Below are 57671 nucleotides of genomic sequence, written 5' to 3'. Positions count from 1 at the left end.
TTGAGCGCAGCATTGAGATGGTGGTGGCGATGCTAGCTACGCTTCAAGCTGGCGCGGCTTACGTACCAATCGAGCCTCAACTGCCCGAGGCTCGCTTACACTATATTATTGAGCAAAGCGCCTGTGCATGTATCTTGAGTCATGCTCCAGTAAAAGCGCAGCTGGCAGAGAATATCTGCGCTCAAGTAACATGGCTTGAGCACTTAGAGTTAAGCGCTTATCCAACCACAGCACCCAATGTGACAATCCATTTAGATAACTTAGCCTATGTGATTTATACCTCAGGCTCGACGGGCAAGCCCAAAGGGGTTGCATGTGTACATCGCGGCGTCGCAAATCGTTTGGCTTGGGGGCAAGCTCGCTATCAGCTTCAAGGCAGTGATAGGGTGTTGCAAAAAACGCCATTTGGTTTTGATGTTTCTATTTGGGAGTTTTTCTGGCCATTAACGCAAGGTGCAAGCCTAGTATTAGCAGCGCCAGAACAACACAAAGAACCGACACAAATTCGGCAACTTATTGAAACAGAAGCGGTGACGGTTTGTCACTTTGTTCCCTCCATGTTGCAAGCATTTATGACGGGGATAAGCAGCTCACGCGAAGCGCTGGGCGGAAAAACCTTATGTCCAAGTTTACGCCAAGTATTTACGAGCGGTGAAATGCTTACCTTGCAAACCCAACAGCAATTTTTTAGCTACTTTGAACAAACGGCACTGCACAATCTTTATGGACCGACAGAAACGGCGATAGAGGTGACAAGCTGGCAGTGTCACCAGCAAGATGACGTTATTCCAATTGGTAAACCTATCTCTGGCGTACAAGCTTATGTATTGGATGGTGCGCTCAATCAAGTGCCGATAGGGGTGGCAGGAGAGTTATATCTCGCCGGTGAGTGCTTGGCGCGCGGTTACTTATCTAGACCGGATCTCAGTGCTGATCGTTTTGTCGCGAATCCATTTGCCGATAGTAACAGCCAAGGCGCTAGAATGTATCGCACTGGCGACAAGGTAGTTTGGAATGATGAAGGTCAACTTGAGTTTTTAGGCCGCTTAGATCAGCAAGTGAAGATCCGTGGTTTGCGGATTGAATTGGGCGAAATAGAGAGCCAACTAAGGCAATTAGCCAATGTAGTTGATGCTGCGGTGTTAGTGAAAAATAGCGTTGGTGGCGAGCAATTAGTGGCATACCTGGTGCTAGCAAATGGCGCTGAGCTTGAGCCTGATACGCTTAACTCGCAACTTACTACTCAGTTGCCGCAATATATGATCCCTAGTGTGTTTGTGCAGCTTGAAAAATTGCCGCTCACTGTGAATGGCAAGCTAGATCGTAAAGCTTTACCTGAGCCATCGTTACAGCAATTTTCAACGTTTGCGGCACCACAAGGTGAAATCGAAAGTGGACTGGCCAAGATATGGCAGCAGGTGCTGCAACTTGAAAAAGTCGGACGTGACGACAACTTTTTTGCACTTGGCGGACATTCTTTACTTGCGGTGGAAACCCTGAGCCAAATCCAAGCACAATTTGGTGTAGACATTGCGGTGCGGGATGCTTTTGCTAATCCAATACTAAAAGACTTAGCTGCAATTATTTCAGCACAAACAAATCCAGAGCAAGAAGATGCCTTGCTCGACTTAGAAGCATTTATGGAGAACCTATAATGAGCAGTGAGGTCATCCAACGCATTGCTGAGCGCTTTCATCAGTTACCTCAAGAAAAACGTCAGCTGGTCTATCAAAAGGTGCAAGCCGATGGGCTGAACATGCGTCAGTTTCCCGTTTTACCTTTTCATCACTCAGCTGAGGCTGCTGAGCTGTCTTATGCACAGCAACGTCAATGGTTTTTATGGCATTTAGACCCAGGCAGTGCAGCGTATCACATCACTGGGGGGTTACAGCTTGAAGGTGAGGTAAACCTGAGTGCGTTGACACGTGCTTTTCAGCTATTAATTGCTCGTCACAGTTCACTTCGCACGCAATTTGTACAAGTTGATGCTGAGGTAAAGCAGCAGGTGCTACCAATCGAGATTGCCAATGATTTTCAGGTAGAGGTAGGAGCGGGTGATAACATTGATGCGGTGCGTCAGCAATGGTTAAACACACCGTTTAACCTCACCCAAGGCAACTTAATCCGCGTGGGGTTACTCACGCTTGCGCCAAATCAATATCAACTGGTGGTGGTACTACATCATATTATTGCTGATGGTGGTTCATTACAGATTTTAGTGGGAGAATTTGCCGCGCTGTATAGCCAATTGCTTAGCGCTGAAATTGCACCGGGAGATTTATCGAGTCAGCTGGCTCAATCAGCGCTACCGGCACTGAATATTGCCTATGGTGATTATGCTAAATGGCAAAAAGACTGGATGACGGCCGGTGAGCTTGAGCGTCAGTTAGCGTATTGGCAGCAAAAGCTCGGTGACGAACAACCGGTGTTACAACTTAAGGTGGATAATGGTTTAGCTCAACACTCAGAGCACGGCAATGCTCGCGGTGCCTCACACGCTTGGCAATTACCACAGAGCTTAACGCAGCAGCTAGGTACTTTTGCCACCAGCCATCAGGTTTCTCAGTACATGGTATTGCTGACGGCATTTCAGGTATTGCTACAGCGCTATACCGGGATGGAGCAGATCCGTGTCGGTACGCCAATCGCGAATCGACAACGGGCTGAAGTCGCCAATTTGGTCGGCTTATTCGTCAACACCCAAGTGCAGGATAACCGCTTTGACAGCCGCACTTCATTGCAACAGGTTTTAGCACAGGTAAAGGCTTCCACACTTGGAGCACAAGAATATCAAGATTTACCTTTTGAGCAATTGGTTGAAGCTTTGCAACCTGAGCGAAGTAGCGAAGTGCATCCGTTATTTCAGATATTGTTTAACTATCAGTTTGGTGATTTAAGCCAGTTACAACAGTTGCCAGGGCTCAAAGTGGGTGAATTGCCTGCAACCACAGGAGAAGTTCAGTTTGAGTTGGTATTAGATGCTCATGAAAACCGAGCGGGCGCTTGCTTTTTAACTTTTACTTACGATCAAAAGGCCATCTCCACGCAACGCATTGTTCGCATGAGTCAGCACTTTGAGCGGGTGCTTGCTGCCTTGCTCACTGAGCCGACTATGGCCCTTGGTGACATTAACTTGCTAGACGATAGTGAAACGCAGCAATGGCAGCGTTGGGGGTTAAATCCACAACTAGAAGACACCACCCCAGTGCAACAAAAGTTTAGCCGTTTGGCTCACACCCAGCCAGATGCAGTGGCAGCGGTATTTGCAGATTTAACCTTGAGCTATAAACAACTGGATGAACGTTCAAATCAGCTTGCGCAGCACCTTCAAAGCCTAAATATTGGTCGCGAAGATAGAGTCGGTGTGGCGCTACAGCGCAGTATGGATACGGTAGTGACGTTGTTAAGCGTGTTAAAAACTGGCGCAGCCTTTGTGCCTATGGACCAAGATTATCCGCCAGAGCGACTGGCTTACATCGCAGAAAATAGTCAACTCACAGCCATTATCACTCACCCTGACGCACAGTCGAAATTAACCGAGGTGCTGAAAGATACGCAGATCACACACCATTTGGCTTCTTTGCCTGTCGTCAACTTAGCACAATTGCCTTGGCAAACGTTGTCAGCCCAGCCGCTTGACGTGGCTATTCATCCCGAGCAATTGGCTTATATGATTTATACTTCGGGCTCAACGGGTCGCCCGAAAGGGGCTGCGATCAGCCATCGTGCACTGAGTAACTGCATGGCATGGATGGCAAGACAATATTCTCCACAACCTGAGGAAGCGGTATTGCACAAAGCCGCTTTTGGGTTTGACGTGTCTTGCTGGGAGATTTTCTTCCCTCTGAGTGAAGGGATGTCGGTGGTGGTTGCAAAACCTGGTGACCAACGCGATCCGCTCGAACTGAAGCGACTTATCCAACAACAAAGCGTTGCAATAACCTCGTTTCCTCCTGCTTTATTACAGGCCTTTATCGAGCTACCTGATGTGGCCGAATGCACCTCGCTGCGGCATATCATGTGTGGTGGTGAAGCCGTACCTGCTGAGTTATTCCGTGACACATACAAGGCACTGCCTGATGTTGTGATGAACAACTTGTATGGGCCAACAGAAACCACAATTCATGTAACCCACTGGCCTTTTATTAACGACAATAGAAGCTTAGCGCCTATTGGCCGAGGTATTTCACAAACCCATACCTATATTTTAGATGCCAGTTTAAACCCAGTGCCTGAGGGCGTTACTGGTGAGTTATACATAGGAGGCATCCAGCTGGCCAGAGGGTATTTTGCCCGACCAGATTTAACTGCCGAACGTTTTGTTGCAGACAGCGTGTTAGGTAATGGCCAAAGGATGTACCGCACTGGTGATTTGGCGCGCTGGAATCAAAACGGTGAGATTGAATACCTAGGTCGTAGCGATGATCAAGTACAGATCAGAGGGTTTAGAATAGAGCTGGGTGAAATTGCTGAGCAGTTAAGACGCTTACCTCAAGTGCGCGAAGCCAAAGTATTAGTGAAACACTTGGCGACCGGCGATAAATTGGTCGCTTATGTTACCGGTAATATTCAAGATGAGCAGCAATTAGCTCAAGCACTTGGTGAAAATGTACCGGATTATATGGTGCCCAATGCGTTTGTGGTGTTAGATAAAATGCCACTGACAGCCAATGGTAAAGTTGATAGCAAAGCTTTGCCTGAGCCACAATGGGCCAAAGCGCAGGAATACAGCGCACCGATAGGTGAGGCTGAAACCATGACTGCACACCTATGGGCAGATTTACTCGGCCTTGAGCGAGTGGGCAGGGATGACAACTTCTTTTCGTTAGGTGGCCACTCACTGTTGGCGATTAAGCTGGTGGAGCGTGCACGCCAAGCTGGTTGGCAAGCACAAGTGAAAACCTTATTTAGTCAGCCAGTGCTCAAACACTTCGCGGCTGCCCTTACGCCATACCGCCAAGATGCAGCACCAGAAACCGCATGGTCAGGGATTGCGACGGATACCGCTGTTATCACCAGTGAAATGCTGCCATTGGTCAGGCTGGATAATGATCAGATAGCTAAAGTCGTCGAGCAAGTAGATGGGGGCGTACAAAATGTCCAAGATATTTATCCGCTGGCGCCGCTGCAGTCGGGAATTTTATTCCACCATACTTTGCAAGAAAAAGGCGACGCTTACATTACGCCTAACCTATTACGTTTTGAAAGCCGCGCGCAGCTAAGTGCATTTGTTGATGCGCTTAACCTTGTTATTGCCCGCCATGATATTCTGCGTACAGCCATTTTTTGGCAGGGTTTGCCAGAGCCTGTGCAAGTCGTGCAGCGTCAGGCCAAAGTAGAAATCAAGTGGTTAGATTGTGCCTGTGACGCGCCACTAGCTGTTGATGAGGCAGGCTTAACGGCAGCAGCAAGACGCTTAAATGAGGCCGTAGATCCAACTCACTTTAGGCTAAACACACAGTGTGCGCCTTTAATTGCCGCCATTGCTATTGCCGAAGTGCAAGACGAGACCTGCTGGTTGCAATTGCCGAGTCATCATTTAGTGATGGATCACACTAGCTTAGAAGTACTCGTTGAAGAAGTGCAGATGATTTTAGCGGGTAATGCAGCGCTACTGCCAGAGCCTGTACCATTTAGACGTTTTGTGGCGCTAGCGCAGCAAAATCCAGAGGCCGAAGCGGAGCAAAATACCTTCTTTAGTGAATTATTAGGGGACATAGAAACGCCAACTGCGCCATTTGGATTGTTAGATATTAAGGGGACAGGTGAGGACATTCTAACCCACGAAACTGCCGTACCTGAGACACTGGCCGCCCAAGTGCGCCACCTTGCCATAAAGCAAAACACCAGTGCTGCTGCGGTATTCCACCTAGCTTGGGCGATGGTGCTACAAAAGCTGACCGGACTAAATGATCCGGTATTTGGCACGGTGATGTTTGGCCGCTCACAAGGTGGAGAAGGCGCCGATAGGGCTGTTGGCATGTTTATCAATACATTGCCGATCCGTTTTCGATTGCGCCAAGCAGATCTTAAATCAGGATTGCAACAAGCGCAGCAACTGTTAACTGCGCTTATTAGCCATGAAAGTGCGAGCTTATCCAAAGCACAATCTTGCAGCAGCGTAGCGAAAGGAACGCCGTTGTTTTCGACGCTGTTGAATTATCGTTATAGCCCAAATGCGCACAAACATGGTGATTCGAAAAAGCTCTATGTTACCGATGATGGCTGGCAAGTGTTTGGCGGTGAGGAACGCACCAATTACCCTATTGGAGTTTCTATTGACGATGCTGGAGATGGCTTTAACATCGTAGCGCAAACACTACCGAGTGTTGAACCTGCGCAGTTGTGTGGCTATTTACTGAATGTTTTGACTCAGCTTGTCGCAGAGCCGGAACTAAAGCCGCTAGGTGATTGGCAAGCGTTGACTGACAATGCGTGGCAAACTCAGCGCTTGTGGAGTGAAAACCCCATCAAAGAGAACACCCAGCAAGCGGTCTACCGCTTATTTGAAGCACAGGTGAAAAAACAGCCTGACGCTATCGCCGTGACATTTAAAAACAATCATGTGAGTTACGCTGAGCTTAACCAACAAGCAAACCAGCTGGCGCATTATCTACAATCACAAGGTGTGGGTATAGAAAGCCGAGTCGCTGTGGGCATGTGGCGTAGTGTTGAAACCGTGATAAGTCTGTTGGCAATCATGAAAGTGGGGGCCTCGTACGTACCACTAGATTTAGATTATCCAGCAGAGCGTCTGCAATATATTGTGGCGTCAAGTGGCGTACAGTTGCTATTGACTCATGCTGAAGGGGTAGATGCACTGCCGCCATTCCCTGAGCAGATCATGCAGTGTGTATGGCAACAGATAGACTTAGCGCCATACAGCCAAGATAATCTCATTGTCGATGCTCACCCTGAGCAGCTAGCTTATGTGATTTATACCTCCGGCTCGACGGGACGACCGAAAGGCGTGGCTATTAGTCACCGCTCACTGGTTAGCTGTATGCAGTGGATGCAGCGCGAGTATCAACTTACACGGGAAGATGCGGTGTTACATAAGGCGCCGTTTGGCTTTGATGTCTCTTGTTGGGAGCTATTTTTCCCACTGAGTCAAGGCGGCCGCATTGTGGTATCTGAACCCGGAGATCATAAAGATCCAGACAAGCTAATTGCACTTATCAAGGCGCAACAAGTTACAACCGCAAGCTTTGTACCTACGATGCTACAAGCCTTTATTGAGCAAACAAACCCCAGTGAAGAGAACTATTTACGTAACATTATGGTAGGAGGAGAGGCTGCGCCACCGGAACTTCGTCAACGCATGTTCGCCGCGTTGCCAGATGCCAAGGTACATAATTTATATGGACCAACAGAAACCACAATTCATGTGACCAACTGGGAGTTTACGCAAGCGCCACGAACCACAATTCCAATCGGTCGTGCTATCTCAAACACCAGCTGTTATGTACTCGATGAATACTTGACGCCAGTTCCTCAAGGGGTAGTAGGTGAGCTCTATTTAGGCGGAGTAGGGTTGAGCCGAGGTTATCTTAACCGTCCTGACTTAACCGCAGAGCGATTTATTGCCGATCCGATATCTGCATCAGGTGGTCGCCTTTACCGTACCGGTGATTTGGTGCGTTGGAATAAAGAAGGGCTGATTGAATACATGGGTCGACTCGACCACCAAGTTAAGATCCGAGGCCTGCGTATTGAGCTTGAAGAAATTGAAGCTCAGCTTGCAAGTATTAGCGGTATTCAAAAAGCTGTTGTATTGGCAAAGCCTTCGCCGTCAGGCGACCGTTTAGTTGGCTATGTGCAGTCTCAACAAGTACAGTCAAGTGATGAGCTAAAAAGCATCTTAGCCAAAGTCTTACCCGACTATATGGTGCCAAACAGCATTATGAGTCTTGAACGCTTACCACTTAGCCCGAATGGTAAAATTGACCGCGACGCTTTACCGGAACCGGTTTGGCAAGATAGCGGAGAGTTTGTTGCGCCAATAAACGATATGGAGCAAAGTGTGGCGCAAGTCTGGTCTGAGGTTTTAGGTATCAATAATATCAGTCGTTTTGCTAATTTCTTTACGCTTGGCGGCGATTCTATCGCGTGTCTAAAAGTGGTGTCATTGATGCGCCAACGTGGTTTTGAAATGGCGGTAAAACACATGTTTGAAACTGCGGATCTGAGCCAGTTAGCCTTGCAGTTAACTGAGTTGCAAGGCACTACAGGCTCCGGAAATACACTTTGTAGCGAGCCTATTATCGCACTGAATCAAAAATCAGCCGCTGCAAGTGCGCTATTTTGCTTACATGATGGTTTTGGTAAAGTGTTGGACTACACCACTTTGGCAAGGCATCTCGATGGCAAGCGCACAGTGTACGGGCTGACCTATCAGCCTGATCCCTTAACTGGGCAAGCTGCTGATTTATCTGCGCTGGTGGCATCACATCTGAGCGAAATTCGCAAAGTGCAAGCTCATGGACCTTACCGTTTATGTGGTTGGTCTTTAGGTGGCGTATTGGCGCACGCTATTGCCGCTGAATTAGAACAACAAGGTGAGCAAGTAGAGCAGCTGCTTTTACTTGACCCTTACTCGCCACCTCATGCAAGTGCACAGCGCTCAACACTGGCAGAGCAAATAGGCCCACTGATGCAGCTACAAACCTTCTTTAGCTTATTACTGAGCGAAGAAAGTGGGTTTGCCTTGATGCAAGACGTTGAAATACAAAGTACGCTGGCTGAATGCTCTGCTCAACAGCTGATATCAAGTGATGACATTCAAAGGTTGATGAAACAAGTGTTTGAGCACCCAAGGACGGAGTTTATGACGGGTTACGGACAGTTAACGGCTCAAGACTTATACCATTTATATCTGGCCTTCCAGCCGTTATTCTTGGCTGCTGTCAATATTGAGACGCTACCTGTTTACACCGGTAAGGCCGAACTGTTTTGGATGAAAGGTCGAGAGCAAGCGCATAAAGCATGGTGGTACGAATGGTTGAATAGCCAAAGTGTTTCGTCTCACGACTTGGATGTTGGGCATTTCGCGGTGGTTAAAGAGCGCACCGTATTAGAACGTGTCTAGCGAAGTTTAAAGTTAAAGTATAAAGCGGCTATAAGTCGCTTTATTTTTATCTTTAGGTTTGTCTTTGGAAATAATACCAATTGAATTAATTCTTCAATCAATTTGAAGGGTGAAATATCATATTAGCTTCGTTAAAAATTTCTCATTTAGAACAACTAAATAGCAAAATTTTTGCCTTGCTACTAAAGCTATTTCCCCGCTTCAAAATAGCTCATTTACTTAATACAATTGGTATAAAAACGGCGCTGAGTAGCGCCGTTTTTGTGAGAGTTAACTCTAGTTGCTAGCACTTACCATTGGTAAGTTGCAGTTAATGCGATGTTTCGGCGACTGCCATAAGAGCATGAGGTCGCGCCACATGAAGCGATAACCTTTTTGTCAGTTAGGTTACGTACGTTCAGTGCAAAGCGCCATTGTGCCAGATCGTAACTTGCCATGGCATCAAACAGGGTGTAACCCTCAACGGTTTTAGGTGCTTTTTCACCAGTACCTTTGTTACTTCCTGTGTAACGTGCACCTAAACCTACAGTGAAGTTGTCGGTAAGTTGATAGTCACTCCAGATATTAAACTGATGCTTTGAAACGGCTTTATCCTGTTTGCCCACTTCGTCAGCAAGTCTTGGATCTAGACCACTTTCAGTGACATCCGCTTTTGGAATATAAGCGTAAGAAGCGGTTAAGTTCATTTTTTCAGTTGGTTGCACAAAGGCATCAAACTCTAAACCGCGCACAACGACGGCACCGGTTTGTTTGTAGCCAGCAGGTTCGGTTGTCCATACCCACTGAGTGAAGTCACTACGTTCAATCTCAAATACCGCTGCACTATAGCTTGAAGTTGAGTCCTTTGGTTGATAGCGCACACCGGTTTCGTATTGTTTACCTGTTTCAGGTGAGAAAGGGCGAGCGGTAGCAGGGTCAACATTGGTCGTCGGTGCAAAAGATTCAGAGTAGCTAAAATAAGGAGCTAAGCCGTTATCAGCTAAATAAACAACACCTGCGCGAGCACTAAATTCTCTGTCTGTACGCACTGATGTCGGGTCTACTTGGCCTTCTAGCGTCTCATTTTTTAGTTTTGCTTCATCCCAACGACCAGCCAAAGAAACGATGATCTTCTCATTAATTTTGATTTGGTCTTGGATATAAATACCAAACTGCTCTAGCTTGGAAATACCCTTGATGTTAGGTTCAGGCTGGATCACACTTGAGCCGTAAGTCGGGTTAAATATATCAAGATCAGCTAACACACCGCCGTAGCGCGCTCTCACTTCAATCTCAGTATCTTGATAATCGGCACCAATGAGTAAGGTATGCTCTACGTTACCGTGTGAAAATTGACCGATCAAATGCGTGTCGATAGTGGTGCCGCTGACTTCCTCTTTACTTGATAGTGGAGTACGGGCTAAGTAACGGAAGTTTTCAGGGTCATTTGGGTTATCAGCATTTTTTTGCGCCCATTTACCCCAAATGATGCCATAGTCAACGTCAAATTCCGCATAGCGTGCGTGTTGCTTGATTTGCCAGCTGTCATTGAAATGATACTCGCCTTTATAACCTACTACCCACTGTTCTTGGTTGTAGCGGTTGAAATCAGGCTCACCAATCAATGTTGAAAACGGGATTTGGCCGTTAGGGTTCGGTAAAATAGTACCTGTTGTTGGGTAGGCGTGCCAAGCAGCGCCAGACTCAATGTCGTAATACTGTGAGTAAAAGGTGATTTTCCCTTGGCTACTTGGTTGCCAAGTCATTGATAGGGCTAAGTAGTCGCGATCGTTTTCTAGTGGATCGGTACTCAAATCAGACTTTTTGGTTAAGCCTGTCACGCGATATAAATACTCGCTATCGTCGTCAATTGGACCTGACATATCAACGGCTAGTTGTTTGAGGCTGTTATTGCCAAGCTTGATCTGCAGCTCATTTTGCGAAAATGGCGTTGGCATTTTACTAACTAGGTTAACGACGCCACCTGGGCCATTTTGACCATATAATACTGAAGAGGGGCCTTTAAGAATTTCTATACGCTCCATACCGTAGCTTTCGGTCTGCCATAAACCCCAGTTACCACTGTTACGGATCTGTAGACCATCTTGGTAGAAACCAGGTGCATAAGCATCAAAGCCACGAATGTATAACCAATCGTATTGTGGTAAGTCACCCCAAGGTGCGGTATTTACACCTGCGGTATATGATAATGCTTCTGTCACACGCGTTGCGCCGATGGCTTCAATTTTGTCTGCGGTGACAACATTGATGGTTTGTGGCACCTCAATTATTGCAACATCGATTTTTGAGCCAGTTGCACTGCGGCGTGCATTGTAACCTTCAACCGGACCTGTTGCCGTTTCTTGGTCGGCATCAGCATTGACGGTAACCGCTTTTAGTTTGCTTGGCGAGTTACCTTCAGCATGTGCAGTTGATACCAGTGTTAAACCTAAAATGGCGGCAGCAATGGGTGATAGGGTTAACAATGGGGTTGAGCGTTGTTGTTTCACAAAGACTCCTTATTATTTTTGAGAAGCAGATTTATTTATGAGGTGATTGAGCAGAGCTTTTCTCAATCACCCGTTTTAGTTCGAGGCTAGTCCACTAGCGCCGTGTTATCAGTAACTTGAGGCGTTGATGTTTGTTTTAGTTGTTTAAGTACCTCACCAATTTCTTGGCTACGGACTGCCAAAATTGATAACAAGGTATCGCTCAGTCCATGGGAACTTTCGCATGCGCCTTGCAAGAAAATATTCGGTTTAAAGTCTTCCGTGCTTTGAATGCGGTAGTCGCGTCCTACGGTAAAGTCACCTAAGTATTTCGATAAAGGCGCCAATAGCGTTTTGTGCTGATCACGTACATAGCCTGTTGCTAGCACTACCGCATCGTAGGTACATACTTTAGTGTCGCCAGTTTTGCGGTTTGTGAGAGTTAAATGAATACCGTTTTCGTCCGCATCAACCGCCGCGACCTCTGTGCTTGAAAGGAAGCGATGACGATAGTGACTGCGTACTTTTTGTTCGTAAAATACACCATAAATTTGTTCGATAAGTGGTAAGTCAGGACAGGCGTAGTTGGTCTGGCGGTATTCTTTTAAGAAGGCTTCGCGCTCGATATCGGATTTAGAGAAAACCTTATCAGTATATTCTGCGTTGAAAATTTCATTTACAAATGGACTGTCGTCCGATGGCTTAATAGAGTTTGCACGAATAACAAAGTCGACTTGGTTATCATCTGCGCGGCCGTGTAAATCCATAAATATTTCGGCGGCACTTTGACCTGCGCCAATTACGGCAATTTTCTTAGCTGTGTTATTTGCTTCAATAGCGACTTTGTAATCATTACTGTGGAATACGCGAGTGTCGCCTGCCAGCTTTCTAAATTGTTTTGGTATATATCCACCGCCACCAATGCTTACGACTAGGTTATCTGTTTCGACGACTTTTTCACTGCCATCAACACCTCTAGAGTGCACTTGTAGTGCAACAACTTGCTCGTTTTCTATAATCGGTTGGACATCAAATACGGTTTCGCCATAGCTGGTTTGATCTTTAAAATGTGAAGCCGCCCAGGCTAAGTAGTCGTTAAATTCATGCCGGCTTGGGAAAAATGTCTGCAGGTTGATAAAGTCTGCTAAGCGGTTTTTTTGGTGCAAATAGTTAATAAACGTAAATTCACTTTTAGGATTACGAATAGTGACCAGATCTTTCAAAAAGGAAATTTGCATGTGGGTGTTTTCGAGCATCATATTTTTATGCCATGAAAACTCTGGCTGACGTTCCATAAACAAGGCATGGTTAGCCCAATCCGTTAGACCTTGCTCGCGAAGTGCGATTGCTAGTGCAATATTAGAAGGTCCGAAGCCAATACCTACTAATGAAAAGCGAGATGTGTTGTTCATACTTAATCCTCACAGTTACGGTCAGCTACTGCTATTGTCCTAGGGCCTGCTGAGCGTCAAGACCGACAGGGCGCTATTAATACCAATTAGTCTTAATACTTGCTCAATTTGAAGGAGCAAACCTGACGCTAACTGCGTTAAGAATTTCTCATTTAGAACAACTAAATAGAAAAACCTTCGCCTTGTTATCGACAAAATTTTCTCGCCTCAAAATAGTTCACTTAATTAAGCAAATTGGTATGACTATCAGAAGCTCAACTAAAATTATGTTTTGGATTAGACGAGTGAGAATTTAATTTATTTAAATATTTATGAAATTAATTCGTATTTAAACTGTCTAACGAGATCCTTCGTCGTTTAGTGCTTAATCTCTGCCCGTTGCACTGTGTTAAAAAAGCTAAGTTCTGTCTATTTATCTATCTTCATAGCGCTATAACAAGGCGACACCCCGCTTAGCGCTATCTTGGTTTTTATTACTTGGTTTGCGTCACAAAGTTCAGTGAGTTAACGCCCGATTGTTGCGCCAGTGCCATAACCTCGACTATTTTTTCATAGGGAACTTTGGCAGCTCCTTGTAATTGGATCGGAGGCTGCGGTGATTGTGCGGCAACTTCCACTAAACGTTGTTGAAGTTGCGCGAGCGTAATGGCTTGCTGTTGCCATTGAATATCACCATTTGCTTGTACTATCAAAGAGACGCTGTCTGGCAATATCTCTGCGCTGGTTTCTTGCAAGGCTGCTTTGGGCAGCTCCACTTCAATAGACTGAGTGATCACAGGCATGGTGATAATAAAAATGATCAGCAATACCAACATCACATCCACAAGTGGTGTCATGTTTATTTCAGCCATGACCTCTTCGTCATCTTCAAACCCCTGACCAAACGCCATTATTTGCCTCCTACGGTCTTAAATACTGGGCGCTTTGCGTTTGCACTTGGTGCAGAGCCCATCAGTAAGAATGCATGTAATTCGTGAGCAAAGTGATTCAGGCGGTTCACGACGCGTTTGTTGCCCCGGGTGAGTGCGTTGTAACCCAATACCGCAGGGATAGCGACGGCAAGGCCAAAAGCGGTCATAATTAATGCTTCACCTACAGGACCTGCCACTTTGTCGATACTTGCTTGGCCACTAACGCCAATGCTGATCAGGGCATGGTAAATACCCCATACCGTGCCAAACAAGCCGATAAAGGGCGCGGTGGCACCAATGGAAGCAAGTATCGCTAAGTTACTCTGTAGTTCCGATTTACTTTCGTCAATAGAAGTCCGTAAGCTGGCTGTTAACCATTCAGCGATAGGTAAATTACCATGCAAATCTTCTTTGTGTTGTTCATGATGTGCCTTGGCATGCATGCCTTCGTTGACCAGTGAACTAAAGGGCGTTGCTTGGCCCGTTGGAGTTTCGAGTAATAAAATACCTGACTGCACATCTTGTGCGTGCCAAAACTGCTTGGAGCCAACAAGTGGCTGTTTTAATTTATAAAGCTTAATGCCTTTGATTAATATGACGCACCAAGTTGCGATTGACATAAACAGCAAACTAAACGCTACTGCTTTAATGACGATATCGCTTTGTGCCCACATGGCGGCGATTCCGTATGGGTTCTCCATGACTGTTCCTTATTTAATTTAATGCAAAATTGACAGGCTGTAGGTACCAATAACCGATCGCTTGTCCGTCTTGAGTTGCCGGTTGGTATTGCCAGTGTTTTACAGTTGCTTTTGCAGACTGATCTAGGCGACCGTGGCCACTCGACTCATGTATTTCTATCTCAGAGACGCTGCCGTCCGCTTCAATATAAATTTTTAATAATACTGTCCCTTGTTCTTTAAATTTACGGGATAATCTTGGGTAAATAGGTGCCGGATTGTTTAATGCATTAGCGTCACTCATGTGCGGCAATACAAGTCCTGGCGGTAAACTCGGATCCTGAGAAGTGGTGGCCGCCTCAGCTGTGTTACTAACATTTTTTTGTTCTGGTTGGACTGGGGAGCTGACTGGAGCATGTTCTAGAACAGGCTCAGGCTCTACAACAGGCTCAGGCTCTACAACAGGCTCAGGCTCTACAACAGGCTCAGGCTCTACTACAGGCTCAGGCTCTACTACAGGCTCAGGCTCTACTACAGGCTCAGGCTCTACTACAGGTTCAGGCTCTACAGCAGGTTCAGGCTCTACAGCAGGCTCAGGCTCTACAGCAGGCTCAGGCTCTACAGCAGGCTCAGGCTCTACAACAGGTTCAGGCTCTACAACAGGTTCAGATTGCTGAACTGTGCTTTCCTTTGTTTGCGCTGGTAAGTTGATAAACTTGCCCTTAATACTTGAGTGCTGAGAAGATATTTCTATTGGCTCAGGTGTTGAGGTAGTTGTCCACGCAAAAGCAATGCCTCCGATATGAATAGCAATAACAAGGAAACATGAACTTAAGGACGCGACGTCAGGGGATTGCAGTCGCAAAGCTTTTGTGTGTGAGGTAGGCACAACTACGTACATCCGTTACTAATTTAAATGCAAATCGTTATTACTTTATTTTGTTTGTTACAAAAATACAAGAACCACATACTCAATTGTATGGGTATTTTGCGCATGAGTTAGGCAAGTTCAGTCATATCGTTTGCGATAAAACAGAATAAATATCGTAGAAAAATCGCTCTGCGATTGAGTATCTTGGCAAGATAAGCGAAAATAGACGATTAACTGATATTCATAGCCTGAGTAGGGCAGAAAACAGTCCTCTGTACTGTACTCAAAATAAGAGAAGATTTTAACCGATGTCAAACGCTTCAATTCCTCAGGAAGTCTCAAAAAGACGGACTTTCGCGATTATTTCGCACCCGGATGCGGGTAAAACCACCATCACCGAAAAAGTACTTTTATTCGGAAAGGCGTTACAAAAAGCCGGTACGGTTAAAGGCCGTGGCTCAAACCAACACGCCAAATCTGACTGGATGGAAATGGAAAAAGAGCGTGGTATCTCGGTAACAACTTCTGTGATGCAGTTTCCATACAATGATGCCTTAGTAAACTTACTAGATACTCCGGGACACGAAGACTTCTCTGAAGATACTTATCGTACGCTCACCGCTGTTGACTCGTGCTTGATGGTAATCGATGCAGCAAAAGGTGTAGAAGACCGTACTCGTAAATTAATGGAAGTAACGCGCTTACGTGACACGCCAATTGTTACCTTTATGAACAAATTGGACCGTGATATTCGTGACCCAATGGAGCTACTTGATGAAGTAGAAACCGAGCTGAACATCATGTGTGCGCCGGTGACTTGGCCAATTGGCTGTGGTAAAGAATTTAAAGGTGTTTATCACATTCACCGTGATGAAACGATTTTGTACCAAACTGGTCAAGGTCATACGATCCAAGACAAACGCGTGATCAAAGGGCTAGATAACAGCGAGCTTGACGCCGCCGTGGGTGAAAGCCTTGCGGAACAACTTCGAGAAGAGCTTGAGTTAGTTATGGGTGCCTCGCACGAGTTTGACCGTGAATTGTTTTTAACTGGCGAATTAACTCCTGTATTCTTTGGTACGGCACTTGGTAACTTCGGTGTTGACCACATGCTTGACGGATTAACCGAGTGGGCGCCAACGCCACTGCCGCGTCAAACTGATGAGCGTGAAGTAAAAGCCGATGAAGAAAAGTTCTCTGGTTTCGTGTTTAAAATCCAAGCAAACATGGATCCAAAACACCGCGACCGTATCGCCTTTATGCGTATTGTATCTGGTAAATATAGCCAGGGCATGAAGATGAACCACGTGCGCCTTGGTAAACAAGTCAGTATCGCAGATGCAGTAACCTTTATGGCGGGTGACCGTGAGCGTGCTCAAGAAGCGTTCGCGGGTGATATTATCGGTCTACATAACCACGGTACTATTCAAATTGGTGATACCTTCACACAAGGTGAAACGCTTAAATTTAGTGGTATTCCAAACTTTGCGCCTGAGCTATTCCGTCGCATTCGCCTAAGAGATCCACTGAAGCAAAAACAGCTCCTTAAAGGGTTGGTACAGCTTTCTGAAGAAGGTGCAGTACAGGTATTTAGACCACTTATCAATAACGACCTGATTGTAGGTGCGGTTGGGGTGCTACAGTTTGATGTGGTTGTGGCACGTTTAAAGTCTGAATACAACGTTGATGCAATTTACGAGAGCGTAACGGTTCAAACCGCGCGTTGGGTAAGCTGTGATGACGAGAAGAAAATGGCAGAGTTCCGCCGCAAGTGCGAGCAAAACTTGGCACTAGATGGTGGTGATAACCTAACTTATATCGCACCAAGCCGCGTAAACCTGAACCTATCGATGGAACGTTACCCTGACGTGAAGTTCCATGAAACTCGTGAACACTAATCGCTGCGCATTAAAGGAAAACAGATGAACATCAAAAGTATTTTAATTGAAAAAGCCAATGCTGCGATGCAAGCGGCTGGTATCCCTGAAGGTACAAACCCTGCGGTAACACAAAGCACGCGTCCACAGTTTGGTGACTATCAAATTAACGGTGCGATGGGGGCTGCTAAAGCACTAAAAACTAACCCAAGAGAGCTTGCGCAGAAGATCATCGATAATCTAGACGTTGCCGAACTTGCTGAAAAAACAGAAATCGCAGGCCCTGGTTTTATTAATATTCACCTCAAGCCTGAGTTTTTAGCCACAAGCCTAGAAGCGGCAAATAATGATGCCAAACTAGGTGTTGCTGAACATGCTACACCTGACAAAGTTGTGGTCGACTTTTCTTCGCCAAACCTTGCTAAAGAGATGCACGTAGGTCACCTGCGCTCAACTATTATTGGTGATGCCGTAGTGCGTGCCCTTGAGTTCCGTGGTGACACTGTTATTCGCCAAAACCATATGGGTGACTGGGGTACCCAGTTTGGTATGTTGATAGCACACCTTGAAGATTTGCTGAATCAAGGTGTTGACCTTGAAAACGTCGCCCTTGCGGATCTTGAAAGCTTTTATCGTGATGCCAAAAAGCGCTTTGACGACGAAGCTGGTTTTGCCGATAAAGCCCGTGATTACGTAGTAAAACTACAAGGCGGTGATGCGCATTGTAAGAAGCTATGGGAAATGTTTATCGACACCTCAGTTAAACATTCTGAAGAAGTATACGGTAAACTAAACGTGACGCTTACGCGTGATGATATCATGGCAGAAAGTGCTTACAACGACCGTCTTACTGGCGTGATTGAGCTGCTAAAAGAGAAAGGCATTGCGGTTGAAGATCAGGGCGCTCAAGTTGTATTTCTTGACGAATTGGCAAATAAAGACGGTGAACCTTCCGTATTTATCGTGCAAAAATCAGGTGGTGGTTTCTTATATTCGACGACTGATTTAGCAGCCTGTGATTACCGCTCAAATGAGCTAGATGTTGATCGTATCCTAATTTTTGTTGATGCGCGTCAGGGCTTACATTTCAACCAAGTTGAGATCACAGCACGTAAAGCGGGTCTTTTAAAAGACAAAACTAGCTACGAGCCAAGCCTGTTCGGTACAATGATGGGTAACGACGGCAAACCGTTTAAAACTCGTACTGGCGGTACGGTGAAGTTATCAGACTTACTTGATGAAGCGGTGAGTCGTGCGACAGAAAAGCTTGCTGATAGAGCCTCTGACCTATCTGATGAAGCACGCCAAGAAATAGCACGTAAAGTGGGTATTGGTGCGGTGAAGTACGCCGATCTGTCAAAACACAGAACCAGTGATTATATCTTTAACTGGGATACGATGCTGAGTTTTGAAGGAGCCACAGCGCCATATTTGCAGTACGCCTATACTCGTGTTCGTAGTATTTTCCGTAAGGCAAACATGGATAGCGCCAGCCTAACTGGTTGCATTCAAATTCAAGCACCGCAGGAAAAGGCACTTGCACTTAAACTGCTGCAACTTGAAGAAGTACTTGATCTGATGATCAGCGAAGCAACGCCACACGTATTATGTAGTTATTTATATGAGCTCGCGAGCTTGTATATGACATTCTATGAAGCGTGCCCAATTTTGAAAGATGATGTAGCAGCAGACGTCCGTGAAAGTCGTCTAGTGTTATGTAATCTGGTTGCTAACTCACTGAAAACCGGCCTAGATTTGCTTGGTATTGAAGTGATGGAGCAAATGTAAGTTCGTTTTAACTTGCATTAAGGTATACTAAAAGCCGCTTTATAGCGGCTTTTTTTGTTAAGGAAATTGTGATGAAACTTGAAGACATTCGCAGAGAATATACCAAAGACGGTTTACGTCGTGAGATGCTAAAAGACACACCCGTTGCGCAGTTTGAAACCTGGTTGCAGCAGGCGATTGATGCCAAGTTTACTGACCCAACTGCGATGGTTGTTGCTACGGTTGACGAGCATGGTCAGCCGTCTCAACGCATTGTTTTACTCAAGCATGTAGACGAGGACGGTTTTGTCTTCTTTACCAATACCGGTTCACGCAAAGCGCAAGAATTAAAGCAAAACAACAAGATATGCTTACACTTTCCATGGCATGAAATTGAGCGTCAGGTTATCGTGTACGGTGAAGCTATTCCGTTACCAACCAGTCGTGTTGCCAAGTATTTCTTATCACGACCAAAAGAAAGTCAGCTTGCAGCGTGGGCGTCTCAGCAATCGCGCCCTGTGTCATCTCGCCAAGCCTTGATGCAAACCTTTAGTAGCATGAAAGACAAGTTCGCTAAAGGCGAAATCCCACTACCTGATTTTTGGGGCGGTTATTGCGTGGAACCGACTAAAGTTGAGTTTTGGCAAGGTGGAGAACACCGTCTTCACGATCGCTTTATGTATGTCAAGCAAGCCGACGGCAGTTGGGAAATTGAGCGGCTCAATCCATAAATTCGCCTTTATAGATAGTCACTGTCACCTCGACTTTAACGAGTTGGCAGATGACTTAGCTACGCATATTAAAGCTGCCCACAGCAATGGTGTTGAACGCTTCGTGGTGCCCGGCGTTACCCTTAAGCAGTCTCTTGAGCTTATTGAGTTTCAAGCACATCATCCTCAATGTGAAATCGCCGCGGGGTTACATCCTTATTTTATTGGCGAACATCGGGACGACGATATGACTGCGTTGGTCGAGCATGTCATACACAATCGTACCCAACTGTGTGCGATAGGAGAGTGCGGCATTGATACAACCTGTGATGCGCTTGAACGGCAAATTGCACTGTTTGAAGCGCATATTGCACTGAGTAATCAAGTAAAGCTTCCGCTAATCGTCCATCACCGTAAAAGTCATCATTTAATTGCCGCTGCGTTTAAACGTGTTAAACCACGGTATGGTGGGGTGATCCACGCCTTTTCAGGTTCAAAACAGCAGGCTGAATATTATATCGGTCAGGGTTTTAAGCTCGGAGTAGGTGGCACAATCACCTACCCAAGAGGCGAGAAAACAGCGCAGGTAATATCACAGTTGCCGCTTGAAAGTCTTGTATTGGAAACCGATGCGCCGTCGATGCCGTTACATGGTTATCAAGGGAAGCCGAACTCTCCCAAGCGAGTCGTCCAAGTATTTGACAGGCTTTGTGAATATCGAAGCGAAACACCAAGCGAGCTTGTCTCAGCGCTCTATCGAAATACCACACAGTTGTTTGGCTTGAGCTAAATTGATGATGTCGAGATAAATCTCGACCTACGAGTCAATATCATAAATGGGATATAAACTCATACCTACCAGCAATAGATAACCCATGTAGGAGCCGGTTCACCCGGCGATCTTTTGGTATTTATTAAAGCTTCTATACATCTCATAGCTTGGAAGAATGATTTATACGTTAGTTGGTTATTCACCTTTTATTAATGTTTAAGAGCTTAATTTAAAACCTTCAATATTTCTCAAGGAATAGAAAAATGAATGATGAAACGAAAGTAAAAAATGCCATTAATGCATTTTATAAAGGTGCAGGTTTAAATTTATCTTTCAAAGGCAGCGTAAACGAAAATGTGGCACAGGTTTTTGGAGAGATGATCCAAGCAACTAAAAGTTGTACGACGGCTCTAAATTGGGTTCCTGAGCCGACAGGAGGCAAGGCAACTATCAAATGGATAGTAAAGAACTTTGCACAAAGCATTGTAAAGCAACTTAGCTCAGAACAATCTCTTACCTGTGCAAAAGAAGTTGTCAGAAATTACAGAACGAAAATGGAATTAGCTGCATTAGGGATTTAGTTATGTTTAAAATAATTTTACTTGCCGCGTTAATGTTCACCTCGAACTTGGTAATTGCGTCACAAAAAGTGAACCCTTTTCCAAGTTTATCTTGTAGTAATAAAGTCCATATCAGAGTTGTCGATATTGTTTATTGTGTAGATAGCACGACACTATCAAAAATTAACTTTTTAGGGCTAAGTAACCAAACTGCGGTTGTAACTAGCCAAGATCAAAATGAGTTGGCAATTGCGTTAAACCCACCGGAAATCTCACTTGGTGATATGCATAAAAAGTTGAATATGAGCGTAAACGAATTTTTTCATGTCCTGTATCATTCAGATCCTAAAGTAAAAAATATTAAAAAGCTTCGCTCGGCTTTTGACATAGACGAAAAAAATCCGATGAGTGTGTACCAAAACGGCGATATTTTTGCTTTTGTCGTTATGGGAGAAAATCAAGACTACGATAGGGTTTACATTAATAAAAAGGGAAGCGATGTTATCTATCAGATAAGTGGCGAGTTTAACCAACCTCAGTTAAACCGTATTCTCTCCTCGCTTATTTTGGATTTGTAGCATAGCTGTTCACCTTATAAAGTGGAAGCCGGTTCACCCGGCGGTTTTTACGCAGTTACCGCGATATAAAACCATACTTACCAGCAATAGAAAAGAAGGTGTAGGAGCCGGTTCACCCGGCGATCTTTACGCAGTTACCCCGATATAAAACCATACCTACCAGCAATAGAAAAACAGGTGTAGGAGCCGGTTCACCCGGCGATCTTTACGCAGTTACCCCGATATAAAACCATACTTACCAGCAATAGAAAAATAGGTGTAGGAGCCGATTCACCCGGCGATCTTTACGCAGTTACCGCGATATAAAACCATACTTACCAGCAATAGAAAAATAGGTGTAGGAGCCGGTTCACCCGGCGATCTTTACGCAGTTACCGCGATATAAAACCATACTTACCAGCAATAGAAAAGCAGGTGTAGGAGCCGGTTTACCCGGCGATCTTTATGCTTTTCTGGCATAGCATTAAAGCTACTTAAGCCAATTGCTGATTAATAATTGAGATCATCTCATCAGCGTATTGGTGAATAAAAAAGTGCCCACCGGCAAATTCGGTAAGCTGATATGGCTGTGTCGTTAGCTCCTGCCAAGCTGCAATATGCTCATCTACTATCTCGTCATCGCTGCCATGAAATACATGAATGGGAAGCGGTAAGGCACGTTGCTCTGCGACATAGGTATCTGCGATTTTAAAATCCGCGCGTAGCAAAGGGATAAGTAGCTCCATCAATTCTTTGCTTTCGAGCACTTCTTTTGGCGTGCCATTTAAGTCACGAAGCTCAGCGATAAATTCATCGTGTGGCAAAGCATGCAAGATACGTTTACCGGACTTGCAATGTGGCGCGCGGCTTGCGGATGCGAATATTTTTTGAGGCGTTGGCAAGTTTTCTAGGAGTAATTGAGAAGCCAAAGCGTAAGAAATACGACTGCCCAAGCTGTGACCAAAAAATGCAAATGGCTTGCTGGTAAGATAGTCACGGTAAAACATCAGCTCTTCAATTACATCGGACATGTTATCTATGGCTGGCTCTACGAGACGGGCGCCACGCCCAGGAAGCTGAACAAAAACGAGTTCAATATTGTCATTTGCTTTTTCGATCCAAGATGAAAATATAGTGGGAGAGCCACCAGCATATGGGAAGCAAAATAACCTAAGTTCGGCATTTGGATTTGGTTTTGGGGTAACAAAAAGCTTGCTGTTCATATCCTTTGTCATTAATTCTTATTTTATGTTGGTTGTTATATTATCAATTTATTTACACAGCTAACAGCGTTAGCCTTGTTCTAATTTATTACTACTTTTGTCTGGCGCTGGTAGCATTTTTACTTTCTTGCGAATTTTACGTTTTACTTCCCAGCGTTTTAATGCCCGTCCTATTTGCCACGTGAACACCATTGTGATCACTAGCATCAGCAAAACGACTCGTCCAAGTTCGTGGAAATGCGAGTGGCTTTGTGACATGGCAGCTTCTGTTAAATAGACCATATTGACGAACCCAAGAGGCTGTCCGGTGGGCGTATAAACGGGTTCAGAAATAATACTCTTGGTTTTACTGAGTCCCGGTAAGGTTTGAGGTAGCTGCTGATAATCCGTGGGTGAGGAATTTCCGTCGCTCCCCACAACAAAGCGCCCTTGATAATCATAAATCGCAACTTGAAGTACAAAGTCATCGCCAGCGAGGTGATTTGCCAGAGCGCTCAGCCTTGGCGTATCACTACGAGAAAGAGGCAATGCCACATTTTTTGCGAGCTGCTTGGTGAGGCTTCTTGCAGTAAGATCTGCACCGTTATGGAGCAAGCGATGAGATTCAAAACTGGTATTAAACGCAAGCCATGTCACCATGATCAGGCAAGCCGCAGCAATACATAAACGAAATAATCTGCGTCCTCTGGTCGAGTTTAACACTTCTAATACATGTAAATTTTTCATATTTATCGCATATTGCCCGTTTTTGCTAAGGTCCAGTGCTGACAGCTTAGCGCAATCATGTTAAAAATCGGCTTAACGCTATCAAGGAGCAACTTATGTCGTCAATCATTCAATTCGCTAATAGTGAACTAAACACACCAATTCAGGAATACATGGCGCTAGCGCGCTGGTATAGCTACCAAGGTAACACAAGCCTCACTCAAGTAAATCAACTACCTGAGACGACGACTCAATCAATATGCTTTTTTGGCCCAAATATAGAATTACAACACCTTGTAGAAGTTGCTAAATTTCTTCGAACATTTGCTATCGAGCAGGCTTATTTTACGGCATATCAACCTCATGAACAGCTCCCCGTTGCTTTAGGTATTCGCTTTAATGCATCGCAATTGCCGAGTAAGGCTGAGGTAAGAAATTTTGCCAAAAGCATTAATGCGCAAGGTGCGGTGATAACACAAGCACCTACTCTAGAAGAGCCGGGGCTACTTGTGATGGACATGGACTCCACCGCAATTCAAATTGAATGTATTGACGAAATTGCTCGATTGGCCGACCGATATGACGAAGTGGCTTCTGTCACCGCACAGGCGATGGCGGGTGCACTCTCTTTTTCTGAAAGCCTACATCGCCGCGTTGCGTCACTCTCTGGCGTACCGTTATCACAAATTCAATCATTAAAAGAAAACTTACCGCTAATGCCCGGCATAGAACTGTTGTGTCAGGCGCTCAAGCAGCATCACTGGCACCTTGCCATCGCTTCGGGTGGCTTTACATGGTTTGCAGAATCATTGATTGAGCCACTCCAACTAGACGCTGTATTTGCTAATACTCTAGAGGTGGAAAATGAGCAGCTTACCGGCAAAGTGCTAGGTGATATCGTAGATGCCGATAAAAAGGCGGCAGTGCTAGGTCAACTTGCAACCCAGTATGCGATCCCAATAACTCAAACCGTTGCCATTGGTGATGGCGCAAATGACTTAGTGATGATGGCAAAAGCCCAACTAGGTGTGGCGATCCATGGCAAGCCAAAAGTGGTAGAAAATGCCGACGCGGCGGTTTGTGAAGGGTCTTTGCTACAACTGTTATATTTGCTAAGTGTGCCGAAATAATATGCGCGATGAGACGTACCATGGCAGGTGATTTCTTCAGTTACTCGAGACTATGAGTTAAGTCCGCCCGCGTTTCTGGCAGGCTTCGAGGCCCATCCATGGGTCACGAACTACTTTTCTTTGATGCCCAAAGAATCGTTGCGTAAAAGAAAGGGCTGTTCCTCTTTACCCGAAAATCATACTTCTCGGCAGGTGAACTGCCTCCCACAAAACTATTTGCACCGTGAGTTAGGAGGCTATGCTGATAGTTTATTTTAGCTGTTACAAACAACTTACTTGCTGAAATCGTAGAAGATCTTACAAGCAACTTTATTCCCCCTCCATCACACCCGAAAAGCATAAGCCGATATGCAATGTGCCGACAGGATGTCGGCCAAGTCTTGTCAGGTATCATGGACGTGCCTTACAAGACGGTTGCGATACCAATTGTATTAGGTAAATGAGCCATTTGAAGCGGAGAAATAGCTTTAGTAGCTAGGCAAAAATTTTGCTATTTAGTTGCTCTAAATGAGAAATTTTTAACGACGCTAATATGGTATTTCACCCTTCAAATTGATTGGAGACTTAGTGCAATTGGTATTATATATCGGCTTAAGGTTTGAGGACTAAGTGTGATGATGGGGGCGACGTTTTCTTGGTTCGTTCTTTTTCGTCGTTTAAAAAGAATGAACGAGGAGCGCATGGATGCGTTTTGATACGAACCATGGAGGGTAAGGCTAATATGTCCTCCCGACAGGTTTCGACGCCCATCCATGGGCTACGACTTACTTTTCTTTGATGCCCAAAGAACAAGTAAGCAAAAGAAAGGGCACTCCCAACATCACACTGACTCCTCAAGTAAATTGCCAATATGGACGTCACCGCGGTGCAAGGCTATCCCTAGCCTTGTTGCAGCTTTCCATACATCCATGCGTTGAAATGACGCATTGGCAATTTACTTTCGGGTATGGTGAGGGAGAACAACTGGGCTGACGTGCTTAAAGGAGCACCACCAACAGAACTAAATGTGAATATCAATGCCATATATGAAGAAAATAGTAAAAGACTGGTTGTATTATACTGTTGATTGAAAAGGAAGTTTCAAATACAGCAGGAGGGTAATGATATTATGAATGACATTTGTGAGGCCATAGCAAGTTACTTAGTTCAACAGACGCGAACTGGTTGGGTAAAGATTATTGCTGAAGTAGAGTTTTTCGAGGATGCTGCAGAATTCGACATTACCTGCCAATATTCAGATAACACCATAGAAGATCTTGATAGTGGATTTCAGTTATTTATGAAGTTTAAAGCACTTTACAGAATAACAACTGAAAATTCAGAAAATAAGTGGAATAAAGCAAAGTGTACAATAAATCAAAGCGGTGAATTCAATATTGATTTTGAATGGGATCAAGCGCAAGCAGATGAAATAGAACGTTTATCATAGACTCAGGGCGGGAGCCGAAGTGAAAGCATACTTTGCTAACTACCGTTAAGCAAAGATAAGCTCCGCACTGAGCCTAAATAGGGTAGTTTACTGCGCGAGTATGGCGCTGGAGAGCTTTCAAGGACATGGTATAGTAAGAGTACTGGCAGAGATGAAAGCGCATTTTGCAAAGGACATGATACATAATTTTTTAGGGAATTTTAATGAATTTAACTGACTTAGAAGCAATAACAGAGCAGGCGATAAGAGGGTGCTTTGCCCAATTGAAATCAAGACAACCAGAGAGCAAACTGATAGCGTTTGGATTGTACTGCGATTCAAACTGTTCAAGTTTGGCTCCATCTGCTAACTCTAATGAACACTTAAATTCGTTAATTGAAGAAGATCCCCAAGACTCTACTTATTATAAATGGTCTCCAAGAGAGTGGGCTTTTGAAGGAGAAGGCTCCGAATACTTTCAAGAAATTTCCGAACAGATGACGGAAAACCTGAATAAAGCAGTATCCGCTACATTGCTCAATCAACATAAACTTGATGTTGCACGAATGGCCGTAAATGCTTTAAAAAGGGTTAAAGATTCCGGGTTTTTCAACGAGCTAGGTATAAGACCTATTATTGCTTTTAGCATTATTGATTTCGAAGACTCGGCTACAGAAAAAAGCTGGATAAAGAATCTCAATACAGAGATTGAATTTTTGGAATTTGAAAGATGGATAAATCAGTTGTAGAGCCAAGCTCCGAACTCAGTTCATAACTGCACATGCTTAAACATAAAGAGGTAGGGGGATTATTGCGTTATCTAACCAATTACCCCATAAGCAATAGCACCTGTTTAAGTCTTTTAGAAGCGTTAGGTTCTGATGCAAAACTAAATATGAGCTTACTATAGGCATAAGTAGATGAGCGAATACTTTGAAGAATTTTATAACTTTGGTGGTTTTGGGCCTGCGATTAAAGAGAGCAAGCCGATAGATGAAGATATAGAAGCATATAGAGGCTTATTGCCTGATAACTTGCTAGAGTATTGGCAGAAGTACGGCTTTTGCGGATGGGGAGAGGGGCGGCTATGGATAGTAAACCCTGCTGATTATCAAGGTGTTTTAGGCTCATGGCTGAAAGGGACTAGATTTGAACAAATGCAAAGAAATGGCTTGGATGACTTCTCCGTTATAGCCATTGACGCTTTTGGAGAGATGTATATTTGGGGAAAGAACTCGGGTAATAGCCTATCGATAACAAGCTGTTATGGTATGATTTTTCCAACCTTTAACGAGCATGAGTTTATTGAAGATGGAGATGAACTAACTTTAGATTTATTTTTTGCAAACAAAGTTAGCTCCGAAATTGATCTAAAAGATCACCATGAACAACCTCTTTTTGAATGTGCTTTAGAGAAGTTAGGTCCTCTTGAAAATGGAGAAATCTATGGCTTTGTTCCGGCTCTTAACCTTGGTGGTGAGCCAAAGCTTGAGAATCTCCAAAAAGTAAAAGCCACGGAGCACTTGGCTTTCTTAGCCGATCTTGGAGAGAAGCGTGTTATGGCTGATATCTTTGCGCTATCTAACGGGTTGTTCCACAATCAGTAACGTCCTTTTAGGTGCTGTAATAAGCTTGAACCCATCAGAAGGCAGAAAATTTAAAGCACCCACCCTTGTATTTGCGCTGTCACTAATGCGATATAAAGCAAAACATAGCAAAATAAACCCTTAAGCTTAAACCTGAATGGCGGCAGATATCGTTGAGAGTAAGTGCAATTAATGAATTAGGTAAGCTGTTCAAGAGCAGCAAGTAGAAGGAAATATCAGTGTTTGATGAATTGGTTATAGTAGTTATACGCTATCAGAGCAAAATTCGCTGGTTTAAGGGAGAGCGAGAGCTATGGATATTGGATTTGGTAAAACTAAGAGACACTTTTATAGAAAATGGATATCAAGTTCCAGAGCTCGACGAGTCGGATAGATTTGGCCTCCATATTTTAGATGAAAGTAATGTTGAGACTTTTCTGGATAAAATTCAGGATAATGAACTAAGTTGTAGCGAACTAAGTACAAGGTTTGCATCTAGGTTTCCATCAGCTAGCTCTTGGTGGGATGTGGCTGATTTATTTCCTATGATGTTTATCAACTTTGATGCTAAAAGTGTAGCTGCATTTTATTATGAGGGCGTGCAAATGGAAAAGTACATACCACAACATTGGAACGGTGAATTTATAGATTTTGCAAATGAGTATCCGGAAAATACTTTTCCTGATGATGACAAGTTCTGGGTCATACGCGATTCTGACTTACTTAAAGTTCTAAATGAGCGAGCTAGTAAGCAGTGATATCATTCGAAGGCTGTACCGGCTGATTTTGCGCAGAATAGTCGTGTAATACATCTAGGGTGAAGTCTTTTATCAAATAGTTAGGATCACCAGCTCAACTCATAACTGCTTAGCGCTTTGGGTGCCCGAGTTAAGTGAAAATGCAAACATCGTTTCACTACCTTCAAATCATATGCTAAAGAAAACATTGAAGTGAGTGACGTGTTGAGGCAGGTAAATCGTGGTTTGGTTTCTGTGCTACCAAGACCAAGCTCTGCGGAAAACATCACATACTTTAAGCGTTAAATTATAATTTAAGAAGGTAACCCCAAAATGAGCGAGATCGCTGAGCCCTTAAGGTCAATATTAAGAGACTATTGCCATGTTGAGGCTTACGATCCTGATATATTAAGAGTGGATATAGGTCGCGGGGAATCTTACCCTTATGACGGTGACTTGGTAAAATCCCAACTTCGAGAGGCGATAGACTTAAATCTGATTTCACTAACAGAGTATGAAGAACTAACTGACGAAGACTTTGACTCGGTTGAAGACCTCCATAAATGGCTAGAAGAGATATATTTAGAGTTGTTGTAAGTGCTTTTAATGTCCCTATTTTGAGAAAATAGATGTGTATGTCTGTGTAATTTCACATGGATAGAGCAAGCCCACTGAAACATAGATTGTGGGTCTGATAAAAGCAGCACATGGATGCACTTTGATATTAAATAGGGAGAGTTATTGCCATGCGCCGTTTTGAATTTGGCGAGGCGTGCTACGCCATCCCTCAAATTGTGACTCGACGTTTTCATTAAAGTTACGAAAGAGCTGTTCGATGTTTTGTGCAGGTACAATATTGCACGGATTGCTGCTTTCTTGTCGTAAATACTCGAAAAAAGCGTTGCTGTTGTGCTCGACCATAAATCCCGTAAATAGGTAACTATTGGCATATAAGGTGGTACTTTGCATGGTTTGCCACTGATTTTCGCTATTGAATAGGGTGTTAATATCAAGCTTGGCAAAGCGGGATTTCAAAATCCCTTCTTTTGTCAACCAGTCTTCATCAGAGAGGTAAATCGAAAATTGACCCGTATCGGTAATTCTTAGGTGCTCAAAATACTCGGCTAAGCCTTCTGTTACCCAGCGAGGGGTTACGCCGAAATAGTAAAAAACTAGGGCATGCACGGACTCATGGATAAGTGTTCTTAGCGTTTCTTCCTCAGTGCGACTGCCATTAATAAAGCCCTGATTTTGAAACAAGAAGTACATGCCTAAAGTACCGGCTGGCTCTGCATCGCGAGAGAGAATTAACTCATTGTAGTCAGTATCATTGGCGGTAATATGCATGTTCAATTGTATGGGAGATAAGGCTTTTTTATGCGCTAATTGGTTAAAAAAGTGCTTAAACATCATATACACCACGTTGAGAGCTTGCTGCGCCTGATACTCAACATAAGGGCTCACGGGTTCACCCGTTAGATTAAGTTTAAAATTCTCAATGTCGTTGAATTGTGTTTGCAAGGAAAATACCTCGCGCTTTAGTGCTCCGCAGGTAGGTGTTGAGATACCACTGAACATATTAACAATATCACTGTGTCCGTTTAGGCTATAAAAGGTTTTGTCTGGTACTTCAGATAGGTGTTGTCTTGTTATTTTTGGCGGTGCAACCGTTGGGGGCTGAGCGATATCAGGATGACTTAAGTGTGTTTCTGTATGGGTTTCAAGCTGTATGCCGAATTCAGTCAATAAAGGTTTGATAGACCTCATCGAGTTTGCTGCGGCACTTGGATAGATAAAATAAAGTGCAAACAATATCAGTGTGATGATAAATAGTAGGACAAAGATCCGCCAAACCAAAGTGATATCCTTGTGTAATACCTGTCCGGAGACTTTGGTTATACTCGATTATCGGTAAGTTTGGCAATGGGTAATTTGATTATCTACTTATTCCCAAACCGTTAAATAACAGTCAGTTTAGTGTGTCATAAAGTGTATTGCTTGCTTTATGTATCATTCTTTTTTCTACAACAATGTACCCATAACTTAATTCGTTGCCTATACTTTTTGAAAAAATAACAGAGTATGCAGATGAAAGTGGTTTGGCCGTTAGTTTTGCTGTGTTGTGCGAGTACGAGCGCACTCGAGGCTCAGGTGAATATTACGACGGGGCAATGGCCGCCGTACTTAGATCAAACAAAACAAGATCAAGGTTGTGTGGCTGTGGTGATCAGAGATGTCTTTGCGCTCTCTGATATTAAAGTTCGGTTTTTATTTATGCCTTGGGAGCGTGCTTATCAAGAAGGTATGAAGGCGGCTTACATTGGTAGCGCCTATTGGTATTATAGTGAGCAAAGGAGTAAAGACTATATTTATACACAATATCCACTTACCGAAGAAACAGCACGTTTTTATCATCATCGAGATCTAGCATTTACCTATACGAGTTACGCAGATCTTAAGCCATTTAGGTTGTTGCTCAATCAAGGATTAACTTATCCGCCCTCTATGCTAGAGGCGATAGAGACGCTTGAAATCAAAACCTCATACGCCACGTATACCAGTAAAAATGTGGCACTGATCCTACGAAACCGTGCAGATATAATGGTTATGGATGAAAAGTCGGCGAAATCCTATCAGCAGGAGCTGCCAGCTCAAGAAGCCCAGTTATTAGTGGCGCAAGCGGTCCCGGCTTTTATTCAAAAAGGCTATTTGCTTATTAATAAGCATCACAGTGAATATGTCGAACTGTATAATGAAGGGCTTAAAAAGCTGTGGGGGGATGAAGACTATGTTGCTCAATATCGTGCTCGCTGCTCTCGTGTGTTTACCGATTGATTGCTTTTTGGCTTTGCTAAAACCAAATAATGTCCTGATTCGTTGCAAAATCATTCATAAGTGAGAACCCAAATTCGGTTTTAATATTTTTCATAGCCTGTTGCCTATTTTAACGATATATCAAGCATAAAGAATGTTATTACACGTAAAGCCTAATGGTGTATTCAGTGGTTTTTAAAGCATGCTTTGCAGCCAACAACCGTAAAGGCTATCTTGAATCTCATTGGCTGCTTTAGATTAAGACTTGCCTATCCAAAGCGCCTTTCTGATAGTTTTATTTAGAGTTAAATAGAATATTACCATCTGGTCTGACCATTTAAATCACCTTTTAAATTTTGCTAATTCTTGGTTAAAGTTTATGCACTTCAACTGTTGTTTTTACACTCAGCTATTTATTGAATTGGGCTGAATTTTGACAGTTGTCATGGATTTTGATAACGTATTGTGCAAATTTGGTATGACCAATTTACCTATGAAGTTAATTCTTACCAAATTGATTAAAATAAGTCAGCAGTCTGGCTAGGTCACATCATAAAAAATTGGCGTTATTTCAATGTCTTTAAAGATTAAAGCAGCAAAACTATCGGACGTAATACTAGAACAGCTTGAGAATATGATCCTCGAGGGCTCGTTATTACCGGGTGAAAAGTTGCCGCCTGAGCGTGAGCTAGCTAAGCAATTTGAAGTGTCGCGTCCATCACTACGTGAGGCTATCCAGAAATTGGAAGCAAAGGGGCTTGTAACCCGTCGTCAAGGTGGTGGTACGTATGTTAAGAATCAGCTCGAAGAGGGGCTAACTGATCCATTATTCGACTTGATCAGTAAACACCCTGAATCTCAGTTCGATTTACTTGAGTTCCGTCATGCACTAGAGGGCATTGCAGCCTACTATGCGGCGCTCAGGGGCACAGAGAATGACTTTGCAAAGGTACAACAAAGCTTTGACAACATAGCACAGATAGGTGATGACCTGATGCAAAAGGCAAGGGCAATTAATGCTTTTCACTTTGCCGTTGCAGAAGCGTCGCACAACGTCGTCCTGCTTCATCTTGTAAAAGGGATGCAGTCATTGCTTGAGCAAAACGTGCTGCAAAACTTAACCGTCTTGGTGCAAAAATCAGACGTCAGTGAGCAGCTCGGTGAGCACAGAAAGTTGTTATTAGATGCGGTGATCAATGGTAATCCTGAACAAGCAAGACTTGCTAGTAACGCCCACTTAGCCTTTATCGAAGAAGCGTTATTAGAAGCCGGTAAAGAGCGTTCGCGAATAGAGCGCTCACTGCGTAGAACAAAACAGCAGTAATCGGGCTTGATTCAGTAAGAATTGGCACAAATAGAATAAATTCGTATTTTAAACATAAGGAACACTCCATATGTCTGAAGTCAATAAAATTGACGTAGACGCGCTAGAAACCCAAGAATGGTTACAGGCGCTTGAGTCGGTCGTAAAAGAAGAAGGCGTAGAGCGCGCTCAGTTCTTGTTAGAGCAAGTATTAGAGCAAGCGCGTCTTGATGGCGTAGATATGCCAACAGGCACTACGACTAACTATGTCAACACTATCCCAGCAGATCAAGAACCTGCGTATCCAGGGGATGTGAACCTTGAGCGTCGTATTCGCTCTATCATCCGTTGGAATGCGATCATGATCGTACTTCGTGCGTCGAAGAAAGATCTTGAGCTGGGCGGGCATATGGCCTCTTACCAGTCGTCAGCTGCATTCTATGAAATGTGTTTCAACCACTTCTTCCGTGCACCAAACGAGAAGGACGGTGGTGACTTAGTATATTACCAAGGCCACATTTCTCCGGGTATTTATGCTCGTGCGTTTGTCGAAGGCCGCCTAAGCGCTGAACAGCTAGACAACTTCCGTCAGGAAGTAGACGGTAACGGTATTTCTTCATACCCACACCCTAAATTAATGCCTGAATTCTGGCAGTTCCCAACGGTTTCTATGGGTCTAGGTCCAATCGCGTCTATCTATCAAGCGCGCTTCCTTAAATACCTAGATGGCCGTGGACTAAAAGACACCTCTGAGCAACGCGTTTATGCCTTCCTTGGTGATGGTGAAATGGACGAGCCAGAATCACGTGGTGCAATTTCATTCGCTGCCCGTGAAAAGCTAGACAATCTATGCTATCTAATCAACTGTAACCTACAGCGTCTTGACGGCCCAGTAATGGGTAACGGTAAGATCATTCAGGAGCTAGAAGGCCTATTTAAAGGTGCTGGTTGGAACGTGATCAAAGTGGTTTGGGGTTCTGGTTGGGACAAACTACTGGCTAAAGACACCACAGGTAAATTACTACAACTGATGAACGAAACAGTTGATGGCGATTACCAAACTTACAAATCAAAAGATGGTGCGTTCGTACGCGAGCACTTCTTTGGTCGTTACCCAGAAACTGCAGCATTGGTTGCTGATATGACTGACGAAGAAATCTTTGCGTTGAAGCGCGGTGGTCACGAGCCGTCTAAACTATTCGCGGCGTTTAAAGCGGCGCAAGACACCAAAGGTCGTCCAACAGTTATCTTAGCTAAAACGGTAAAAGGTTACGGCATGGGTGCTGCGGCTGAAGGTAAGAACATTGCTCACCAAGTTAAGAAAATGGACATGACGCACGTAGCGCATCTACGTTCACGTCTAGGTCTAGATGACTTAGTGTCTGACGAGCAATTACAAGACCTACCATACTTAACGCTAGAAGAGGGCTCAAAAGAGCACGAGTATTTACATGCTCGCCGTAACGCCCTTCATGGTTACACGCCTAAGCGTTTGCCTAATTTCACAGAAACGTTAACGCTACCAGAGTTAGATGCATTCAAACCGCTTCTAGAAGAGCAAAAGCGTGATATTTCTACAACGATGGCATATGTTCGTGCATTAAACATCTTACTAAAAGATAAGAGCATCGGTAAAAATATCGTACCTATTATTGCTGACGAAGCACGTACTTTTGGTATGGAAGGTTTATTCCGTCAAATCGGTATTTATAACCCACATGGCCAAAACTACAAGCCTGAAGACCGCGATATTGTTTCTTACTACAAAGAAGCAACCTCTGGTCAGGTACTACAAGAAGGTATCAATGAGCTAGGTGCAATGTCTTCATGGGTGGCTGCGGCAACCTCATACAGCACCAACGATTTGCCAATGATCCCGTTCTATATCTACTACTCAATGTTTGGTTTCCAACGTGTAGGTGATATGGCGTGGATGGCGGGCGATCAACAAGCGCGCGGCTTCTTACTTGGTGCAACCGCTGGTCGTACAACGCTAAATGGTGAAGGTCTACAGCACGAAGACGGTCACTCGCACATTCAAGCAGGTACGGTGCCTAACTGTATTTCTTACGACCCAACGTTTGCATTTGAAGTAGCGGTTATTTTGCAAGATGGTATCCGTCGTATGTACGGTCCAGAGCAAGAGAACGTTTTCTACTACCTAACGCTCATGAACGAAAACTACCATCAACCTGCAATGCCAGAAGGCGCTGAAGAAGGTATTCGTAAGGGTATTTACAAGCTTGAAAGCTACACTGGCGACAAAGCACAGGTTCAGTTAATGGGCTCTGGTACTATCTTGAACGAAGTACGTAAAGCGGCGCAAATTCTAAGCGACGACTACGGTATCGGTTCTGATGTATTCTCTGTAACGTCATTCAACGAGCTTGCTCGTGACGGTCAAGATGCTGAGCGCTTTAACATGCTAAATCCAGAAGCAGAGCAAAAAGTACCTTATATCACGAGTGTGCTTGGTGATGCGCCAGCAATTGCAGCTACCGATTACATGAAAAACTATGCTGATCAAGTACGTGCATTTATGCCGAGCGCATCTTACAAAGTACTTGGCACAGACGGCTACGGTCGTTCAGACAGCCGTGAAAACCTACGTCGTCACTTTGAAGTGAACGCAGGTTACGTAGTAGTTGCTGCACTTGGTGAGCTAGTTAAGCAAGGCAAGATTGAAAAATCAGCTGTGACTGACGCTATCAAAAAATTTGATATCGACACCACCAAAACTAACCCACTTTACGCATAAGAGGACGAGTAATGGCAATCGAAATTCATGTTCCAGATATTGGTGCCGATGAGGTTGAAGTAACCGAGATCCTAGTAAGCGTAGGTGACACGGTTGCAGAAGAGCAATCGCTTATCACGGTTGAAGGCGACAAAGCATCAATGGAAGTACCTGCCTCTGTGGCAGGTACGGTGAAAGAAATCAAAATAGCCGAAGGCGATAAAGTCTCGACTGGCTCTTTGATTATGGTTTTTGAAGCCGCAGGTGAAGAAGCACCGGCAGAGCAACCAGCAGAAGAAGCTAAGCCAGAAGCAAACGCTTCAGGTCAGACAGAAGTGAAAGAAGTTCACGTACCAGATATTGGTGGCGATGAAGTTGAAGTCACAGAAATCTTAGTGGCAGCTGGTGATGTTGTTGAAGAAGAGCAATCGCTTATCACGGTTGAAGGCGACAAGGCTTCAATGGAAGTACCTGCGCCATTTGCTGGTACTATCAAAGAGGTGAAAATCAACGCGGGTGACAAAGTGTCAACGGGTTCATTGATCTTCACTTTTGAAGTTGCAGGTAGCGGTGATGCGCCAGCAGCTTCTGAAGCGCAAGCACCAGCACAGGAACAAGCGCCAGCAGCATCAGCTGAAAAAGAAGTACACGTACCAGATATCGGTGGTGACGAAGTTGAAGTCACTGAAATCATGGTTGCTGTAGGCGATAGCGTTGAAGAAGAGCAATCGCTTATCACGGTTGAAGGCGACAAAGCCTCAATGGAAGTGCCAGCACCGTTCGCAGGTACGATTAAAGCCATCAAAGTCAATGCTGGCGATAAAGTATCAACGGGTTCTTTAATCTTCGTATTCGAAGTGAAAGGCGCGGCACCTGCACCTCAGGCAGCAGCTAAAGCTGAAGAAAAGCCAGCGCAATCAGCGGCTCCAGCGGCGAAATCTGAAGCACCAAAAGCTTCTGCACAAAAAGATGATTTTGTGGCCAATGATCAATATGCCCACGCATCACCTGTGGTACGTCGTCTAGCGCGTGAGTTTGGGGTTAACCTAGCTCGCGTTAAAGGTACAGGTCGTAAGAACCGTGTACTAAAAGAAGACGTACAAAACTACGTGAAAGAGCTGGTTAAGCAAGTTGAGTCTGGTCAAGTCGCAAAAGGCGGCAACACCGGTGGCGGTGAACTTGGTCTTATTCCTTGGCCAAAAGTAGACTTCAGCAAGTTTGGTGAAGTTGAAGAGAAGAAGCTTTCTCGCATCAATAAGCTATCAGGTGCAAACCTTCACCGTAACTGGGTACAAATCCCACATGTTACGCAGTTTGACGAAGCCGATATCACTGAGCTTGAAGCGTTCCGTAAAGAACAGAATGTGCTTGCTGAGAAGAAGAAAATGGGTGTGAAGATCACGCCATTAGTATTCGTGATGAAAGCCGCTGCAAAAGCACTTGAAGACTTCCCAACGTTTAACTCTTCACTATCTGAAGATGGTGAGAGCTTAATTCTGAAGAAGTATGTTCATATCGGTATCGCAGTTGATACACCAAATGGTCTTGTAGTTCCTGTTGTTCGCGACGTGAATAAAAAAGGCATCATTGAGTTATCACGCGAATTGATGGAAATCTCTAAGAAAGCACGTGATGGTAAGCTGACATCTTCTGACATGCAGGGTGGCTGCTTCACTATTTCAAGCCTTGGCGGGATCGGCGGTACGGCGTTTACGCCAATCGTTAACGCCCCTGAAGTGGCGATTCTTGGTGTGTCTAAGTCAGACTTCAAACCGAAATGGAATGGTAAAGAGTTTGAGCCGCGCCTAATGGTGCCGCTAAGCTGTTCATACGACCATCGTGTCATTGACGGCGCACTAGCAGCTCGCTTTACTGTGACACTTGCAAACTACCTAAGCGATATTCGCCAGTTAGTAATGTAAGAATAGAAACCGCATCACTTAGGTGATGCGGTTTTCTTGTATTTTGTTGTTCCGCTTGATATTTAGGCGGGACAATAGAGAGTGTGAATGATACACTTTCGAGCAATAATAACTCTCTCTGCCCTGTGCCCCGAATCGGGTGTTTGGCAGGCACTTTGGGTCGGCTACTCTCGACGAGTAAACCCGTTCAAATAACAGTTAAGGTAATAACATGAGCAACGAAATCAAAACTCAAGTTGTTGTACTAGGCGGTGGTCCTGGTGGTTACTCTGCGGCATTCCGTGCAGCAGACTTAGGTTTAGACGTTACACTAATCGAATCTCGCGACACGCTAGGTGGTGTGTGCTTGAACGTTGGTTGTATCCCTTCAAAAGCCCTTCTTCACGTTGCAAAAGTAATCGACGATGCAGCTGAAATGGCTTCTCACGGTGTTTCTTTCGGTGCTCCACAAATCGACCTAGACAAAATCCGTTCATGGAAAGAGTCTGTAATTGGTCAGCTAACTGGCGGCCTTAGCGGTATGGCTAAGATGCGTAAAGTTACTGTAGTTAACGGCTACGGTAAGTTCACAGGTTCTAACACCATTGCGGTTGAAGGTGCTGATGGCGCGAAGACGGTAACTTTCGATAATGCAATCATTGCAGCAGGTTCTCAGCCTGTAAGCTTACCTTTCATTCCTGAAGATGATCGTATCATTGATTCGACTGGTGCACTTGAGCTTAAAGACGTACCTGAAAAGCTACTTGTACTAGGTGGTGGTATCATTGGTCTTGAAATGGGTACTGTTTACCGTTCACTAGGTTCAGCAATTGACGTAGTTGAGTTTGCTGATCAACTAGTACCTGCGGCTGACAAAGACGTTATCAAGATTTACCAAAAGTACGTTAAGGACAAGTTTAACGTGATGCTTTCTACTAAAGTGGTTGCTGTTGAAGCGAAAGAAGACGGTATCTACGTATCTTTCGAAGGCAAGCAAGCACCAGAAGGCCAAGTTCGTTATGACAAAGTACTAGTTGCTGTTGGTCGTACACCAAATGGTAAGCTAATCGACGCTGACAAAGCGGGCGTAAATGTTGATGAGCGTGGCTTTATCAGCACTGACAAGCAAATGAAAACCAACGTTGATCACATCTTCGCTATCGGTGACATCGTAGGTCAACCTATGCTTGCACACAAAGCGGTTCACGAAGGTCACGTTGCTGCTGAAGTTATCTCTGGTAAGAAGCACTACTTCGATCCTAAGTGTATTCCATCAATTGCATACACAGATCCAGAAATCGCTTGGGTTGGTGTGACTGAGAAAGAAGCAAAAGAGCAAGGTCTAAGCATTGAAACTGCGGTATTCCCGTGGGCGGCTTCTGGTCGTGCGATTGCTTCTGCACGTACTGAAGGTTCAACTAAGCTTATCTTTGATAAAGAGTCAGGCCGTGTGATCGGTGGTGCTATGGTTGGTATCAACGCTGGTGAAATGCTTGGTGAAATCGGCCTAGCAGTAGAGATGGGTGCTGATGGTGAAGACCTAGCGCTTACTATCCACGCTCACCCAACGCTGAACGAGTCAATTGGTCTAGCTGCTGAAATCTTCGAAGGTTCAATTACTGACCTTCCAAACAAAAAAGCCGTGAAGAAAAAGTAAGTTTTTCTAAGCTTTTCAAAAACCCAGCCTCGCGCTGGGTTTTTTGTTTTTGGGGCCCAAGGTTGTAACTCGCTCCTTATAACCTTGGCAGACTAGTTTCTAACCAGTATGCTTAGACAAGGGGCAAAGGTGTTGAGTATACATGGAACAAATTGAGATATTTGAGATCCCAAGTCCGTGTAAGGGGATCTGTCAGGTAAATAATCGCGGCTATTGTAAAGGTTGTTATCGTAGTCGAGAGGAGCGTTTTGAGTGGAATAATCTTAGTAACGAGCAAAAACGTAGAGTTATTGCGTTGTGTCAACAGCGTTACAAACGGTACTTGCAACGTAAATCAAAAGCGGATCAAGCTGATGATCAAACAGCAGAGAACTTTAAATTTGATATTTAGCTCTAAGCATTTCTATTATTCCTTCATGCTCAAACTCTTCTAGTTTTGCTTTGATAAGTGGGATTAAATGCTCATAGCGTTTATGCACAAAATGAAAACTTTCAACAACAGCTAAGTTTTTTATTTGCAATGTTTCTTCGTTGATATTTTTTAAATGCGGCTTCAAATGAAAGTCAAGAATAAGCGCGCCTTCAACCTGCCGTTGCACAACTAGGTTGAGTTGTGTCACCGCACTTTTAACATCAATAATATAAGCTTGTATATGGTGTTCAGCCAAATAGGCCGTGGCTACGGGGTAGCCGCTTCGGATGGTCAAAGAGCTAACCGCTTTTAGATCACAGTGGCTGCAAAGGCTTAAAAATTGTAAGTTAAACTGAAACAAAGCGTAGTCAACCCGTCGTAGGTTCGGATACTCTGTTTCAACACTGGCAACGCGAGCCAGTTGCCCATCTAAATTACCTGCATTAGCTGCAATTAAAGAGCCCTTATGGTTAAATTCTTCAAGGCGTAGCTCTACGCCCAGTTCATGATAAACCATTCCCATGAGTTCTATTACATAGCGTGCTTGAGGGGTTTGTGGTGGCTTATTGAAGCGCATCACATTTGGTATGTCATTGGCTGCATGAACCACAGTCGAAACTATCAATAATAAACACAGTAATACCGCTTTCAATCCAACTCCTTTGATGCGCTACCCTAAAGTTGTAATGTCGTTAAGTATACATAATTTTTACAATAAAAGGCACAGTATCACGCTTTACTCAAAACCAGATAAAACTCGATTTTGCTGCAATAGCGGTAGTGGCTTGTGATACACTTGGTCTATCCTTTGCTGAAAATTGAATGATGTGTAATGAGCTATAATCTGTGTTTGCTGCCCAGACAAGAAAAGTACCAAATTCAACTTGAATATGAAGCGTCGTTTTGGGCTTATCAAATTAAACGAGGCAAAAAAAGCAGGGAGGCTATTTATGACACGATTAATCAAAGGCCGCTATCGGAGCAGGACACGCTAAAGCAAAAATTTGAATATTACCTGAGCCTAATGCTTGCTTAATGTATAAAGTTGAATTGCTTCCGGCTATTATGACGCCGCTTGTAAATAAATTTTATGATGCACACCGAGTTCGTGGGCGTGCTGCAAAACACGACAAAGTGTCAGTGGTAAAAGATGGCAGTGAAATTATCGCAGCTTGCCGTTTGCAACCTGTAGACGGCAACTGGTTGCTTGTTGGCGTTTATGTTGCGCCACAGCGCAGAAACCAAGGTATCGCGAAAACACTCATTGAATCCGCAATTAAGCAGTTTCGCAGTGAGCAGTCACGACAGATAATTTATACTTTTGCGTATTGCCATTTAAGTGACTTTTATCTCTCCCTTGGGTTTCAACGCAATTCACGAGAATTACCTCCTGAACTTGCTTCTCGCTTATCTAGTTATCTTGGACAAAATCGTAAACTCATGGCAATGTATTACGTCTAGTTAACAACTTCGGCTTTTTATGTTTCGCCTGTGCATTATAATCTGCATTTACCTATTTTCTACATTGGCAAGTGCAGCCCAAATTTCCCGACTTTCACCTGCGGAAGGCTTATCACAAAGTTACGTCAATACTCTGCTTATTGATAAGCAAGGTTACTTATGGCTGTCCACAGAGGGAGGCCTCAATCGTTATGATGGTTATCAGGTCTTAGATGTGAATGGACCCGACGGGGTTCTGGACAAAGTACAAGTGAACTACATCTATCAGGATAATTTGGGCGGGATTTGGATCACCACGGGGATTGCTGGCCTTTTGCGATATGATCCCGCAAAAGATGAGTACAGAAAATACATTGAGCCACCCTCTACCGAAGATGAATTCTATTCCAATTTGGTCAATATTATTCTAACTAAAGACGATGACCACATGTGGGTTGTGCGCACTAATGATGTCGCTATTCTCAATATTCACAGTGGCAAGCTCAAGAGTGAGGTGACGCTTCCTTTGGATGAAGAAAGCGGCTTTATTCGGGCAGTTTACCACCATCAAGATATCTTGTTTATCGCGACCTCCGAACGTCTATTCGCTTATCACTTACCAACGAAAACATTAAGAGCGATCGAGCACCTCTCCCCAGTAACGCACCCTTATCAAATGAATACCAAGTCTCTATTTACTTTGAATAAAGACACTTTGCTTGTTGGCGCAGTTCAAGGAATGTATGAACTAGACATCTCCATGTTAAATAAAGACTTTGATGCCGAAGTACCGTTTAAAACGCTACTGCCAGAACTTAATATTTGGAAAATGCTTAGACATGATAAGCATACTTTGCTGCTCGGTACTGATAAAGGGTTGGTGCATTATCACATTGAGGATGGTAATGCTGTGCGAGACAAACGGTTATCTTCAAGTATATTTTTGCCATCCAACACCAGCATTATCGATATCGTAAAAGATAACTATGGTGGGCTTTGGGTTGCTACCAAAGAAGATGGCGCATTTTACTTACCAGATAGCACGCTGGCGTTTGATAATGTCAGCGATCTCACTGTCAAAGGGGAAGGTTTCTCACATAGTAATGTGTGGGCGATGCATGAATCCAATCAATTTTTATGGTTAGCAACCAATGATGGCTTAACACGATACAACCCAAAAACAAGAGAAACCAAGCAGTTTTTAAAAGGATACTTGGGAGACGAAATTCTCTCGGAGTTTATTATATGGAAGATTGCTGAATATCAAAATAAGTTATGGTTAACCACGGGTAAGGGTTTGTTTGTGTTTGACCCAATCACACATGAGCTTGAAAGGCCAAAAGCGAATAATGCTAAAGATAAGGAAATATTAACGTCTTTTGCAAAGGGCGGTGAGCTATTAGCAGACGGTAAGTTTTATTTCGTCAATAGCGACATTGGCATGTTTGTTTATGATATTAATACAGCAGAGTTAAAGCATTTAACTCAATCATTTGAAAAAGTAGATCCGTTTCTGACCTATGGCTTTTACCCTCCTTTACCTAATGATCCTACTAAGCCGCTTTATTATAACGCTGGGGTGCTTTATCAATATGATCCACAACTTGAAACCTTAACGGAGATTTACAAGGCTCCTAGGGCAAATAAACATTTAGCGGTTGATATCACCACTTACACCATAGATAAAAATAATATTTTGTGGCTGTCATTGTCGTCGTTTGGCTTAATAGGCATGACTTTAGATGGTTATGAGCCTATCTACAATATTGATCTAAAAGCCCATAAAATCGACACCTTAATGTATGAAATGCGCCAAGACAAAGAGGGAATGATTTGGATGTCGTCTCACAAAGGCATTTGGCGTCTAGACCCAGATAATTTGCACTTACAACAGTTCACAACCGAAGATGGCATTCTTTCCAACGAGTTTAATGGCGGCGCGTCTGTGATGCTAAAAGATGGTCGCATAGCATATGGTATGTTGAAAGGGTTTGTGGTGTTTTCTCCCGATGACAACCGCCCTAAAAAACCACTGCTTGACCATGTAAATATCACCAGTGTGGATCTTATTTCTCGTCCAAACCAAAAGGCGGGATTAAAGCAGTTTGAACATATTGAACTTGAACATGATGATATTGGGCTTGAAGTGTCTTTCTCAGCAATGGCGTTTAGCTATCAAGATAGGATCATTTATGAATACCAAATATCCGGTGGGCAGAAGATCCTAAGTCGCAACCAAAATCGCGTGGTATTTCCTAAGCTTAATCCAGGCGAATATGCATTAAAAGTTTGGGCCAAAGATCCGTTAACTGGAGATTACACGCCGCCTGCAAAATTAACAATTAATGTGAACTACCCAGCATGGCGCTCACCCGTTGCGCTCACGGGGTATGTGTTTCTTACGCTCCTACTATTGTCTCTTTGGAGTTATCGGAAGTACCGTGTTGAGCAACTTATTCTTGCCGCTCATAAGGAAACACAAGACCGAGAAGCTAGGTTGAAGATGGCACTTGAAGGCAGTAACTCAGGTGTATGGGAGTGGCATGCTGGAAGTACCTTAATCTATCAACCTCGATTGGTTAATGAGCTCGATTATGAGCTTGAGAGTGTTGGTTTAGATGACTATTTGCAAAAGATTCACCCCTCGGATAGAGCCATGTTCCGCTTACAGTGGCTGGAATTTGTTACGACTGATAAAGGGTTTATTGATTGTACCTATCGGTTAAAAGACAGCAAAGGTCAGTGGCGCTGGTATAAGGACTTTGGCAAGGTGCTTGAGTGGGATGAGGGAAATCCAACACAAGTTGCGGGCACCTATACTAACTTAACCCGTGAACGCTTATTCGAAGAGCGCGCAGCACTATTTGGTGCGGCATTTGAGCAGACCCGTGATTGGGTCATGATTTTAGATAAAAGACTTCATATTCAAGCATGTAACAGGGCGATGCAAAATGCCTTTAATCTCGACTCCATCCCGCCTTCAAGCACCGCCGTCAAGCTTGGTATGTCGAGACAAAAACGGATGATGTATCTACGCCAAACGTTGGCGTTGGAGGTACACCAGCACTTAAGTTCTGAGGAAGTTGTTAGCCTGCCGAATGGTGACGAAAGAGATGTGCTCATTAAGATAAGTGCTGTGGCGAATGGTGATGGTGAACTCCACAGCTATGTTGTAGTGCTAACCGATATTAGCCAACAGAAGCGCACTGAAAAAGAATTATATCAGCTCGCTAACTACGACTTACAAACTAAGTTGCCGAATAAAGCATTACTGATGGATAGAGTGCAGCATGCAATCAAACAGTCGCAGGCTCAAGAGACACATTTTGCGCTGCTGGTGATTAAATTCAATCGCTTACAGAATCTATACGATATTTATGGTGCAGACTTTGTGGCCGAGCTGCTTCCGCTGCTGGCAAAAAAGCTACGCTGTTGCTTCCGTGAACTCGACAGTTTAGCAACGGGGCACGATAAGTCATTTTATGTGCTGATGGAGCATCTCGACAACCCTGAAAAGGTGCATCAATATGTAGAGTGTTTAGTTCACTCGTTTAGTACACCTTTGGAGGTCGCTGGACATACTGTACTGATGCAACCTGCGATAGGAATTGCTATGTACCCCGATGATGCGTCTGATGCGTTTGAGCTCAATCAAGCCGCAAAGGCGGCACTTGAGCATGTCAATGTACAACAAGTCTCTAGTTATCAGTTTTTCCGTGAAGAGATGAATGGTAAGGTCAGACGTTCTCGGGAAGTCGAACAAGCGCTTATGAGGGCGCTAAAAAATGGTGAGTTTAGTAACTACTATCAACCTATTGTTGATGTGCAGAGCGATACCCTGCTTGGGTTTGAAGCCTTATTACGCTGGCCGGAAAATAGTGAGTTTTGTGCTCAGGAATATGCGCTTGCAGCTGAGCATGCTGGCGTCGTGACTGAACTTACCCTGCAAACCCTCTCTCGGGCATTGGTTGAATTGAGACATTGGCAAACTATTGAGCGCGATTTATATATATCTATTAATCTATCAGCCATTGATTTTGAATCCTCAAGCTTAGTCGATAATATTCAACAAGCACTGAGTCGCAGCAAAGTGTCGGGTCGCTCTGTGGCTTTTGAGATAACGGAAAGTGCCTTACTGTCTAACATTGACAGCGCGGCAAAGGTGATGAGAGAAATTAAAGCACTTGGCTGCCAAATCTACATGGATGACTTTGGTACAGGGTACGCCTCTTTGACTTACCTGCAACAGTTACCAGTGGATGTCATCAAGATAGATAAAAGCTTTGTGCAACAAATTGCAGAAGATCCAGAAAGCTATTTAATTATCCGCTCATGCGTGAATTTAGCCCATGGATTAGGACTAAAATGTGTTGCAGAAGGAGTGGAAAACGACCTCCAGTATCAACGTATCAAAGCCGAGCAAGTTGATTATTATCAAGGTTACCGTTTCAGCTCGGCGATTAGTGGCGAACAAGTAGCGCAATTACTCACTGAAAAATCGCTGTAGCCTCTTTGGTTACAGCTTTTTGCCACAGTGACGACAGTACAGATGATGGACACGTTGACTACTCATTAGTTTAATCGCTTGGTTTGCTTCCAATTGACTTAAACCAAGTTCAATTCGTAGCGCTTCTAGATGGGCTCTTTCGCTTTTATCGACATCGCCATCGACTAATGCATGCAGCACAGCCTCGTTGAATGCATCTCGACGTTTGCGCATTTGGTCGGCAAAGCTTGAGGCCAAAAGACCTGTAGGGATTGCGACCATGCCCATACTGAGTAAAGTGATAAGACCACCAAAGAATTGCCCGAGTGGGGTGATTGGCACTACATCGCCGTAACCCACGGTAGTTAGGGTGGCCATCGCCCACCACATAGCTTTAGGAATAGAACCAAATTTATCCGGTTGTACATCGTGTTCAATAAGATAAATCCCGCAAGAGGCCATGATTAGCACCACACTCATGATAAAAAAGGCGGCAAGCAGTGAGCTCGACTCTTCTTTAAATGCTGCGAGCAGCAATTGCATGGCCCGAGAGTAGCGTGTTAGCTTAAAGATCCTAAGTAATCGGATAACACGCAAAAAGCGCAGATCAAAAGTGATAAAGGCCATCAATATGGTAGGCAAAATAGCAATGAGATCAATGATTGCCAGCGGCGATATCAGATACTTTAGGCGTTTTTTCCAATTGGGTATATCCAAATGACGATAATCAAGCTTATCGACACAGCACCAAAATCTCAGTAAGTATTCGACGGCAAAGATAGCTACACTGACTAGCTCCAGGGTGAGAAAGTAATGATGGTATACCTTTGCTAAATCGCGCTCAGATTCCAACACGATAGCAACGACATTGGTTAAAATCAGGGTAATAAGGAAGATGTCGACTGCGCGACCAAGCTTACGATATTGTCCTGTGGCCTCAAGTACCGCAGCCGTTTTTTCTCTGATGTGAAGTTGCATCAAGTTGCCAACATCCCTTATCTTTTTTTTGTATTTAGTTTAAGTTTAACACCATCTGAATGGTGCCTTCCTCAAAATCTCGAGATACGGTAAACCCAAGCTTTTTGGCAAGTCCTATCATACCGCTGTTTTCTGGGAGGGTGATCCCTTCTATACTTTGCACGCCTTGTTTACGACAGTGTTTTATAGCAGCTTCCATGAGTATGCGTCCAAGCCCAAGTCCTTGGCAATCTGAGCGCACCACTACGGCAAATTCAGCCACTTGGTTATCGGGATCCATCAGTACGCGTGATACTCCAAGCGTTTGATAGCTGGACTTGTTAGGGACCGTGACAATAAACGCCATTTCTCTGTCGTAATCAATTTGCGTCATTTTTGCGAGCTGTTCATGATTAAATTGTGGCAGCTCACCAAAAAAACGGCGGTATCTATCTTCTTTACTTAAAGACTGGTCAAACTCTTGGTGTGCTCTTTCATCCTCAGGACGAATAGGTCTTAAGGTTGCAGGGCGACCATCCTTTAATGTCACGGATTTTACCAACTCTCGAGGGTAAGGTCGGATGGCTAAGCGTTTACGTCCAGATACCGGCTCGTATCGCCTTAGCGTAATACTGGCGTCGAGCACTTGGAACTGACCTGAGCAGGCCAAAATAGGATTGAGTTCCATATCAATGATATCGGGTTGGTCGACTACCATTTGAGAGACACGAGTGAGTAGGGCGCACAGGCGGTATTTATCGACCTTTTCAGGCAGCGCCCGCTCTTTGATAAAGCCTTTATCATGGGCGGCTGCAATCAGGTATTTTGCAAGGTTCATATTCAGTGGTGGCAATGCTACCGCTGCTTGCGAGAAATTAAGCCCAGTGCCCGCTTCCCCCAGTAAAATAACAGGGCCAACACCGGGTTCTGTTTTTACCGCTATCCGTAATTCTTGTCCACCAGCGCGTTTTGCCATGCGTTGCAAAGAGAAGCCTTCTATTTCAGCTTCGGGAGCTGCCTCACGGATCCGTAGTAACATCGAAAATGCGGTTTGTTCTACTTCTTCGGCGTCGTTGAGGTTAAGTACAACCCCACCCACTTCCGACTTAGAGGGAATGTCATGACTTATTAGTTTAAGTGCAACGGGAAAACCTAATTGTTGAGCTTGCTCTTTTGCTTCTGAGGGGGTGAGTGCTATTTGCGTCTCTATACATTCTATATCGTAATTAGCCAGCACTTGGGAGGCCAAATGGGTCGCGAGTTTATTGGCGCCTGAGTTTAAAAAGTCATTGATTAAACGTTTGCTTTGCAGGTGTTGTAGCTGCCCTTCGTCACTGTAGGATTCTGGCGTTTGCGTAAGGTGCTTTTGGTTTCGGCGGTAGCTTACCAAGTGCATAAAGGCGCCAACGGCACCTTCTGGGGTGCGATAAGTTGGGATCTGAGCGTTTGCACATACAAGTCTTGCAGCGTATGCCGCTTCTTCACCCATGAAGTTTGTCATCACATAAGGACGTGCCATTTTTGGAATTTTGGCTAGCGTCTGCGCAATGATCTCAGCATAAGCGGTACTTGGCGCAAGCGCTGATGGAGTATGAATTATCAGTAAATTTTTGACTTCGTCAGCTTTTAATAAAATCTCTAGTGCTTGTTGGTAACGCTTTGGTGAGGAATCACCAAAAATATCTACAGGGTTACAAGCATGATCCGTTTGTGGGATCAAGGCGCTGAGCGCTTGTTTGGTTTGCTCGCTTAGTACTGCCAGTTTGCCTGAGTTCTGTAGTAAGGTGTCCACTGCCATGATCCCAGGGCCGCCGCCATTGGTTAAAATGGTCAGCTGTTCTACTTGCAGCAGTTTGGGATGTAAAGCAAGGGTTTGAGTGGCAGCAAAGAGCTCCCTAAGATCGTTTACTCTTAGCATACCTGCTCGTTGGAACATGGCATCATAAACTGCGTCATCGGAGGTATTACCGCCTGTGTGATTCAGCGCAGCGATTGCACCAGCTTTGGTTTTTCCTGTTTTTATAGCAATCACAGGTTTACTAAAGGCCGCCGCTCTTGCTGCGGAGATAAACCGTCTAACATCATCGATATTATCAATATAAAGTAATATGGCCTGTGTCTTCGGATCGCGACCTAAAAAATCAAGCAACTCATCAAAGTCAATATCAAGACAATCCCCGACAGAAACAAAATAGGAAAAACCAATTTTTTTATGTTGTGCCCAGTCCAGTATGGTTGAACATACCGCCGCCGATTGTGAAATAAATGCAAGCTTACCGGGCGCTGCAACCGTATGAGAAAAACTGGCATTAATACCCAAGTGAGGAATGAGTAAACCGAGACAATTAGGACCAAGTAAAGTGACCTTCGCTATTTTGGCAGCTTCTTTTAATTGTTGTTTGTGCTGATTATCAAGACCTGCTGCGATGATGATTGCATGTTGACAGCCAATATCACCAAGTTCATTGATGATTTGCACTAAGGTTTGTTTATTGGTACAAATAACGGCGAGATCAGGGACTTTGGGTAACTGTTCGATGGCACTGTAGGCAAGCACCCCATGCACGGCGGTGTGCTTTGGACTGACGGGCATAATGGGCCCTTTAAATCCGCCTTGTAGCAAGTTACGCATTACGATAAAGCCGGCGCGATCAGGATTGTTAGAGGCGCCAATCACCGCGATAGATTGGGGGTTAAAAAATTGGCTAATACGCTTTACGCTCATACTGTTTCCTAGTTCAGCCACAGCTCATACGAAACACTCTACCATTTTGCTCGCAGTTTTCGAGTGCAATTAAGGTAGACTTTGATCTATCCCCATTATAATTGTTTGAAAACCATGACTGAGGCGTAACGTTGAGGACAGAGATATGTCTACTATGACTAAATATTTGGCTCCTGCGGCTTTACTATCACTGGCGGTGGTAGTAAGTGGCTGGATGGTAAAATCGACCATTCTAGAAGTGAAGGGAATGGAACGGACGGTAAGTGTAAAAGGATTATCGGAAAAGGAAGTAACAGCAGACACGGTGATTTGGCCCGTATTTTATCGTGATGCAGATAACGATCTGGAGGCCTTGGTAGAGCGCACGGAAAAGAAAAATGCAGCTATTCGTGCGTTTTTGACCTTGCAAGGCTTTGATGCATCAGAGCTGTCCATATCAGCGCCTTCTATTACAGATAAGTACGCCCAAGAGTACGGTCAAAACAATCAAGGGTTTCGCTACGTAGCGAAAGCCGGTGTGACTGTGTACTCTAATAATCCAGATAAAGTATCGCAAGCACTTGGGCAGTTAAGTGAACTGGCCAAACAAGGTATTGCCATCACTAAAGATGATTATCAAAACCGAGTTGAATATTTGTTTACTGGTCTTAATGATATTAAGCCTGAAATGGTGCAAGAAGCCACACAAAAAGCTCGAGAAGTGGCGGTAAAATTTGCTAAAGATTCTGATTCTGTGCTTGGCAAAATAAAATCGGCAAGACAAGGACAATTTAGTATTCGCGACAGAGACAGTAATACGCCACAGATAAAAATTGTGCGTGTCGTGACGAGCGTGGAATATTACTTATCGGATTAAAACGCGTTTATTGCGCGGCTAAGCTAGCAAAAATGACAAATTCGTCAAACAAGCAAAGCTCCTTCTATCAAAGGGGTTTTGCTTGTTTATTTCTTGCCAATTAATAACTCGTTTTCGATTGGTATAAACTCACTGGCAGCACGGATCAAAGAAGCAGCGGTAAGCTGCGGCACGCCGTAAACTTCAACTCGGGTATGGTATTTATCTCTGAGTTTACTTGCGAGTAAATCAAAATCACCATCGCCAGTTACTAGAATAATTACATCGGATCCAGACGCACACTCCATGGCATCAATGGTAATGCCAACATCCCAATCACATTTCGCCGAGCCATCGGCACGTTGAATATAAGGCTTTAACTTCACCTCAAAGCCAATTGCTCGCAGGATATTTTGAAACTGTCTTTGTTTATCGTCACCTCGTTCGCTGGAATAGGCAATGGCTTGATATACCTCGCGATTAGCCGTTGCTTTGCGCCAGAACGCATTGTAGTCAAAGCCTGTTTGGTAGGCTTGCTTGGTAGTGTAATAAACATTCTGGGCGTCGACTAAAATGGTGACTTTTTCCATAACGGACTCATAGCAATAAATTTGCTTTATGATAGCAAGATTAGCGTTTGTTTAGCCATTTACTCATCGCGGCATCATAGGCTTTTTTAATGGCTCCGCCATCGCAAGGGCGAGGCGCAGTACGCCAATTCTTATTTAATCCTTCCGGTGTAGGAATGCTCGGATCGGGCCTAACTTCAGCGTAACATAGGCCATTTTCACGGTAGACTGTGTATTGAGACGTAGACTCGAGTTGCTCCCTTTGCATGCTCGCAGCGGTGGTTTGATGTGTTTTAGGCACGGTGAGCCGCTGTGGCTTTTCTTGGTTTTGGCTGAGTACAGCGTCACTCGGAGCGCGTTCTAAAAGTTGCTGACGAAATTGAGAGATTGCTTTGCGATGATCTAGCTTTTTAGGTTGCGTGACGATCGCTGCTTTGGTTATGTGCTTTGTTTTACTTTCAATCGCAGGTTTTTTTGGTTCCGTTTGCGCAGTTTTTAGTATTTCAACCGTATCGTCCGGCAACGTCGGTTTTAACTTCTCTACTGGCTTATCTTCAGTTATCGTCGGTGTCCCAATACGTTCCATCTTGGGCTTGGCAGGCTCAATAACCAAATAGGTTTTCATTGCCTTAATTTCTATAGGCTTTGAGGGGATATAAATACTTTGCTGCAGATACCAGCCGAGCAGTAGATGCAGCACAATAGAGGCGATAATGGTGAAACTAATCAGGTTGTGTTGGAGCAGCCGCATTATTCTTATTAAATCCTTGAGTCATGCGGAGTTAGAGCTTAATAAAGACTTAATTGTTCCCTCAATAGGCAAATTAATCTGTGACTAATTGCGCGGAAATATGTTTTAGCAAGGTGAGTTCACGTAAAACGGACATCCCTTTGTTATTCGCATCATTGAGTTTTGCTTCGTTATGCGCGATGGCTTGGTTTATATTGATCCACACCGGTTTCATACCATTGGCGTGTTCATAATCCTCCATCGCTGGCGCATCAAATTCGCCACAAATCTCACAAACGTAGCAATAAGAAATAATATGCACATTGTCATGATCGGGTTTATACCAAGGGCGGTACTCTTCATAGCGGCCAAACGGCGTCAACCCTGTGATGGATACTGCACCCGTTTCTTCTTTTAGCTCGCGCTCCAATGCTGCTTCTAAGCTTTCACCCTCGTCGACGCCGCCACCTGGCAAGGTGTAATCGTCATAACGTTTGGTGTAAAGCATAAGGATGTCGTTGCCTCTAAGGACAATGGCGCGAGTGGTCTTTCTGGTAAAGCAGCTGCCTTGAAGCGGAATGACTGGGGTGTTATTTAAGCTTTGCATGGGGTTTTAACTTCGATCTAGTTAACAAGGATGGGTTTACAATGCGATACGCTAGCGTAAAAGCGGCGTATCGCGAAAGAAGATATTAAAACGGAGAGGGGTACGCTTTAAATACCGTATCAATCTCGGCTAAAGACTCTGCACATAGCGGCTGTTCAAACGCTTGGATATTTTCTTTAAGCTGCGCCATGGTTGTCGCGCCGATTATGGTTGAAGTCACCCCATCTACTTGGTCGCACCAAGCTAGCGCCAGCTGCGCCGCAGTCATATTAAATTCTTTGGCGATTTCTAGATATTTTGCAACGGCTTCTTGAGCTAATTGCGTATCTCTGAATAAGCCCTGCCGTTGTACCAAAGTCCAGCGGCTACCTTCAGGTCTTGCGCCCCCTAAATACTTACCGCTTAGCATTCCCCCAGCTAATGGCGACCAAGGTAAATAGGCAATATCTTCGTTTACACAAGTCTCAATCAAGTAAGGCCAATCTTTGGCATGTAGCAAGCTAAACTCATTTTGAATTGAAACCGGCTTAGGTAGGTTGTGCTGCATCGCCAAATTAAGGTAAGTGTGAATGCCCCAAGGTGTATCATCAGAAAGACCCCAATGGCGAATTTTACCTGCTTGAATACAGCTTGCTAAGCCTTCCAAAATATCTAGCATGCCCGCGCGCTCTTCGTCGCGGTCAAGTGCAGTTAGAGGAACCATGCCAGGCCATTGTTTACCAAAGTGCGGTGAAGTACGGTTTGGCCAATGTAGTTGGTAAAGGTCAATATAGTCGGTATTCAGGCGCGCTAACGAATCGTCCACCGCTTGGATCACTGATTGTCCCGTAATAGGGCCGCCTTCACGGATCCAAGGCAAACCGCTTCCCGCAATCTTTGTGGCAAGTACAAGTTTTTCGCGCTTTTCTTGATGGCGCTTTAACCAATTGCCAATGATGGCTTCGGTTTTACCGTAGGTTTCAGGTGAGGGAGGGACCGCATACATTTCAGCGGTATCAATGAAGTTAATACCACGGCTTAGTGCATAATTGATTTGCTCGTCGGCATCATGCTGGTTGTTTTGTACGCCCCAAGTCATGCTTCCTAAACAAATGCGTGAAACTTCAAGTGGGCTACTACCAAGTCGTGAGTACTCCATGCAGGCTCCTGATTGCTGAATGATTAGATAAAGTCAAAGTAACGGATTTAGTACTTTGAACAGTATTGATATTGTTAGCATTATCTCTGTTTTGCAGTGCAAGTTGCAACAGACATCCACACAAGTATAGCTTAGAACACTAAGGCCTACGTTCAAGATTGCAACAGTTGGAAAATTAGCACATAATAAACACTGTTTATTTAGACAGTGTTTTTAGCGTGCGTAAATTTATTCATATTGATATGGACGCGTTCTATGCATCAGTAGAAATGCGCGATAACCCCGAGCTTGCAAAGGTGCCGATGGCGATTGGTGGTCGTAGCCATCGCGGGGTGCTATCCACAGCTAACTATATTGCTCGGCAATATGGCGTGCGCTCGGCCATGTCGAATTATCAAGCGAAAAAACTCTGCCCTCAGCTGGTGATTGTACCTGGGAGAATGGAGGTCTATAAGGCAATATCGCAACAAATTCGCGCTATTTTTGCCCGCTATACTGAGCTAATTGAGCCACTGTCTTTAGATGAAGCTTATCTAGATGTTACTGAGTGTCAGCAATGTAATGGCAGTGCAACGCTTATCGCCGAGCAGATACGAGCGGATATCTTTGCTGAAACGGGCCTTACAGCTTCGGCGGGAATTGCGCCAATCAAGTTTTTAGCCAAAATTGCCAGCGATGAAAACAAGCCTAATGGTCAGTGTGTGATCCCGCCTCACCAAGTGAGCGCTTTTATCGATGCGTTACCTCTCAAAAAAATCCCAGGTGTAGGTAAAGTGACTCAACAACGTTTGCTTGCCATGGGACTTGAGTATGGCCGAGATATTAAGGCACTGTCTGAAACTCAGTTACGCCAGTCATTTGGCAAGTTTGGCACTGTATTATGGCGGCGTTGTCAAGGTATTGATGAGCGCCGAGTTGAAACCGACAGAGTGCGCAAATCGATAGGCGTTGAAACCACATTTGCAGAAGACACGCTCGACCTTGATACCTTAAAGCAAGTCATAAAAGAAAAGTTGTTACCTGAACTGACTCGCCGAGCACAGCCTTATTTACAGCGCGGCTTTAATAAGCTTGGCGTTAAAGTGAAGTTTTACGATTTCACCCAAACCACCAAAGAATGCCAATACCAGCATATTGACTTGCCGGTTTTTGAAGAGCTATTGATTGAAGCGATGGCACGGCAAAAGTTTAAACCTGTGCGCCTCGTGGGTTTGCACTTAGGGCTAAATGAAAAATCTAACACTCATGCTCAACTGGGACTTTTTGATGGCTAATTCTGACCTACCTAGACTAAAAGATAACTGCAATTAGTTTATTTTGTGCTAGCTTCGAAGTTGTCGTGCAACAAACTAATCACGCCAACTGCGTGTAATTAAAACAACAACAAGAGGTAAGCATTATGCAATCCATAATGATCGTACTCTTCGGCATCATAGGGATGTTATTTGGATGGTTTGTCTATTCCAAATTTATTGCTGAAAAAATATTTAAAATGGATGACAACTTTGTCACGCCGGCTCATGAACTTGAGGACGGCGTAGATTATGTTCCCACTAACAAAGTGGTATTGTGGGGGCATCACTTTACTTCAGTCGCAGGTGCTGCACCAATTGTTGGTCCTGCTATCGCCGTGTATTGGGGCTGGGTGCCTGCGGTACTTTGGGTGGTATTTGGCACTATATTTTTTGCGGGTGTCCATGATATGGGCGCGCTATGGGCAAGTGCTCGCCATAAAGGTAAGTCGATGGGCGCTTTGTCTGAAAGCGTAATTGGCAAGCGCACTCGTTCATTGTTTATGATTGTGGTCTTCCTTGTGCTGCTCATGGTGAATGCCGTGTTCGGCGTGGTGATCGCAAACTCCTTCGTGGGCAACCCAAATGCGGTATTCCCTGCTTGGTCTGCTATTGTCGTGGCACTTATCATCGGTCAATTGCTTAAACGAAAAGTGCCGCTAGTACCGCTCTGTATTATCGGGGTTATTGTGCTCTACGCGACCATTTATATGGGCAGTAGTATGCCGATTACCTTACCAACCGAAATGTTCGGTCTAAGTGATAAAGCTAATTGGATCATCATTCTGTTTATCTATGCTGCCGTGGCGTCATTGCTGCCAGTTTGGATGCTATTACAACCTCGTGATTTTATTAATGGTATGCAGTTACTGGTTGGTTTGGTTTTATTATACGGTGCGGTATTTGTAGTGATGCCAGATATCACCGCGCCTGCATTTAATACCCAAACCGTGGAGAATACCCCAAGTATTATCCCGCTATTATTCGTAACGATTGCCTGTGGTGCGGTATCTGGTTTCCACGGTATTGTTTCGTCGGGAACGAGTTCTAAACAACTAGATAAAGAAAAAGACGGCCGTTTTGTCGGCTACTTAGGTGCAGTTGGTGAAGGCTCATTAGCACTGATCACTTTGGTCGCCGTAAGTGGTGTGATGCTCGCAGTATCGCCAGAAGAGTGGCACGAAATTTATAGTCATCTTGGTGCCGGTAGCGTATCAGCCTTTATTAATGGGGGTTCAAACCTTATCAGCACAGGTTGGGGACTACCAGTTGAAATCGCATCAACCTTACTTGCCGTTATGGTTGTACTTTTTGCAGGCACCACTATGGATTCTGGCGTTAGACTTCAGCGTTATATTATTCAAGAGTGGGGTGAAATTTATAATATCAAACTACTCAATAACGGTATTGTCGCAACCTTATTTGCTGTAGGGTGCTGCTTGTTACTTGCCTTTGGTGCTGGTGGTGCTTCAGGTAGCGGTGGAATGGTGATCTGGCCCTTGTTTGGCTCTACCAACCAAATCTTGGCAAGCTTAACCTTGTTGGTTATCTCAGTATACCTTATCAAACTAGGTCGTCCTGCTAAGTACACCTTGATCCCTATGGTGTTTGTACTGGTAATGGCGTTTTTTGCTGGTGTGATCAAGCTAGGTGAATACTATCAAAAAGGTAATTGGTTGTTGGTTGTGCTTGACGTTATCGTGCTGGTGGTCAGTATTTTAGTCATGTTAGAAGCTTGGTCTGTGATCAGCAAAACCAAAGCGAAACCAGATGAAGCCCGTGATATGTCGTAGTTCCCTTGGAACTTGACCACAAATCACCTATAGTCGGCCCTAATTCTAATATAGAAAAGGGCCGTTTTTATGTCTTTTCCAATCGCATTACCTTGTAACACCCTATTTGAAAGCGATGCAGATGCTATCGTTGTTGTTACTCATGATATCCAAAATCTCGGCAGTGCACAGCTTGATGAAGTTGCTGCGCCATTTTTAGCCGTTGATGCACGCATTGCACAAAAGGCAAGCCTGCTTGTTTCGGACAAAGTACCTGGCAAGCGTTTGGTGATTGCGCCAACTGGACCATTAGACAGAGATTACGATGACGTTCGTCGTTATTTTGAAGCAGCAAAGGCTGGTATTTTAGAATCGAAAGCGGCTGGTGCGGTAAAACCTGTGCTTGCTGTTGTTAATGTGCCTGCCGATGATCGTTACGAAAATGCGCGTGCAGTCAGCTTTTTAGGTGCTTGCCAAGGCTTATGGCAGCCATTAGAAGCACGTGAGTACCGTGGCGAAGCGATTGAACCAATCGAAGCGATTTATGTTTTTGAAGCGTCAGCACAATGCTGCGATCAACTAAGCGCAATCGCTGCAGGCCAATATGCTGCGCGTGATCTGTGTGGTACAGAGCCTGAGCGCATGGCACCGCCTCGTTTTGCTGACTACTGTGTTGAGCTGTTCCAAGGTTCAGCGGTAAGCGTTGAGGTTATCGCTGATCGTAAAATTATGGATGAGCAGTATCCACTTTTAAGCACGGTGGCGCGTGCCTCTTACGCCGTTGAACGCCATCACCCTCGTGTTGTAAAAATGGCATACGAGCCTGAAGGGGAAGTTGAGCGTACTCTTATTTTTGTTGGTAAAGGTCTTGTTTACGATACCGGTGGTGCCGACCTTAAAGTAGGTGGCTTTATGGCGGGCATGAGCCGAGATAAAGGTGGTGCGGCTTCAGTGGTTGGGTTTATGGAAGCGGTTGCCAAGTATCAGCCAAAAGGCGTTAAGGTTATTGCTTACCTTGCCGTGGTTCGTAACTCGATTGGTTCTGACTGTTTCGTGCCGGATGAAATCATTGAGAGCAGGGAAGGGGTTCGTGTTCGTATTGGTAACACCGATGCGGAAGGTCGCTTGGCGATGGGGGATTTACTCAGCGAAGCGAAAGACTTAGCTCTGGGTGAGAAAAACCCTGAGATCTTTACAGTTGCAACACTGACAGGTCACGCTGCGCGTGCTATGGGCCCTTACAGTGCTTACGTTGAGAATGGTCCTGCACGAGCAGCGCAAGTATCTCGCAAGATTGCAGATATGGGCGACTTATGGGCTGACTGCGCGGAAGTGTCGCGTAGCCGACGCGAAGACTATGACTTTGTAAAACCACGCACCCTTGCGGATGATGTGCTATCGAGCAACAACGCTCCATCGGCGGTTACCGCTCGTGGTCACCAATTCCCAATGGCATTTTTGGCAATTGTTGGTGGTTTAGACAAGCATGGTTGTAATGCTGAGTTGCCAATTCCGTATGTACATTTGGATATTGCAGGTAGCGGTGTTGAAGGTGGCGATTGGCAACATGGCAAACCAACCGCTGCAACCGTTGCAAGTTTGTTTGCTCGGTATTGTATTTAATACCAATTGAATTAATTCTCTAATCAATTTGAAGGGTGAAATAGCATATTAGCTTCGTTAAAAATTTCTCATTTAGAACAACTAAATAGCAAAATTTTTGCCTTGCCTATATGGATATAGGTACCTTAGCGGTAGCAGGACGCGAGAGCGGTGCTACTAAAGCTATTTCCCCGCTTCAAGATAGATCATTTACTTAATACAACTGGTATAA

At 44.4% G+C, this 57671-nt stretch carries 42 protein-coding genes (1 of these 42 running past the window's edge); 27 read left to right on the top strand and 15 right to left on the bottom strand.

Annotated features, from left to right (window positions below; genetic code table 11):
• Together DRB05_RS09490 and DRB05_RS09485 are read left to right on the top strand one after the other, a co-directional pair.
• Positions 1-1655, top strand: partial view of a non-ribosomal peptide synthetase gene (locus DRB05_RS09490; RefSeq protein ID WP_128726734.1) — the final stretch only. Its footprint begins 1729 nt before the window's first position; the window shows 1655 of its 3384 coding nt (coding positions 1730-3384); the start codon falls outside the window, past its left edge; it ends in the stop codon at positions 1653-1655.
• Positions 1655-9088, top strand: coding sequence for a non-ribosomal peptide synthetase (locus DRB05_RS09485; RefSeq protein WP_128726733.1), 7434 nt, complete (start codon positions 1655-1657; stop codon positions 9086-9088). The genes DRB05_RS09490 and DRB05_RS09485 overlap by 1 nt, the downstream gene beginning before the upstream one ends.
• 290 nt (positions 9089-9378) lie before the next feature.
• Here DRB05_RS09485 and DRB05_RS09480 read toward each other — a convergent pair whose 3' ends face one another.
• The 5 genes from DRB05_RS09480 to DRB05_RS09460 all read right to left on the bottom strand — a co-directional run bounded on the left by DRB05_RS09480 (position 9379) and on the right by DRB05_RS09460 (position 15448).
• Positions 9379-11577 carry a TonB-dependent siderophore receptor gene (locus tag DRB05_RS09480; RefSeq protein ID WP_128726732.1) on the bottom strand — a complete coding sequence of 733 codons (2199 nt, stop codon included), beginning with the start codon at positions 11575-11577 and terminating at the stop codon, positions 9379-9381.
• Positions 11578-11663: 86 nt separating this feature from the next.
• Entirely contained in the window at positions 11664-12968 is a 1305-nt protein-coding gene (locus tag DRB05_RS09475; RefSeq protein ID WP_128726731.1) for a lysine N(6)-hydroxylase/L-ornithine N(5)-oxygenase family protein, read from the bottom strand.
• Positions 12969-13441: 473 nt separating this feature from the next.
• Complete coding sequence (locus DRB05_RS09470; RefSeq protein WP_128726730.1) at positions 13442-13858, bottom strand: biopolymer transporter ExbD; 417 nt, start codon at positions 13856-13858, stop codon at positions 13442-13444.
• The gene (locus tag DRB05_RS09465) at positions 13858-14580 is read right to left on the bottom strand and encodes a MotA/TolQ/ExbB proton channel family protein (protein WP_128726729.1); all 723 of its coding nucleotides are present in this window, start codon (positions 14578-14580) and stop codon (positions 13858-13860) included. The genes DRB05_RS09470 and DRB05_RS09465 overlap by 1 nt, the downstream gene beginning before the upstream one ends.
• A 13-nt stretch (positions 14581-14593) precedes the next feature.
• Complete coding sequence (locus tag DRB05_RS09460; protein ID WP_161568680.1) at positions 14594-15448, bottom strand: energy transducer TonB; 855 nt, start codon at positions 15446-15448, stop codon at positions 14594-14596.
• Positions 15449-15738: 290 nt separating this feature from the next.
• On the opposite strand from DRB05_RS09460, the gene prfC reads away from it, so the two are divergent.
• From prfC to DRB05_RS09430, 6 genes are all read left to right on the top strand, one after another.
• Complete coding sequence (gene prfC, locus DRB05_RS09455; protein WP_128726727.1) at positions 15739-17328, top strand: peptide chain release factor 3; 1590 nt, start codon at positions 15739-15741, stop codon at positions 17326-17328.
• 24 nt (positions 17329-17352) lie between these two features.
• Positions 17353-19095, top strand: coding sequence for an arginine--tRNA ligase (gene argS / locus DRB05_RS09450; protein WP_128726726.1), 1743 nt, complete (start codon positions 17353-17355; stop codon positions 19093-19095).
• 68 nt (positions 19096-19163) lie between these two features.
• Positions 19164-19805, top strand: a complete 642-nt coding sequence (gene pdxH, locus DRB05_RS09445; protein ID WP_205125730.1) for a pyridoxamine 5'-phosphate oxidase — start codon at positions 19164-19166, stop codon at positions 19803-19805.
• Positions 19756-20574 carry a TatD family hydrolase gene (locus DRB05_RS09440; protein ID WP_128726724.1) on the top strand — a complete coding sequence of 273 codons (819 nt, stop codon included), beginning with the start codon at positions 19756-19758 and terminating at the stop codon, positions 20572-20574. Before pdxH ends, DRB05_RS09440 begins: the two co-directional genes overlap by 50 nt.
• Before the next feature lie 245 nt (positions 20575-20819).
• Positions 20820-21137, top strand: coding sequence for a hypothetical protein (locus tag DRB05_RS09435; protein ID WP_039494494.1), 318 nt, complete (start codon positions 20820-20822; stop codon positions 21135-21137).
• A gap of 2 nt (positions 21138-21139) precedes the next feature.
• Positions 21140-21694 (top strand): hypothetical protein, encoded by a 555-nt coding sequence (locus tag DRB05_RS09430; RefSeq protein ID WP_128726723.1) that lies wholly within the window; start codon positions 21140-21142, stop codon positions 21692-21694.
• Between the two features lie 473 nt (positions 21695-22167).
• Here the strand turns inward: DRB05_RS09430 and DRB05_RS09425 are convergent, their stop codons facing one another.
• Complete coding sequence (locus DRB05_RS09425) at positions 22168-22896, bottom strand: alpha/beta fold hydrolase (RefSeq protein ID WP_128726722.1); 729 nt, start codon at positions 22894-22896, stop codon at positions 22168-22170.
• 69 nt (positions 22897-22965) lie between these two features.
• Positions 22966-23622: an AhpA/YtjB family protein gene (locus DRB05_RS09420; RefSeq protein ID WP_128726721.1), complete on the bottom strand. Its 657-nt coding sequence runs from the start codon at positions 23620-23622 to the stop codon at positions 22966-22968.
• Between the two features lie 95 nt (positions 23623-23717).
• Between DRB05_RS09420 and serB the strand changes: the two genes are divergently transcribed.
• The 6 genes from serB (at position 23718) to DRB05_RS09390 (ending at position 29059) form a co-directional block, all read left to right on the top strand.
• A complete protein-coding gene (gene serB, locus DRB05_RS09415; RefSeq protein WP_128726720.1) occupies positions 23718-24731 on the top strand; it encodes a phosphoserine phosphatase SerB in 1014 nt (337 codons plus the stop codon).
• Between the two features lie 1108 nt (positions 24732-25839).
• Entirely contained in the window at positions 25840-26160 is a 321-nt protein-coding gene (locus tag DRB05_RS09410) for an immunity protein YezG family protein (RefSeq protein ID WP_128726719.1), read from the top strand.
• A 203-nt stretch (positions 26161-26363) separates the two neighbouring features.
• Positions 26364-26888 carry a DUF4303 domain-containing protein gene (locus tag DRB05_RS09405; RefSeq protein ID WP_128726718.1) on the top strand — a complete coding sequence of 175 codons (525 nt, stop codon included), beginning with the start codon at positions 26364-26366 and terminating at the stop codon, positions 26886-26888.
• Positions 26889-27059: 171 nt separating this feature from the next.
• Entirely contained in the window at positions 27060-27746 is a 687-nt protein-coding gene (locus DRB05_RS09400; RefSeq protein ID WP_128726717.1) for a GAD-like domain-containing protein, read from the top strand.
• A 218-nt stretch (positions 27747-27964) separates the two neighbouring features.
• Entirely contained in the window at positions 27965-28483 is a 519-nt protein-coding gene (locus DRB05_RS09395; RefSeq protein ID WP_128726716.1) for a group-specific protein, read from the top strand.
• Positions 28484-28795: 312 nt separating this feature from the next.
• The gene (locus DRB05_RS09390; protein WP_128726715.1) at positions 28796-29059 is read left to right on the top strand and encodes a hypothetical protein; all 264 of its coding nucleotides are present in this window, start codon (positions 28796-28798) and stop codon (positions 29057-29059) included.
• A gap of 141 nt (positions 29060-29200) precedes the next feature.
• Here the strand turns inward: DRB05_RS09390 and DRB05_RS09385 are convergent, their stop codons facing one another.
• On the bottom strand, positions 29201-30319 hold the full coding sequence (locus DRB05_RS09385; RefSeq protein WP_128726714.1) for a DUF1570 domain-containing protein: 1119 nt from the start codon (positions 30317-30319) through the stop codon (positions 29201-29203).
• A gap of 231 nt (positions 30320-30550) precedes the next feature.
• On the opposite strand from DRB05_RS09385, the gene DRB05_RS09380 reads away from it, so the two are divergent.
• The 6 genes from DRB05_RS09380 to DRB05_RS09355 all read left to right on the top strand — a co-directional run bounded on the left by DRB05_RS09380 (position 30551) and on the right by DRB05_RS09355 (position 39265).
• Positions 30551-31297 carry a transporter substrate-binding domain-containing protein gene (locus DRB05_RS09380; RefSeq protein WP_128726713.1) on the top strand — a complete coding sequence of 249 codons (747 nt, stop codon included), beginning with the start codon at positions 30551-30553 and terminating at the stop codon, positions 31295-31297.
• Positions 31298-31850: 553 nt separating this feature from the next.
• A complete protein-coding gene (pdhR, locus tag DRB05_RS09375; protein ID WP_125250480.1) occupies positions 31851-32600 on the top strand; it encodes a pyruvate dehydrogenase complex transcriptional repressor PdhR in 750 nt (249 codons plus the stop codon).
• Between the two features lie 70 nt (positions 32601-32670).
• The gene (aceE, locus tag DRB05_RS09370) at positions 32671-35337 is read left to right on the top strand and encodes a pyruvate dehydrogenase (acetyl-transferring), homodimeric type (RefSeq protein ID WP_128726712.1); all 2667 of its coding nucleotides are present in this window, start codon (positions 32671-32673) and stop codon (positions 35335-35337) included.
• Between the two features lie 11 nt (positions 35338-35348).
• Complete coding sequence (gene aceF, locus DRB05_RS09365) at positions 35349-37238, top strand: pyruvate dehydrogenase complex dihydrolipoyllysine-residue acetyltransferase (RefSeq protein ID WP_125250478.1); 1890 nt, start codon at positions 35349-35351, stop codon at positions 37236-37238.
• Between the two features lie 211 nt (positions 37239-37449).
• Entirely contained in the window at positions 37450-38874 is a 1425-nt protein-coding gene (lpdA, locus tag DRB05_RS09360; protein ID WP_128726711.1) for a dihydrolipoyl dehydrogenase, read from the top strand.
• 142 nt (positions 38875-39016) lie between these two features.
• A complete protein-coding gene (locus DRB05_RS09355; protein ID WP_128726710.1) occupies positions 39017-39265 on the top strand; it encodes a DUF1289 domain-containing protein in 249 nt (82 codons plus the stop codon).
• Here DRB05_RS09355 and DRB05_RS09350 read toward each other — a convergent pair.
• On the bottom strand, positions 39249-39938 hold the full coding sequence (locus tag DRB05_RS09350; protein WP_235956573.1) for a hypothetical protein: 690 nt from the start codon (positions 39936-39938) through the stop codon (positions 39249-39251). The genes DRB05_RS09355 and DRB05_RS09350 overlap by 17 nt on opposite strands.
• Before the next feature lie 180 nt (positions 39939-40118).
• On the opposite strand from DRB05_RS09350, the gene DRB05_RS09345 reads away from it, so the two are divergent.
• Genes DRB05_RS09345 through DRB05_RS09335 form a run of 3 tightly spaced genes read left to right on the top strand, consistent with a single transcriptional unit; the run spans position 40119 to position 45233 of the window.
• Positions 40119-40322 carry a DUF3283 family protein gene (locus tag DRB05_RS09345; protein ID WP_010374667.1) on the top strand — a complete coding sequence of 68 codons (204 nt, stop codon included), beginning with the start codon at positions 40119-40121 and terminating at the stop codon, positions 40320-40322.
• The gene (locus DRB05_RS09340) at positions 40322-40747 is read left to right on the top strand and encodes a GNAT family N-acetyltransferase (protein ID WP_128726709.1); all 426 of its coding nucleotides are present in this window, start codon (positions 40322-40324) and stop codon (positions 40745-40747) included. Before DRB05_RS09345 ends, DRB05_RS09340 begins: the two co-directional genes overlap by 1 nt.
• Positions 40748-40766: 19 nt before the next feature.
• The gene (locus tag DRB05_RS09335; protein WP_345789004.1) at positions 40767-45233 is read left to right on the top strand and encodes an EAL domain-containing protein; all 4467 of its coding nucleotides are present in this window, start codon (positions 40767-40769) and stop codon (positions 45231-45233) included.
• 9 nt (positions 45234-45242) lie between these two features.
• Here the strand turns inward: DRB05_RS09335 and DRB05_RS09330 are convergent, their stop codons facing one another.
• Together DRB05_RS09330 and DRB05_RS09325 are read right to left on the bottom strand one after the other, a co-directional pair.
• Complete coding sequence (locus tag DRB05_RS09330; protein ID WP_128726708.1) at positions 45243-46190, bottom strand: ion transporter; 948 nt, start codon at positions 46188-46190, stop codon at positions 45243-45245.
• Positions 46191-46224: 34 nt separating this feature from the next.
• Positions 46225-48894 carry a bifunctional acetate--CoA ligase family protein/GNAT family N-acetyltransferase gene (locus DRB05_RS09325; RefSeq protein WP_128726707.1) on the bottom strand — a complete coding sequence of 890 codons (2670 nt, stop codon included), beginning with the start codon at positions 48892-48894 and terminating at the stop codon, positions 46225-46227.
• Positions 48895-49039: 145 nt separating this feature from the next.
• On the opposite strand from DRB05_RS09325, the gene DRB05_RS09320 reads away from it, so the two are divergent.
• Complete coding sequence (locus tag DRB05_RS09320; RefSeq protein ID WP_128726706.1) at positions 49040-49750, top strand: SIMPL domain-containing protein; 711 nt, start codon at positions 49040-49042, stop codon at positions 49748-49750.
• 86 nt (positions 49751-49836) lie between these two features.
• On the opposite strand, the gene DRB05_RS09315 is transcribed toward DRB05_RS09320, so the two are convergent.
• The 4 genes from DRB05_RS09315 to DRB05_RS09300 all read right to left on the bottom strand — a co-directional run bounded on the left by DRB05_RS09315 (position 49837) and on the right by DRB05_RS09300 (position 52773).
• Positions 49837-50319 carry an NYN domain-containing protein gene (locus tag DRB05_RS09315; RefSeq protein ID WP_128726705.1) on the bottom strand — a complete coding sequence of 161 codons (483 nt, stop codon included), beginning with the start codon at positions 50317-50319 and terminating at the stop codon, positions 49837-49839.
• Between the two features lie 40 nt (positions 50320-50359).
• A complete protein-coding gene (locus DRB05_RS09310) occupies positions 50360-51049 on the bottom strand; it encodes a hypothetical protein (RefSeq protein ID WP_128726704.1) in 690 nt (229 codons plus the stop codon).
• Positions 51050-51122: 73 nt separating this feature from the next.
• Positions 51123-51635 (bottom strand): NUDIX domain-containing protein, encoded by a 513-nt coding sequence (locus DRB05_RS09305; RefSeq protein WP_069022598.1) that lies wholly within the window; start codon positions 51633-51635, stop codon positions 51123-51125.
• A gap of 85 nt (positions 51636-51720) precedes the next feature.
• Positions 51721-52773 carry an aldo/keto reductase gene (locus DRB05_RS09300; RefSeq protein ID WP_128726703.1) on the bottom strand — a complete coding sequence of 351 codons (1053 nt, stop codon included), beginning with the start codon at positions 52771-52773 and terminating at the stop codon, positions 51721-51723.
• A gap of 218 nt (positions 52774-52991) precedes the next feature.
• On the opposite strand from DRB05_RS09300, the gene dinB reads away from it, so the two are divergent.
• The 3 genes from dinB (at position 52992) to DRB05_RS09285 (ending at position 57460) form a co-directional block, all read left to right on the top strand.
• Complete coding sequence (gene dinB, locus DRB05_RS09295; protein WP_128726702.1) at positions 52992-54047, top strand: DNA polymerase IV; 1056 nt, start codon at positions 52992-52994, stop codon at positions 54045-54047.
• 125 nt (positions 54048-54172) lie between these two features.
• The gene (locus DRB05_RS09290) at positions 54173-55858 is read left to right on the top strand and encodes a carbon starvation protein A (protein WP_128726701.1); all 1686 of its coding nucleotides are present in this window, start codon (positions 54173-54175) and stop codon (positions 55856-55858) included.
• 69 nt (positions 55859-55927) lie between these two features.
• Positions 55928-57460: a leucyl aminopeptidase family protein gene (locus tag DRB05_RS09285; protein WP_128726700.1), complete on the top strand. Its 1533-nt coding sequence runs from the start codon at positions 55928-55930 to the stop codon at positions 57458-57460.
• Positions 57461-57671 lie beyond the last annotated feature (211 nt).

This window comes from Pseudoalteromonas sp. A757, from assembly GCF_004103285.1.
Lineage (GTDB): Bacteria > Pseudomonadota > Gammaproteobacteria > Enterobacterales > Alteromonadaceae > Pseudoalteromonas > Pseudoalteromonas galatheae.
Note: the sequence above shows the minus strand (reverse complement) of the source record. Positions and strands in the feature narration are given on the sequence as shown.

What these genes read in the sequence shown, in the direction of transcription:
- DRB05_RS09465 (WP_128726729.1), bottom strand. Translation starts at nt 14,580, where the DNA reads ATGGAGAACCCATACGGAATCGCCGCCATGTGGGCACAAAGCGATATC.
- DRB05_RS09290 (WP_128726701.1), top strand. Translation starts at nt 54,173, where the DNA reads ATGCAATCCATAATGATCGTACTCTTCGGCATCATAGGGATGTTATTT.
- DRB05_RS09335 (WP_345789004.1), top strand. Translation starts at nt 40,767, where the DNA reads ATGTTTCGCCTGTGCATTATAATCTGCATTTACCTATTTTCTACATTG.
- DRB05_RS09485 (WP_128726733.1), top strand. Translation starts at nt 1,655, where the DNA reads ATGAGCAGTGAGGTCATCCAACGCATTGCTGAGCGCTTTCATCAGTTA.
- DRB05_RS09440 (WP_128726724.1), top strand. Translation starts at nt 19,756, where the DNA reads ATGTCAAGCAAGCCGACGGCAGTTGGGAAATTGAGCGGCTCAATCCAT.
- DRB05_RS09310 (WP_128726704.1), bottom strand. Translation starts at nt 51,049, where the DNA reads ATGCGGCTGCTCCAACACAACCTGATTAGTTTCACCATTATCGCCTCT.
- DRB05_RS09315 (WP_128726705.1), bottom strand. Translation starts at nt 50,319, where the DNA reads ATGGAAAAAGTCACCATTTTAGTCGACGCCCAGAATGTTTATTACACT.
- DRB05_RS09345 (WP_010374667.1), top strand. Translation starts at nt 40,119, where the DNA reads ATGAGCTATAATCTGTGTTTGCTGCCCAGACAAGAAAAGTACCAAATT.
- DRB05_RS09330 (WP_128726708.1), bottom strand. Translation starts at nt 46,190, where the DNA reads ATGCAACTTCACATCAGAGAAAAAACGGCTGCGGTACTTGAGGCCACA.
- serB (WP_128726720.1), top strand. Translation starts at nt 23,718, where the DNA reads ATGTCGTCAATCATTCAATTCGCTAATAGTGAACTAAACACACCAATT.
- pdhR (WP_125250480.1), top strand. Translation starts at nt 31,851, where the DNA reads ATGTCTTTAAAGATTAAAGCAGCAAAACTATCGGACGTAATACTAGAA.
- DRB05_RS09470 (WP_128726730.1), bottom strand. Translation starts at nt 13,858, where the DNA reads ATGGCGTTTGGTCAGGGGTTTGAAGATGACGAAGAGGTCATGGCTGAA.
- DRB05_RS09285 (WP_128726700.1), top strand. Translation starts at nt 55,928, where the DNA reads ATGTCTTTTCCAATCGCATTACCTTGTAACACCCTATTTGAAAGCGAT.
- aceE (WP_128726712.1), top strand. Translation starts at nt 32,671, where the DNA reads ATGTCTGAAGTCAATAAAATTGACGTAGACGCGCTAGAAACCCAAGAA.
- DRB05_RS09425 (WP_128726722.1), bottom strand. Translation starts at nt 22,896, where the DNA reads ATGAACAGCAAGCTTTTTGTTACCCCAAAACCAAATCCAAATGCCGAA.
- DRB05_RS09390 (WP_128726715.1), top strand. Translation starts at nt 28,796, where the DNA reads ATGAGCGAGATCGCTGAGCCCTTAAGGTCAATATTAAGAGACTATTGC.
- DRB05_RS09325 (WP_128726707.1), bottom strand. Translation starts at nt 48,894, where the DNA reads ATGAGCGTAAAGCGTATTAGCCAATTTTTTAACCCCCAATCTATCGCG.
- DRB05_RS09355 (WP_128726710.1), top strand. Translation starts at nt 39,017, where the DNA reads ATGGAACAAATTGAGATATTTGAGATCCCAAGTCCGTGTAAGGGGATC.
- DRB05_RS09405 (WP_128726718.1), top strand. Translation starts at nt 26,364, where the DNA reads ATGAATTTAACTGACTTAGAAGCAATAACAGAGCAGGCGATAAGAGGG.
- DRB05_RS09320 (WP_128726706.1), top strand. Translation starts at nt 49,040, where the DNA reads ATGTCTACTATGACTAAATATTTGGCTCCTGCGGCTTTACTATCACTG.
- DRB05_RS09300 (WP_128726703.1), bottom strand. Translation starts at nt 52,773, where the DNA reads ATGGAGTACTCACGACTTGGTAGTAGCCCACTTGAAGTTTCACGCATT.
- prfC (WP_128726727.1), top strand. Translation starts at nt 15,739, where the DNA reads ATGTCAAACGCTTCAATTCCTCAGGAAGTCTCAAAAAGACGGACTTTC.
- DRB05_RS09430 (WP_128726723.1), top strand. Translation starts at nt 21,140, where the DNA reads ATGTTTAAAATAATTTTACTTGCCGCGTTAATGTTCACCTCGAACTTG.
- DRB05_RS09475 (WP_128726731.1), bottom strand. Translation starts at nt 12,968, where the DNA reads ATGAACAACACATCTCGCTTTTCATTAGTAGGTATTGGCTTCGGACCT.
- DRB05_RS09420 (WP_128726721.1), bottom strand. Translation starts at nt 23,622, where the DNA reads ATGAAAAATTTACATGTATTAGAAGTGTTAAACTCGACCAGAGGACGC.
- DRB05_RS09400 (WP_128726717.1), top strand. Translation starts at nt 27,060, where the DNA reads ATGAGCGAATACTTTGAAGAATTTTATAACTTTGGTGGTTTTGGGCCT.
- DRB05_RS09435 (WP_039494494.1), top strand. Translation starts at nt 20,820, where the DNA reads ATGAATGATGAAACGAAAGTAAAAAATGCCATTAATGCATTTTATAAA.
- DRB05_RS09410 (WP_128726719.1), top strand. Translation starts at nt 25,840, where the DNA reads ATGAATGACATTTGTGAGGCCATAGCAAGTTACTTAGTTCAACAGACG.
- DRB05_RS09305 (WP_069022598.1), bottom strand. Translation starts at nt 51,635, where the DNA reads ATGCAAAGCTTAAATAACACCCCAGTCATTCCGCTTCAAGGCAGCTGC.
- DRB05_RS09340 (WP_128726709.1), top strand. Translation starts at nt 40,322, where the DNA reads ATGTATAAAGTTGAATTGCTTCCGGCTATTATGACGCCGCTTGTAAAT.
- aceF (WP_125250478.1), top strand. Translation starts at nt 35,349, where the DNA reads ATGGCAATCGAAATTCATGTTCCAGATATTGGTGCCGATGAGGTTGAA.
- DRB05_RS09380 (WP_128726713.1), top strand. Translation starts at nt 30,551, where the DNA reads ATGAAAGTGGTTTGGCCGTTAGTTTTGCTGTGTTGTGCGAGTACGAGC.
- lpdA (WP_128726711.1), top strand. Translation starts at nt 37,450, where the DNA reads ATGAGCAACGAAATCAAAACTCAAGTTGTTGTACTAGGCGGTGGTCCT.
- argS (WP_128726726.1), top strand. Translation starts at nt 17,353, where the DNA reads ATGAACATCAAAAGTATTTTAATTGAAAAAGCCAATGCTGCGATGCAA.